Origin of the sequence: Streptococcus hyovaginalis DSM 12219, assembly GCF_000420785.1 — a bacterium.
Lineage (GTDB): Bacteria > Bacillota > Bacilli > Lactobacillales > Streptococcaceae > Streptococcus > Streptococcus hyovaginalis.
The window spans coordinates 1-57,671 of record NZ_ATVP01000013.1 but is presented as its reverse complement, the minus strand read 5'-3'; the positions used below and the strand labels follow the sequence as shown (position 1 = coordinate 57,671).

At 40.3% G+C, this 57,671-nt stretch carries 62 protein-coding genes and 2 pseudogenes (1 of these 64 running past the window's edge); 62 read left to right on the top strand and 2 right to left on the bottom strand.

All coding sequences use genetic code 11. The features are described from left to right. From G574_RS0108960 to purH, 12 genes are all read left to right on the top strand, one after another. A protein-coding gene (locus G574_RS0108960) for a CHAP domain-containing protein (RefSeq protein ID WP_029691904.1) crosses the window boundary here: on the top strand, window positions 1–81 show its 3' portion. 1,353 nt of this gene lie to the left of the window's left edge; 81 of the gene's 1,434 nt are visible here — the last part of the coding sequence; the start codon falls outside the window, past its left edge; its stop codon occupies window positions 79–81. Between the two features lie 125 nt (window positions 82–206). Continuing rightward, the gene (locus tag G574_RS0108955) at window positions 207–1,169 is read left to right on the top strand and encodes a ribose-phosphate diphosphokinase (protein WP_017770453.1); all 963 of its coding nucleotides are present in this window, start codon (window positions 207–209) and stop codon (window positions 1,167–1,169) included. Between the two features lie 123 nt (window positions 1,170–1,292). Then, the gene (locus G574_RS0108950) at window positions 1,293–2,468 is read left to right on the top strand and encodes a pyridoxal phosphate-dependent aminotransferase (RefSeq protein WP_029691903.1); all 1,176 of its coding nucleotides are present in this window, start codon (window positions 1,293–1,295) and stop codon (window positions 2,466–2,468) included. After that, window positions 2,458–3,213 carry a DNA repair protein RecO gene (gene recO / locus G574_RS0108945; protein WP_029691902.1) on the top strand — a complete coding sequence of 252 codons (756 nt, stop codon included), beginning with the start codon at window positions 2,458–2,460 and terminating at the stop codon, window positions 3,211–3,213. The genes G574_RS0108950 and recO overlap by 11 nt, the downstream gene beginning before the upstream one ends. A gap of 112 nt (window positions 3,214–3,325) precedes the next feature. Beyond that, window positions 3,326–4,330: a phosphate acyltransferase PlsX gene (gene plsX / locus G574_RS0108940; protein WP_029691901.1), complete on the top strand. Its 1,005-nt coding sequence runs from the start codon at window positions 3,326–3,328 to the stop codon at window positions 4,328–4,330. Further along, entirely contained in the window at window positions 4,323–4,565 is a 243-nt protein-coding gene (locus G574_RS0108935) for a phosphopantetheine-binding protein (protein ID WP_029691900.1), read from the top strand. Before plsX ends, G574_RS0108935 begins: the two co-directional genes overlap by 8 nt. A 395-nt stretch (window positions 4,566–4,960) precedes the next feature. Then, window positions 4,961–5,668, top strand: a complete 708-nt coding sequence (gene purC / locus G574_RS0108930; RefSeq protein ID WP_029691899.1) for a phosphoribosylaminoimidazolesuccinocarboxamide synthase — start codon at window positions 4,961–4,963, stop codon at window positions 5,666–5,668. Between the two features lie 18 nt (window positions 5,669–5,686). Then, window positions 5,687–9,406, top strand: a complete 3,720-nt coding sequence (locus tag G574_RS0108925) for a phosphoribosylformylglycinamidine synthase (protein ID WP_029691898.1) — start codon at window positions 5,687–5,689, stop codon at window positions 9,404–9,406. Window positions 9,407–9,419: 13 nt separating this feature from the next. Further along, window positions 9,420–10,871 (top strand): amidophosphoribosyltransferase, encoded by a 1,452-nt coding sequence (gene purF / locus G574_RS0108920; protein ID WP_029691897.1) that lies wholly within the window; start codon window positions 9,420–9,422, stop codon window positions 10,869–10,871. A 71-nt stretch (window positions 10,872–10,942) separates the two neighbouring features. Next, window positions 10,943–11,962 (top strand): phosphoribosylformylglycinamidine cyclo-ligase, encoded by a 1,020-nt coding sequence (gene purM / locus G574_RS0108915; RefSeq protein ID WP_029691896.1) that lies wholly within the window; start codon window positions 10,943–10,945, stop codon window positions 11,960–11,962. Window positions 11,963–12,122: 160 nt separating this feature from the next. Then, window positions 12,123–12,698 (top strand): phosphoribosylglycinamide formyltransferase, encoded by a 576-nt coding sequence (gene purN, locus G574_RS0108910; protein WP_029691895.1) that lies wholly within the window; start codon window positions 12,123–12,125, stop codon window positions 12,696–12,698. 207 nt (window positions 12,699–12,905) lie between these two features. Next, on the top strand, window positions 12,906–14,453 hold the full coding sequence (purH, locus tag G574_RS0108905; protein ID WP_029691892.1) for a bifunctional phosphoribosylaminoimidazolecarboxamide formyltransferase/IMP cyclohydrolase: 1,548 nt from the start codon (window positions 12,906–12,908) through the stop codon (window positions 14,451–14,453). 273 nt (window positions 14,454–14,726) lie between these two features. On the opposite strand, the gene G574_RS11665 is transcribed toward purH, so the two are convergent. After that, the gene (locus G574_RS11665; protein ID WP_037590720.1) at window positions 14,727–16,094 is read right to left on the bottom strand and encodes an SH3 domain-containing protein; all 1,368 of its coding nucleotides are present in this window, start codon (window positions 16,092–16,094) and stop codon (window positions 14,727–14,729) included. 218 nt (window positions 16,095–16,312) lie between these two features. Here G574_RS11665 and G574_RS0108895 point away from each other — a divergent pair, with 218 nt between their 5' ends. From G574_RS0108895 to G574_RS0108790, 20 genes are all read left to right on the top strand, one after another. Next, window positions 16,313–17,569 (top strand): LysM peptidoglycan-binding domain-containing protein, encoded by a 1,257-nt coding sequence (locus G574_RS0108895; RefSeq protein ID WP_029691890.1) that lies wholly within the window; start codon window positions 16,313–16,315, stop codon window positions 17,567–17,569. Window positions 17,570–18,008: 439 nt separating this feature from the next. Then, a complete protein-coding gene (purD, locus tag G574_RS0108890; protein WP_029691889.1) occupies window positions 18,009–19,274 on the top strand; it encodes a phosphoribosylamine--glycine ligase in 1,266 nt (421 codons plus the stop codon). 196 nt (window positions 19,275–19,470) lie between these two features. After that, window positions 19,471–19,959: a 5-(carboxyamino)imidazole ribonucleotide mutase gene (purE, locus tag G574_RS0108885; RefSeq protein WP_029691888.1), complete on the top strand. Its 489-nt coding sequence runs from the start codon at window positions 19,471–19,473 to the stop codon at window positions 19,957–19,959. Beyond that, a complete protein-coding gene (gene purK / locus G574_RS0108880) occupies window positions 19,946–21,031 on the top strand; it encodes a 5-(carboxyamino)imidazole ribonucleotide synthase (protein ID WP_029691887.1) in 1,086 nt (361 codons plus the stop codon). Before purE ends, purK begins: the two co-directional genes overlap by 14 nt. Before the next feature lie 680 nt (window positions 21,032–21,711). Continuing rightward, window positions 21,712–22,578, top strand: coding sequence for a hypothetical protein (locus tag G574_RS0108875; RefSeq protein WP_037590718.1), 867 nt, complete (start codon window positions 21,712–21,714; stop codon window positions 22,576–22,578). 9 nt (window positions 22,579–22,587) lie between these two features. Then, entirely contained in the window at window positions 22,588–23,235 is a 648-nt protein-coding gene (locus G574_RS0108870) for a hypothetical protein (protein ID WP_029691885.1), read from the top strand. A gap of 451 nt (window positions 23,236–23,686) precedes the next feature. Further along, window positions 23,687–24,979, top strand: coding sequence for an adenylosuccinate lyase (purB, locus tag G574_RS0108865; protein WP_029691884.1), 1,293 nt, complete (start codon window positions 23,687–23,689; stop codon window positions 24,977–24,979). A gap of 102 nt (window positions 24,980–25,081) precedes the next feature. Next, window positions 25,082–25,990, top strand: coding sequence for a helix-turn-helix domain-containing protein (locus G574_RS0108860; RefSeq protein ID WP_029691883.1), 909 nt, complete (start codon window positions 25,082–25,084; stop codon window positions 25,988–25,990). A 317-nt stretch (window positions 25,991–26,307) separates the two neighbouring features. Continuing rightward, window positions 26,308–26,730: a low molecular weight protein-tyrosine-phosphatase gene (locus G574_RS0108845; protein ID WP_029691882.1), complete on the top strand. Its 423-nt coding sequence runs from the start codon at window positions 26,308–26,310 to the stop codon at window positions 26,728–26,730. A gap of 17 nt (window positions 26,731–26,747) precedes the next feature. Further along, on the top strand, window positions 26,748–27,149 hold the full coding sequence (locus tag G574_RS0108840; RefSeq protein WP_029691881.1) for an MORN repeat-containing protein: 402 nt from the start codon (window positions 26,748–26,750) through the stop codon (window positions 27,147–27,149). Further along, window positions 27,146–28,927 carry an acyltransferase family protein gene (locus G574_RS0108835; RefSeq protein WP_029691880.1) on the top strand — a complete coding sequence of 594 codons (1,782 nt, stop codon included), beginning with the start codon at window positions 27,146–27,148 and terminating at the stop codon, window positions 28,925–28,927. The genes G574_RS0108840 and G574_RS0108835 overlap by 4 nt, the downstream gene beginning before the upstream one ends. A 270-nt stretch (window positions 28,928–29,197) precedes the next feature. Further along, entirely contained in the window at window positions 29,198–29,554 is a 357-nt protein-coding gene (locus tag G574_RS0108830) for a GntR family transcriptional regulator (protein ID WP_029691879.1), read from the top strand. Beyond that, a complete protein-coding gene (locus G574_RS0108825) occupies window positions 29,547–30,374 on the top strand; it encodes an ATP-binding cassette domain-containing protein (protein WP_029691878.1) in 828 nt (275 codons plus the stop codon). The genes G574_RS0108830 and G574_RS0108825 overlap by 8 nt, the downstream gene beginning before the upstream one ends. Window positions 30,375–30,376: 2 nt before the next feature. Next, window positions 30,377–31,042 carry a hypothetical protein gene (locus G574_RS0108820; protein WP_029691877.1) on the top strand — a complete coding sequence of 222 codons (666 nt, stop codon included), beginning with the start codon at window positions 30,377–30,379 and terminating at the stop codon, window positions 31,040–31,042. A 162-nt stretch (window positions 31,043–31,204) separates the two neighbouring features. Then, window positions 31,205–31,456, top strand: a complete 252-nt coding sequence (locus G574_RS0108815) for a hypothetical protein (protein WP_037590716.1) — start codon at window positions 31,205–31,207, stop codon at window positions 31,454–31,456. Window positions 31,457–31,787: 331 nt separating this feature from the next. Beyond that, complete coding sequence (gene adhE / locus G574_RS0108810) at window positions 31,788–34,400, top strand: bifunctional acetaldehyde-CoA/alcohol dehydrogenase (protein ID WP_029691875.1); 2,613 nt, start codon at window positions 31,788–31,790, stop codon at window positions 34,398–34,400. Between the two features lie 590 nt (window positions 34,401–34,990). After that, a complete protein-coding gene (locus tag G574_RS0108805) occupies window positions 34,991–35,923 on the top strand; it encodes a hypothetical protein (protein WP_029691873.1) in 933 nt (310 codons plus the stop codon). A 196-nt stretch (window positions 35,924–36,119) separates the two neighbouring features. Beyond that, window positions 36,120–37,604: a threonine synthase gene (gene thrC, locus G574_RS0108800; RefSeq protein WP_029691872.1), complete on the top strand. Its 1,485-nt coding sequence runs from the start codon at window positions 36,120–36,122 to the stop codon at window positions 37,602–37,604. A 13-nt stretch (window positions 37,605–37,617) separates the two neighbouring features. Continuing rightward, complete coding sequence (locus G574_RS0108795) at window positions 37,618–38,154, top strand: GNAT family N-acetyltransferase (protein ID WP_029691871.1); 537 nt, start codon at window positions 37,618–37,620, stop codon at window positions 38,152–38,154. A 43-nt stretch (window positions 38,155–38,197) separates the two neighbouring features. Continuing rightward, entirely contained in the window at window positions 38,198–39,469 is a 1,272-nt protein-coding gene (locus G574_RS0108790; RefSeq protein WP_029691870.1) for an MATE family efflux transporter, read from the top strand. Between the two features lie 411 nt (window positions 39,470–39,880). On the opposite strand, the pseudogene G574_RS10960 reads toward G574_RS0108790, so the two are convergent. Then, window positions 39,881–40,867 (bottom strand): annotated as a pseudogene (locus G574_RS10960) (IS30 family transposase). A 314-nt stretch (window positions 40,868–41,181) separates the two neighbouring features. On the opposite strand from G574_RS10960, the gene rpsJ reads away from it, so the two are divergent. The 30 genes and pseudogenes from rpsJ to G574_RS0108635 form a co-directional block, all read left to right on the top strand. Continuing rightward, complete coding sequence (gene rpsJ, locus G574_RS0108780) at window positions 41,182–41,490, top strand: 30S ribosomal protein S10 (protein ID WP_003046044.1); 309 nt, start codon at window positions 41,182–41,184, stop codon at window positions 41,488–41,490. A gap of 252 nt (window positions 41,491–41,742) precedes the next feature. Continuing rightward, entirely contained in the window at window positions 41,743–42,369 is a 627-nt protein-coding gene (gene rplC, locus G574_RS0108775) for a 50S ribosomal protein L3 (RefSeq protein ID WP_029691869.1), read from the top strand. 23 nt (window positions 42,370–42,392) lie between these two features. Beyond that, window positions 42,393–43,016, top strand: coding sequence for a 50S ribosomal protein L4 (gene rplD, locus G574_RS0108770; RefSeq protein ID WP_029691868.1), 624 nt, complete (start codon window positions 42,393–42,395; stop codon window positions 43,014–43,016). After that, on the top strand, window positions 43,016–43,312 hold the full coding sequence (locus G574_RS0108765) for a 50S ribosomal protein L23 (RefSeq protein ID WP_017768925.1): 297 nt from the start codon (window positions 43,016–43,018) through the stop codon (window positions 43,310–43,312). The genes rplD and G574_RS0108765 overlap by 1 nt, the downstream gene beginning before the upstream one ends. Before the next feature lie 17 nt (window positions 43,313–43,329). After that, the gene (gene rplB / locus G574_RS0108760; protein WP_029691866.1) at window positions 43,330–44,163 is read left to right on the top strand and encodes a 50S ribosomal protein L2; all 834 of its coding nucleotides are present in this window, start codon (window positions 43,330–43,332) and stop codon (window positions 44,161–44,163) included. A 99-nt stretch (window positions 44,164–44,262) separates the two neighbouring features. Next, window positions 44,263–44,541, top strand: coding sequence for a 30S ribosomal protein S19 (gene rpsS, locus G574_RS0108755; protein WP_000533765.1), 279 nt, complete (start codon window positions 44,263–44,265; stop codon window positions 44,539–44,541). 14 nt (window positions 44,542–44,555) lie between these two features. Then, complete coding sequence (gene rplV, locus G574_RS0108750; RefSeq protein WP_029691865.1) at window positions 44,556–44,900, top strand: 50S ribosomal protein L22; 345 nt, start codon at window positions 44,556–44,558, stop codon at window positions 44,898–44,900. Between the two features lie 12 nt (window positions 44,901–44,912). Then, on the top strand, window positions 44,913–45,566 hold the full coding sequence (gene rpsC / locus G574_RS0108745; protein ID WP_017768922.1) for a 30S ribosomal protein S3: 654 nt from the start codon (window positions 44,913–44,915) through the stop codon (window positions 45,564–45,566). 3 nt (window positions 45,567–45,569) lie between these two features. Continuing rightward, on the top strand, window positions 45,570–45,983 hold the full coding sequence (gene rplP, locus G574_RS0108740; RefSeq protein WP_029691864.1) for a 50S ribosomal protein L16: 414 nt from the start codon (window positions 45,570–45,572) through the stop codon (window positions 45,981–45,983). A gap of 9 nt (window positions 45,984–45,992) precedes the next feature. Continuing rightward, window positions 45,993–46,199, top strand: a complete 207-nt coding sequence (gene rpmC, locus G574_RS0108735) for a 50S ribosomal protein L29 (protein ID WP_029691863.1) — start codon at window positions 45,993–45,995, stop codon at window positions 46,197–46,199. Window positions 46,200–46,225: 26 nt separating this feature from the next. Beyond that, the gene (gene rpsQ / locus G574_RS0108730; protein WP_017768919.1) at window positions 46,226–46,486 is read left to right on the top strand and encodes a 30S ribosomal protein S17; all 261 of its coding nucleotides are present in this window, start codon (window positions 46,226–46,228) and stop codon (window positions 46,484–46,486) included. 24 nt (window positions 46,487–46,510) lie between these two features. Continuing rightward, the gene (rplN, locus tag G574_RS0108725; RefSeq protein ID WP_017768918.1) at window positions 46,511–46,879 is read left to right on the top strand and encodes a 50S ribosomal protein L14; all 369 of its coding nucleotides are present in this window, start codon (window positions 46,511–46,513) and stop codon (window positions 46,877–46,879) included. Window positions 46,880–46,960: 81 nt separating this feature from the next. Next, window positions 46,961–47,266 carry a 50S ribosomal protein L24 gene (gene rplX, locus G574_RS0108720; RefSeq protein WP_018380221.1) on the top strand — a complete coding sequence of 102 codons (306 nt, stop codon included), beginning with the start codon at window positions 46,961–46,963 and terminating at the stop codon, window positions 47,264–47,266. Between the two features lie 24 nt (window positions 47,267–47,290). Continuing rightward, window positions 47,291–47,833, top strand: coding sequence for a 50S ribosomal protein L5 (rplE, locus tag G574_RS0108715; protein ID WP_017768916.1), 543 nt, complete (start codon window positions 47,291–47,293; stop codon window positions 47,831–47,833). Between the two features lie 17 nt (window positions 47,834–47,850). Then, window positions 47,851–48,036, top strand: coding sequence for a type Z 30S ribosomal protein S14 (locus G574_RS0108710; protein ID WP_018380222.1), 186 nt, complete (start codon window positions 47,851–47,853; stop codon window positions 48,034–48,036). A 307-nt stretch (window positions 48,037–48,343) separates the two neighbouring features. Continuing rightward, window positions 48,344–48,742, top strand: coding sequence for a 30S ribosomal protein S8 (gene rpsH / locus G574_RS0108705; protein ID WP_029691862.1), 399 nt, complete (start codon window positions 48,344–48,346; stop codon window positions 48,740–48,742). 274 nt (window positions 48,743–49,016) lie between these two features. Further along, window positions 49,017–49,553 carry a 50S ribosomal protein L6 gene (gene rplF, locus G574_RS0108700; protein WP_017768913.1) on the top strand — a complete coding sequence of 179 codons (537 nt, stop codon included), beginning with the start codon at window positions 49,017–49,019 and terminating at the stop codon, window positions 49,551–49,553. Between the two features lie 103 nt (window positions 49,554–49,656). Beyond that, window positions 49,657–50,013 (top strand): 50S ribosomal protein L18, encoded by a 357-nt coding sequence (rplR, locus tag G574_RS0108695; RefSeq protein ID WP_029691861.1) that lies wholly within the window; start codon window positions 49,657–49,659, stop codon window positions 50,011–50,013. 18 nt (window positions 50,014–50,031) lie between these two features. Beyond that, on the top strand, window positions 50,032–50,526 hold the full coding sequence (gene rpsE, locus G574_RS0108690; protein ID WP_029691860.1) for a 30S ribosomal protein S5: 495 nt from the start codon (window positions 50,032–50,034) through the stop codon (window positions 50,524–50,526). A 13-nt stretch (window positions 50,527–50,539) separates the two neighbouring features. Further along, entirely contained in the window at window positions 50,540–50,722 is a 183-nt protein-coding gene (rpmD, locus tag G574_RS0108685) for a 50S ribosomal protein L30 (RefSeq protein ID WP_029691859.1), read from the top strand. A 112-nt stretch (window positions 50,723–50,834) separates the two neighbouring features. After that, on the top strand, window positions 50,835–51,275 hold the full coding sequence (gene rplO, locus G574_RS0108680; RefSeq protein ID WP_029691858.1) for a 50S ribosomal protein L15: 441 nt from the start codon (window positions 50,835–50,837) through the stop codon (window positions 51,273–51,275). Window positions 51,276–51,322: 47 nt separating this feature from the next. Next, window positions 51,323–52,627, top strand: coding sequence for a preprotein translocase subunit SecY (gene secY, locus G574_RS0108675; RefSeq protein ID WP_029691857.1), 1,305 nt, complete (start codon window positions 51,323–51,325; stop codon window positions 52,625–52,627). A gap of 122 nt (window positions 52,628–52,749) precedes the next feature. Then, the gene (locus G574_RS0108670) at window positions 52,750–53,391 is read left to right on the top strand and encodes an adenylate kinase (protein ID WP_029691856.1); all 642 of its coding nucleotides are present in this window, start codon (window positions 52,750–52,752) and stop codon (window positions 53,389–53,391) included. 117 nt (window positions 53,392–53,508) lie between these two features. Next, the gene (gene infA / locus G574_RS0108665) at window positions 53,509–53,727 is read left to right on the top strand and encodes a translation initiation factor IF-1 (RefSeq protein WP_001040189.1); all 219 of its coding nucleotides are present in this window, start codon (window positions 53,509–53,511) and stop codon (window positions 53,725–53,727) included. Window positions 53,728–53,751: 24 nt separating this feature from the next. Continuing rightward, window positions 53,752–53,868 (top strand): 50S ribosomal protein L36, encoded by a 117-nt coding sequence (gene rpmJ / locus G574_RS11385; protein WP_079268439.1) that lies wholly within the window; start codon window positions 53,752–53,754, stop codon window positions 53,866–53,868. A gap of 17 nt (window positions 53,869–53,885) precedes the next feature. Then, window positions 53,886–54,251 (top strand): 30S ribosomal protein S13, encoded by a 366-nt coding sequence (gene rpsM / locus G574_RS0108660; protein ID WP_017768906.1) that lies wholly within the window; start codon window positions 53,886–53,888, stop codon window positions 54,249–54,251. A gap of 17 nt (window positions 54,252–54,268) precedes the next feature. After that, a complete protein-coding gene (gene rpsK / locus G574_RS0108655; protein WP_004195509.1) occupies window positions 54,269–54,652 on the top strand; it encodes a 30S ribosomal protein S11 in 384 nt (127 codons plus the stop codon). Window positions 54,653–54,695: 43 nt separating this feature from the next. Next, a complete protein-coding gene (locus G574_RS0108650; protein ID WP_017768905.1) occupies window positions 54,696–55,634 on the top strand; it encodes a DNA-directed RNA polymerase subunit alpha in 939 nt (312 codons plus the stop codon). Between the two features lie 14 nt (window positions 55,635–55,648). Beyond that, window positions 55,649–56,035, top strand: coding sequence for a 50S ribosomal protein L17 (rplQ, locus tag G574_RS0108645; protein ID WP_017768904.1), 387 nt, complete (start codon window positions 55,649–55,651; stop codon window positions 56,033–56,035). A gap of 1,300 nt (window positions 56,036–57,335) precedes the next feature. Then, window positions 57,336–57,530, top strand: a pseudogene (locus G574_RS0108635) (4Fe-4S cluster-binding domain-containing protein); the annotation flags it as partial. Window positions 57,531–57,671 lie beyond the last annotated feature (141 nt).

Genomic DNA, 57,671 nt, shown 5'->3' with positions numbered 1-57,671 from the left:
CAGTCAATTGGAAATCACCGTGGTTGGTTTAATCCAACAGCTACTTACCAAGGTGCAGCTGTTTATATCTATCCAAGATAATATGCAAAAAAGGGGATTTGATCCTCTTTTATTTTTCCTTTTTATTAGGACTTATCCGTAATTTTGTTTGAAAAAAAAGTGTAAAAACGGTAGAATAATAGGGGACTAAACAGATGGAGGAAATCATGTCTTATTCTAATTTAAAGTTGTTTGCATTATCATCAAACAAAGAATTAGCAGAGAAAGTTGCTGAAACAATTGGCATAAATCTTGGAAAATCAACTGTGCGTCAATTTTCGGATGGAGAAATTCAAGTAAACATTGAAGAGTCTATTCGAGGGCATCATGTCTTTATTTTACAGTCAACAAGCTCGCCAGTTAATGACAATTTGATGGAAATTTTGATTATGGTTGATGCTTTAAAACGTGCAAGTGCGGAAACTATTAATGTTGTCATGCCTTATTATGGTTATGCACGTCAGGACCGTAAAGCACGCTCTCGCGAGCCTATTACTTCAAAATTAGTAGCAGACATGTTAGAGGTTGCAGGTGTTAATCGCCTATTGACTGTTGATCTTCATGCAGCACAAATTCAAGGTTTCTTTGATATTCCTGTTGACCATCTTATGGGGGCACCATTGATTGCTGATTATTTTGATCGTCATGGTCTTGTTGGTGATGATGTCGTTGTTGTGAGTCCGGATCATGGTGGTGTGACGCGTGCGCGTAAGTTGGCACAATTTCTACACACTCCTATTGCGATTATTGATAAGCGCCGTAGTGTCGATAAGATGAATACTAGTGAAGTCATGAATATCATTGGTAACGTCGAAGGTAAGACATGTATTTTGATTGATGATATGATCGATACAGCGGGTACCATCTGTCATGCGGCAGATGCCCTAGCAGAAGCGGGAGCGACATGCGTCTATGCGTCATGTACTCATCCTGTCTTATCTGGTCCAGCGCTTGAGAATATTCAAAAATCAGCGATTGAAAAATTGGTTGTATTGGATACGATTTACCTTCCTCAAGAACGTTTGATTGACAAAATTGAGCAAATTTCGATTGCTGATTTAATCGGTGATGCGATTATTCGTATTCATGAAAAACGTCCCCTTTCTCCACTGTTTGAATTATCGAAATAATTATATTAATTGTTTTTTGAAGAGTTTCTTAATTGAAGAAGCTCTTTTTCTTTTTATCAGTTGTGCAATCTGTCAGAATTTTTTGTATAATGGGATATTATATCTAATTAAAGGAGAGCTCATATGGATGTCAGCCATCGCTATAATCATAATCTAGATCAATTGGAGGTTTCTTTGATCCGTCAATTTGATCAATCTATTTCTGGAATTCCTGGGATGCTTAGGATGACACTAGGTGAGCCTGATTTTCCAACACCTCAACATATAAAAGATGCAGCTAAGAGGGCTATCGATGAAGATAAGAGCTACTACACCGGTATGGCTGGACTTTTGGAATTGCGCCAAGCAGCTTCTGATTTTGTTAAGGAAAAATATGGATTAACTTATGATCCAGAAACTGAGGTTTTGACGACTATTGGAGCAACAGAGGCCATATCAGCTAGTTTGACAGCTATCTTAGAACCGGGTGATCGTGTGCTGTTTCCTGGCCCTGGTTTTCCTATCTATGAAGCCTTAACGAAAATGCTTGGTGGCGAGTTTATTGAGATTGATACGTCTAAAACGGCATTTGTTTTGACACCAGAGGTTCTCGAGGAAGCTATTCTTGCTCAAGGAGACAAGTTGAAGGCTGTTATTTTAAATACGCCGACAAATCCAACAGGGGTTGTCTATACGCGCCAACAAATTGAAGCTTTAGCTAATGTTATTCGAAAATACCCTATTTTTGTCATTTCAGATGAGGTATACTCAGAAATTACCTATACTGAAGAAGGTCATGTGTCTATTGGAGAATATCTTCCTGAGCAAACGATTGTTATTAATGGTTTGTCAAAATCACATGCGATGACAGGTTGGCGATTAGGTTTTATTTTTGCTAATAAAGCTTTATGCCAGCAGTTGGTTAAAAGTCACCAATATTTGGTTACTTCAGCTACAACGATTACACAGTATGCTGCGATTGAGGCCTTAAGGAATGGTAAAGATGATGCTTTACCGATGCGTGAAGAGTACCGTAAGAGACGAGATGTTATTGTTGAAGCTTTAACAGATCTTGGTTTTGAAGTCATTCGTCCAGATGGCGCTTTCTATATTTGGGCTAAGATCCCAGGTGAAGCAGGCAAAGATTCTTATGCTTTTCTAGAAAAATTGGCTCATGAAAAAGCTGTAGCCTTGATTCCGGGGATTGCTTTTGGTCCATACGGTGAGGGTTACTTGCGTATTTCTTATGCTGCTAGTATGGAAGTTATCCAAGAAGCCATGAAGCGATTGAGAGAGTTTATGTTAGGCAATGATCAATAAAGTATCTCAGGGAATTGTTCTCTATAATAGAGATTATAGAGAGTCTGATAAGTTGGTTAAAATTTTTACAGAAACAGATGGAAAACGGATGTTTTTCGTGAAACATGCTAGAAAATCCAAATTAACGTCTGTTATTCAGCCCCTAACGATGGCTGAGTTTTTGGTGAAAATAAACGATAGTGGGCTTTCTTATATCGATGATTACCGTGAGGTGACTTATCCTAAACACATTACGGATGATTTGTTTAAACTGGCTTATGCGACCTATATCATGGCTCTGGCCGATGCTGCTATTCCAGATAATCAACCTGATTCGGCACTTTTTGCTTTTCTGGAAAAGGTCTTATCTCTGATTGAAGAAGGATTAGATTATGAGGTATTGACCTTGATCTTTGAAGTTCAACTCCTACACCGCTTTGGGGTCTCGCTTAATTTTCATGAATGTGTTTTCTGTCATCGAGTGGGTTTACCGTTTGATTTTTCCTTTCGTTATGCAGGTATTTTATGTCCCGATCATTATCATGAAGATGAGCGGCGTCTTCGCCTAGATCCCAACGTTCTTTATTTAATTGATCGTTTTCACTCTTTGTCGTTTCAGGATTTGAAACATATTTCCATAAAGTCTGAGATGACAAGAAAATTAAGAGATTTTGTCGATATTTTATATGAGGAATATGTGGGTTTACACTTAAAAAGTAAGAAATTTATAGATGATCTTGGTAAATGGGGCGATGTGATGAAGTAATTTCTGATAATAAGGCAAAGGCTGAAAATCAGATAAAAACATGCTATAATAAAAGGCGTTTATATGGCAGCTCTGCTATTTTCCAAAGAAAAAGAAGTAATGAGGTATAATCATGAAACGTATCGCAGTCGATGCTATGGGTGGCGATCATGCCCCACAGGCCATTGTGGCAGGTGTTAATAGAGCTCTTCACGATTTTTCAGATATTGAGGTTCAACTTTATGGTGATGAAGCTAAGATTCGTCCGTATTTGACGGAGAATGAACGGGTTAGCATTGTTCATACGAGCGAAAAGATCGACTCTGATGATGAACCTGCTAAGGCTATTCGTCGTAAAAAAGAAGCATCGATGGTTCTAGCTGCTAAGGCCGTTAAGGAGGGGCAAGCAGATGCTGTTCTGTCTGCGGGAAATACGGGAGCTTTGTTAGCAGCAGGTCTCTTTGTTGTTGGGCGTATTAAGGGCGTGGAACGTCCTGGATTGCTCTCCACTTTACCAACGACGGATGGTAAAGGGTTTGATATGCTAGACTTGGGAGCTAATGCTGAGAATACGCCGGTACATCTACACCAATATGCTATTTTGGGCTCTTTTTACGCACAAAATGTTCGGCATATTCAAAAACCTCGTGTAGGTCTTTTGAATAATGGGACAGAAGCAACTAAAGGTGATCCTCTTCATAAAGAGACGTATGAGTTATTGTCCAAAGATCCATCCATTCATTTTGTAGGGAATGTAGAAGCGCGTGACTTGATGTCTGGGGTGGCAGATGTTGTCGTTAGTGATGGTTTTACAGGAAACGCTGTCTTAAAAGCTATTGAAGGAACAGCATTGACCATTATGGGAGGGTTGAAAACTTCTATTAAATCTGGTGGTCTCAAAGCAAAAATAGGAGCTCTCTTCTTAAAAGATAGTTTATATCAACTTAAATACACCATGGATTATTCTTCAGCTGGAGGTGCAGTTCTTTTTGGTTTAAAAGCGCCAGTGGTGAAATCTCACGGTTCTAGTGATGACGCTTCGATTTATCACACCATTAAGCAAATTAGGACAATGTTAGAATCAGAAGTAGTTGATCAGCTAGTTGCAACTTTTGCTAAGGAGGATGAACGTGTCTAAGGAAGTTATTTATGAAAGAATTACGAAGGTTGTTCGTGAACAGCGACATGATACAGAGCTTTTTATAACATTAGAAACAAGTTTGCGTGATGATTTAGAAGTTGATTCGATTGAGTTGATGGAATTTATCATTGCTCTTGAAGATGAATTTGGGATTGCTATTCCTGATGAAGATGTTGATCAATTAGATAATATCAAAGATTTAATTGATTATCTTGACAGTAGGACACATTAAAAGTTGTTGCTGAGGGCAAGGCTGACTTGTCTCCCTTAAAGGTATTAGAAATTATTTGAATTTAGGGATAGAAAAAGAGTTTGGAGGTCCAAGCTCTTTTTTTTTGATATGGACTAGAATCTGAAGGCTGATGCATATTATTGAAGAGGTTTCCACCATCTCTCAATGTTTTCAAATACTATAGCGATGTGTCAAATTTTCTACTATTTGAGCATGTTTATTTCTATATAGAAAGTTTGAATTTATAAAATACGTTCAAATTTAACATAGTAGAAAACTTTGTTCGCTTTTAAGCGTATCAAAGATGCTATTTTAGTAAATGATACAAAAAATGTTTGGTATTATATTTTAACTGTGTTATACTTTAGTAAAAGTAGTGAAAGGCGAACAATAAAATGAAACGTGAGCTTATTTATTCAGGTAAGGCCAAAGATATTTACAGTACAGATGATGACAATGTGATTATTTCCGTTTATAAAGATCAAGCGACCATGCTAAATGGCGCCCGTAAGGAAGAGGTTAAGGGGAAGGGAATACTAAATAATCGCATTTCGTCTTTTATTTTTAACAAATTGAATGCTGCTGGCGTAGCGACTCACTTCATTGAACAATTGTCTGATACCGAGCAACTCAATAAAAAGGTGGACATTATTCCGCTGGAAGTGGTCTTGCGCAATATCACGGCTGGTTCTTTTTCCAAACGCTTTGGGGTGGAAGAAGGGATAGAACTTGCGACGCCGATTGTGGAATTTTACTATAAAAACGATGACTTAGATGATCCTTTTATCAATGACGAGCACGTTGCTTTTCTGGATTTGGCAAGTACGGAAGACCTTGCCTATATCAAGGCAGAAACGCGGAAAATCAATGATTTATTGAAGGATTTGTTTGCTCAGATTGGTCTGCGCTTAGTCGATTTTAAACTGGAATTTGGCTATGACAAGGATGGTCATATTCTATTGGCGGATGAATTTTCGCCGGACAATTGCCGTCTGTGGGATGCGGAGGGAAATCATCTGGACAAGGATGTTTTCCGGAGAAATCTTGGGTCTCTAACGGATGTCTATGAGTTGGTATTGGCAAAATTGCAGGAAGTGAAATAGGGGATTGGTAGCTTAGATATGGCGAAACGAATTTTTGTTGAGAAGAAAGCAGATTTTCAGATTAAGGCGGAGGTTTTGCTCAAGGAATTAGTCCACAATTTGCAGTTGAACAGTCTGTCTAGTCTGCGTTTGGTGCAGATTTATGATCTCTTTGGCTTGGAAGAAGACTTGTTTGAGCAGGCAGTCAAGCATATTTTTACAGAACAGGTGACGGATAAGGTCTTGACCGAGCAAGATTTGGCGCTGGATCAGGCTGTTTATTTTGCGATTGAGGCCTTGCCGGGACAATTTGACCAGCGTGCAGCTAGTGCACAGGAAGCTCTATTGCTCTTGGGCAGCCGTCAGGATGCTCGTGTCAATACCGGTCAGCTCTATATTTTGAATGCTGATGTGACAGAGGCAGACTTAACTGCGATTAAGAAATATTTGCTCAACCCAGTTGATTCCCGTTTTAAGGATATGGATGCACCTCTCTTAGCTCAGGAATTTTCTGTATCTGATGCAACAATTCCGACCTTGGACTTTTTTGAAACCTATACGGAAGCAGATTTTGCGGCCTACAAGCGAGAAGTTGGTTTAGCCATGGAAGTGGCAGACTTGCTCTTCATTCAGGACTATTTCAAATCCATCGGACGTGTGCCGACCGAGACAGAACTCAAGGTATTGGATACTTACTGGTCTGACCACTGCCGTCATACGACTTTCGAGACTGAATTGCGTACTATTGATTTTTCAGCGTCACAATTCCAAAAGCAATTGCAGGCAAGCTATGACAAATACTTGGCTATGCGAGAGGAATTAGAGCGGTCTGATAAGCCACAAACCCTCATGGACATGGCAACCATTTTCGGTGGCTACGAGCGTGCCAATGGTCGCTTGGATGATATGGAAGTATCGGACGAAATCAATGCCTGCTCGGTTGAGATTGAAGTGGATGTGGACGGTGTCAAAGAGCCTTGGTTGCTCATGTTTAAGAACGAAACTCACAACCATCCGACGGAAATTGAACCCTTCGGTGGTGCTGCGACCTGTATCGGTGGTGCCATCCGTGACCCGCTTTCTGGTCGTTCATACGTCTATCAGGCCATGCGGATTTCAGGCGCGGGCGACATTACACAGCCTCTTTCTGAGACGCGAGAGGGCAAGTTACCACAGCAGATTATTTCGAAAACGGCTGCGCACGGTTATTCTTCTTACGGCAACCAGATTGGTCTGGCAACGACCTATGTCCGTGAGTATTTCCATCCAGGATTTGTAGCCAAACGGATGGAATTGGGAGCAGTTGTCGGTGCGGTTCCTAAGGAAAATGTAGTCCGTGAGAAACCAGTTGCAGGTGATGTAGTTATCTTGCTAGGTGGTAAGACAGGCCGTGACGGCATTGGTGGTGCAACAGGATCATCCAAGGTTCAGACGGTTGAGTCCGTTGAAACAGCTGGTGCAGAAGTTCAAAAAGGAAATGCCATCGAAGAGCGCAAAATCCAGCGCCTCTTCCGCAATGGCGATGTAACGCGTCTAATCAAGAAGTCCAACGACTTCGGTGCAGGCGGTGTCTGTGTTGCTATCGGCGAATTGGCAGATGGTCTGGAAATTGATTTGGACAAGGTACCCCTCAAATATGCCGGTCTCAATGGGACTGAAATTGCGATTTCTGAGTCGCAAGAGCGCATGGCAGTTGTTGTCCGTCCTCAAGATGTGGAAACCTTCATCGCAGCCTGTGCGACAGAGAATATTCATGCGGTGGTTGTGGCAACAGTCACTGAGAAGGCCAACTTGGTGATGACTTGGAATGGTCAGCGGATTGTCGATATTGAACGAGCTTTCCTAGATACTAACGGTGTGCGCGTGGTGGTTGATGCCAAGGTCCTTGACAAGCCTGTCAACCTTCCAGAAAACCGTCAAACCTCTATAGAAACCCTAGCATCAGATGTGAAAGCTGTCCTGTCAGACCTCAATCATACCAGTCAAAAAGGGCTACAGACCATTTTCGACTCTTCTGTTGGTCGGTCAACAGTCAACCATCCACTCGGTGGTCGCTATCAGTTGACGCCTACAGAGGCTTCTGTCCAAAAAATACCGGTACAGAATGGAATCACTAGAACAGCATCTGTCATGGCCCAAGGCTATCATCCTTATCTAGCGGAGTGGTCGCCTTATCATGGGGCTGCCTATGCTGTTATTGAATCGACAGCTCGCTTGGTTGCGGCAGGTGCCAACTGGTCCAAGGCTCGTTTCTCTTATCAGGAGTATTTTGAGCGGATGGATAAGCAGGCGGAGCGCTTTGGTCAGCCAGTAGCAGCTCTTCTGGGCTCCATTGAGGCGCAGATCCAGCTCGGTTTACCATCTATTGGGGGCAAGGACTCCATGTCAGGAACCTTCGAGGAGTTGACGGTTCCGCCAACCTTGGTTGCGTTTGGGGTAACGACTGCGGATAGTCGCAAGGTTCTCTCACCTGAGTTCAAGGCAGCAGGCCAGTACATTTATTATCTGCCTGGTCAAGCCTTATCAGCAGACATTGATTTTGACTTGGTCAAGTCTAATTTTGAGACTTTTGAAAAATGGCAGAGCCAGTATTCAATTACGGCTGCTAGCGCCGTCAAGTACGGTGGTGTCTTAGAAAATCTGGCTCTGATGACCTTTGGAAATCATATAGGTGCAAGAGTCCAATTAGATCAAGTTGACACTAGTTTGACAGGTCAGTTGGGTGGATTTGTCTTTACTTCAGCAGAAGAAATTGACGGAGCCCTGAAAATCGGTCAAACGACAGCCGACTTTACATTGGTTGTCAATGGTGTCAATCTATCAGGTACAGAATTGCAAGCGGCTTTTGAAGGGACATTAGAAGAAGTCTATCCAACAACATTTGATCAAGCAAGTGACTTGCAGGAAGTTCCAGCCATTGCCTCAGAAGCAGTTATCAGGGCTACAGAAAAAGTTGATCAACCATTGGTTTACATTCCAGTATTCCCGGGAACTAACTCGGAATATGACTCGGCCAAGGCTTTTGAACAGGCTGGCGCTAAGGTCAAATTGGTTCCTTTTGTAACGCTGGATGCGGCAAGTATTGAGCAGTCGGTTGACAACATGGTTGACAACATTGACAAGGCAAATATTCTCTTCTTTGCTGGTGGATTTTCTGCAGCAGATGAGCCAGATGGGTCAGCTAAGTTTATTGTGACTATTTTGCGCAATGCCAAGGTTCGCTCAGCTATTGACAGCTTTATCGAAAAAGGCGGTCTGATCATCGGTATTTGTAATGGATTCCAAGCACTTGTCAAATCTGGACTCTTACCATACGGAAACTTTGAAGAGGCGAATGAAACTAGTCCAACTCTCTTTTACAATGATGCCAATCAGCACGTTGCTAAGATGGTGGAGACGCGGATTGCCAATGTCAATTCACCGTGGTTGGCAGGTGTTCAGGTCGGAGATATTCATGCTATCCCCGTATCGCATGGCGAAGGGAAATTTGTCGTGACAGATGAGGAATTTGCAATCTTGCGTGACAATGGACAAATTTTCAGCCAGTATGTGGACTTTGACGGTCAACCTTCCATGGATAGTCGTTACAATCCGAATGGCTCTAGCCATGCTATCGAGGGAATCACAAGCAAGAACGGTCAAATTATCGGAAAAATGGGACACTCTGAACGCTATGAAGATGGACTTTTCCAAAATATTCCTGGTAAGAAAGATCAAGGTCTCTTCGCAGCAGCGATAAGCTATTTTACTGGAAAATAATTAGGGAAATACGATGAACGAAGTAAAATCACTTAATGAAGAATGTGGCGTTTTTGGTATCTGGGGACACCCTCAAGCAGCCCAAGTCACCTATTTTGGTCTCCACAGTTTGCAACACCGTGGGCAGGAAGGCGCAGGGATTGTTTCTAATGATCAAGGTACTCTAAGAGGTTATCGTGACACGGGCCTCTTGTCAGAAGTCTTTAAAAATCAGGCTGATTTGGATCGCTTAAAAGGGAACGCGGCTATTGGTCATGTCCGCTATGCCACAGCTGGATCGGCAGATATTCGCAACATCCAGCCCTTCCTTTATAAATTTCATGATGGGGAATTTGGTCTTTGCCATAATGGCAACCTGACAAACGCTATCTCTCTCAAGAAAAAGCTGGAAGAGCAGGGAGCTATTTTCAATGCCTCATCGGACACTGAAATCCTCATGCACCTGATCCGTCGTAGTCACAATCCTAGCTTTATGGGCAAGGTCAAGGAAGCTTTGAGTACTGTTAAGGGTGGCTTCGCTTATCTGCTATTGACAGAAGATAAGCTGATGGCAGCTCTGGATCCAAATGCTTTTCGTCCTCTGTCTATAGGGCAGATGCAAAATGGTGCCTGGGTCATTTCCTCTGAGACTTGCGCTTTTGAAGTGGTTGGTGCAGAGTGGGTGCGCGATGTTGAACCTGGTGAGGTCATTGTCATCGATGATGAGGGAATTCACTACGATACCTATACAGACGATACTCAGCTGGCTATTTGTTCCATGGAGTATGTCTACTTTGCTCGTCCCGACTCGACCATTCATGGGGTCAATGTCCACACGGCACGCAAAAATATGGGTAAACGCTTGGCGCAGGAATTTCGACATGAGGCCGATATTGTGGTCGGTGTTCCAAACTCTTCTCTCAGCGCTGCCATGGGCTTTGCTGAGGAATCAGGCTTGCCAAACGAGATGGGACTGGTTAAAAATCAGTACACTCAGCGGACCTTTATTCAGCCGACGCAGGAATTGCGTGAGCAGGGCGTGCGCATGAAGTTGTCTGCCGTTTCAGGTGTGGTCAAGGGCAAGCGGGTGGTTATGATTGATGATTCCATCGTGCGGGGGACCACTAGCCGCAGAATTGTTCAATTATTGAGAGATGCTGGTGCGGCTGAGGTACACGTAGCGATCGGTAGTCCTGAACTCAAGTACCCTTGTTTCTATGGTATTGATATTCAGACCCGTCGGGAGCTGATTTCAGCCAATCATAGCGCTGAGGAAGTGTGTGAGATCATCGGAGCTGACAGTCTGACCTACCTTTCCTTAGATGGGATGATTGAGGCTATTGGATTGAACACGGATGCGCCAAATGGTGGTCTGTGTGTCGCCTACTTTGACGGCAAGTATCCGACCCCTCTCTATGATTATGAAGAAGAGTATATGAGAAGCTTGGAGGAAAAAACTAGCTTTTATATCGAGAAGGTTAAGTAGTTGTCAAGGGATTGACAGTGTTGTAAACTTTGTCAATTTACTGTAAAGCATGATAAAAGAAGGGAAATACTATGTCAAAAAATGCTTATGCTCAGTCGGGAGTTGATGTCGAGGCTGGTTATGAGGTTGTTGAGCGGATTAAAAAGCATGTAGCCCGTACTGAACGACTAGGTGTCATGGGGGCCCTCGGTGGTTTTGGGGGTATGTTTGATTTGACGCAATTAGAAGTCAAGGAGCCTGTGCTGGTTTCTGGGACGGATGGTGTCGGCACCAAGCTCATGCTGGCTATCCAGTACGACAAACACGATACCATCGGTCAGGATTGTGTGGCCATGTGTGTCAACGACATCATTGCTGCTGGTGCAGAGCCACTTTATTTCTTGGACTACATTGCCACTGGCAAAAATGTTCCTGAAAAGTTGGAGCAGGTTGTTGCTGGTGTGGCTGAAGGCTGTGTCCAGGCAGGTTGTGGGCTGATTGGTGGCGAGACGGCTGAGATGCCTGGCATGTACGGCGAGGACGACTACGATTTGGCTGGTTTTGCGGTTGGTATTGCAGAAAAATCCCAGCTCATCGACGGCAGCAAGGTCAAAGAAGGCGATATCTTGCTCGGCTTGGCCTCAAGTGGTATCCACTCCAACGGTTACTCGCTGGTGCGCCGGGTCTTTGCGGATTTTGATGGGGACGCTCTGTTACCAGAGCTCAATGGCAGAGCGCTTAAGGACGTCCTTCTTGAACCGACCCGTATCTATGTCCAACAGGTACTGCCACTGGTAAAAGCAGGCCTCGTCAACGGTATTGCCCATATCACTGGTGGTGGCTTTATCGAAAATGTCCCTCGTATGTTTGCCGATGATTTGGCGGCAGAAATCGAAGAAAATAAGATCCCTGTATTGCCAATCTTTACAGCTCTTGAAAAATACGGCGCTATCAAGCATGAAGAAATGTTTGAAATCTTTAACATGGGGATTGGTCTAATCTTGGCTGTCTCTCCGGAAAACGTAGAAGAAGTGCGCGCCTTGATGGACGAAGAAGTTTACGAAATTGGTCGCATCATCAAAAAAGTTGATGCAAGTGTGGTAATTAAGTAAAAATATACTAGAAAGGAATGTTTAGTTAACTTGCTTAACTGAACAGGGGATTAAATTCCTATGAAAAGAGATAAAACTAGCTAGAAGCAAGCGTTGTCGTTAGTTTTCCTATTTTTCTACGGAATTTTTCGGCAAGCCGAATCATCCCTTTGTATCGAATATGAAAATTGCGGTATTTGCTTCTGGTTCGGGTTCCAATTTTCAGGTTATCGCAGAGCAATTTCCAGTAGAGTTTGTCTTTTCAGACCACAGAGATGCCTATGTGCTCGATCGTGCCAAGACACTCGGAGTGAAGGCCTACGCTTTTGAACTCAAGGAATTTGAAAACAAGGTAGCCTACGAACAAGCCTTGATTGACTTGCTAGATAAACATGAAATCGACTTGGTCTGCTTGGCCGGCTATATGAAAATCGTTGGACCGACTTTACTGACAGCCTATGAAGGTAAGATGATCAATATCCACCCGACTTACTTGCCTGAATTTCCTGGTGCTCACGGCATCGAAGATGCTTGGCAGGCTGGTGTTGATCAGTCGGGCGTTACCATTCACTGGGTGGACAGTGGTGTTGACACGGGGAAGATTATCAAGCAGGTGCGCGTGCCGAGATTTGAAAAGGACACCCGTGAGAGTTTCGAAGAGCGCATACATGATGCGGAATACCAGCTCTATACAGAGGTTCTGGAGATCTTGGGAATTAAGAGGAGAACAGCTAGCGACTGTCAGGTTGCCCAATAGATGTTTCTTGCTGTAGTGAAAAGACGATTGATAACAAATCAATCGTCTTGGAAGCTTTTGAGATTTTGGCTCAAAAGTTAGAAATGAAATCCCGAAGGGAGTTACCTCCATCCGCACCACTTAAAAGAAACACAAAAATAAAACGGGGTTTAAATAAGTCGCCTCCAATTAACGCTTTAAAGCGGAAAGAACTGAAAGGAAATCATCATGACAAAACGTGCCCTAATCAGCGTTTCAGATAAGACAGGTATTGTAGAATTTGCTAAAGAATTGACCACTTTGGGTTGGGAAATTATCTCGACTGGTGGTACAAAGACAGCTTTGGATCAGGCGGGGGTGCCGACGATTGCTATTGACGATGTGACAGGTTTTCCAGAGATGATGGACGGTCGTGTCAAGACCCTTCATCCCAAAATCCACGGCGGACTCTTGGCTCGTCGGGACTTGGATAGCCACCTGGATGCGGCAAAAACGCATGACATTGGGCTCATTGATTTGGTGGTTGTCAACCTCTATCCTTTCAAAGAGACCATTTTGCGACCAGACGTGACCTACGATTTGGCAGTAGAAAATATCGACATTGGCGGACCGTCCATGCTTCGTTCGGCAGCTAAAAATCATGCTAGCGTGACCGTTGTCGTGGATCCAGCGGACTATGCAACTATTTTGGAAGAATTCAAAGCAGATGGTGACACCTCATACGAAACGCGTCAAGCTTTGGCAGCTAAAGTCTTCCGTCACACGGCAGCTTATGATGCTTTGATTGCAGACTACTTTACTAAGCAAGTTGGTGAAAGCAATCCAGAAAAATTGACCCTCACCTACGATCTAAACCAGTCCATGCGCTACGGTGAAAATCCGCAACAGAACGCTGATTTCTACCAAAATGCTATTCCGACGGATTATTCGATTGCTTCTGCCAAGCAACTCAATGGTAAGGAATTGTCCTTCAATAACATTCGTGACGCTGACGCTGCTATTCGCATTATCCGTGACTTCAAGGGCCGTCCGACAGTTGTGGCCCTAAAGCATATGAACCCTTGTGGTGTCGGTCAAGCTGATACCATCGAGGCTGCTTGGGACAATGCGTATGAGGCAGATCCAGTATCGATTTTCGGTGGTATCGTCGTACTGAACAGAGAAGTTGACGCTGCGACGGCAGAAAAGATGCATCCAATTTTCTTAGAAATCATCATCGCACCGAGCTACTCGGCTGATGCGCTAGCCATTTTGACCAATAAAAAGAAAAATCTTCGGATTTTGGAACTGGCCTTTGACGCACAGGACGCAAGTGAAGTCGAAAAAGAGTATACAGGCGTTGTCGGTGGTATGCTGGTACAGGACCAAGACGGGGTGGAGGAAAGCCCAGCTGACTGGAAGGTAGTGACCGACCGCCAACCATCTGAGCAGGAAGCGACAGCTCTTGAGTTTGCCTGGAAATCTATTAAATATGTCAAATCAAATGGTATTTTAATTGCCAATGATCACATGACACTTGGCGTAGGACCTGGACAAACCAACCGCGTGGCCTCTGTCCGAATCGCTATCGAGCAAGCCAAGAACCGCTTGGATGGCGCTGTTTTGGCCTCAGATGCCTTCTTCCCATTTGCGGATAATATCGAAGAAATTGCTGCGGCGGGGATTAAGGCCATCATCCAACCCGGTGGTTCGGTCCGCGACCAAGACTCTATTGATGCCGCAAACAAACATGGCATTGCCATGGTCTTTACAGGTGTGAGACATTTTAGACATTAAGATATTATGTTAAGGTTTGTGAAAGAAAAGTTTAAGTTAGGATTAAGCTAGAGGCATTATACTAAAGTCACTCCTAAATAATATGAACACAGTGGTTAGCACAACTGACTAGTGTGAGCATTTCTTTTTCATAATCTCCTAAGAAGCTCGGCATGTCCGGGCTTTTTTTGCAACATAAATGCCCCTCTACCGTAGAATAGAGGGGGTATTGGTACTGTTAGCTGCTATTGATAATGAATAATGCTAGGGTGATGGAAACGGAATAACCATTTATTATTTGACTACTTTGGTTGTAGCTACCCAAGTGTCTCGACTACCGATTTTGACACTGACAGTATTATTTGTAGTATTAACTTTAGTGACCTTATATTTACCAGGAATGGAGAAATATTCTCCTGGATAAAGCACTTGATCTCCGTAAGTTTTTCCGGATTTATCAGTCTCTACAACTGGGGTGGGATCGATATAGTGAAGAGAGGTGGGGGTTTTACCTGCTAAATCACTGCTTGTAATGAACCCTCCACTAACGTTAGACGTGACTTTAAAAGTACCTGGCAGAGTAACGGAATCGCCAACGGCGATATCTGTTGATTTAGACGATGCTGTCGTGGCTGAAGTTGTTGGCGTTGTATTGGTTAATTTTGAAATGGGGATGTAGCGTCTTACGCCACTTCCACTCATGTAACTGATCCATTTGTAGCCATCTGCCTCTAAAACCTTGTCATAAAATACAGATTGTCCTTTATCGTAGTAGGCAACCTCTGTGGCTGATATTTTTGGTTCATTTTTAATAGAAACGCGGCTAGTAAATTGATAGTTCCCGCTTGATGCTAGAGAGCTGTTGTTCGTTTGAGGGGTAGTCACGGGTGTGGCTGTCACTGTGTTGGTTAATTTAGTGATCGGAATATAGCGTCTTAAGCCGCTTGAACTCATGTAACTGATCCATTTGTAGCCATCTGCTTCTAAAATTTTGTCATAAAATACAGATTGTCCCTTATCGTAGTAAGCTAGCTCAGGACTAGAGAATTTTGGCTCTCCTTTAATAGAAGCACGGCTGGTAAATTGATAGGTGCCACTTGAAGATATAGCAACTGGTGAAGCAGTCACGGTTGTTTGTGTAGTGGATTTGGTTGCTGAAGTTGTCAAGTCTTTGAAGTGGATGTAACCAGACACCTTACTTTTATGGAAGGTTCGTTTCCAATATTTTTCTGGTCCTTGACCGGAATCAAAATTATATTCCTCGATAGTGACCATATCTCCATTGACCTCGGCTACCCAGGCGACATGGCCATAACTCCCTGCACCATTGACGCCATTGCCGAACCAGGCCACAGACCCAACAGCAGGATTCATGTCGACACGATAGCCTTGACTGCGTGCGACACTCCCCCATGTAATAGCATTACCGTAGCCCCCGGGAAGTGTGAAGCCATTAGCTGAACTTAATCGAAAAGCAACAAATGATGTGCATTGCCGTTTGTACATGCCCCAGGTATCAGGGCCCCATCCAGACTTCCACTGAAGGGGATAGTTATCTCCTAAAACAGCAGCCTGAGCAGAGGATGCTCCAGCTGATAGAGCTGTTCCCGCCAAGATGAGTGTGAGTGCACTTACAGATGCCAACTTAGATTTAAATGTCATTCAATTTCCTCCTGCTTACCTATTCGAAAGTTCGAAGGAAGAGATTGACTTTTTTTGAAAATCATGACAGAAAATGACAAAATAGCTAATTTGTGTAACAAAAAAGTCTAATATTACAAGCGCACAACAGTTTATTTAAAGTGCCTTCCAAAGGCTTTTGGATTAAGAAAAGTATGTTACTATGGATGAGTTAATAAAAAAGAATAGGCAGTACTAAAATGAAATTTAATCAAAAAGTTCTTTTGGCATCAACCGTAACCCTCTCTCTATTTTCGGGAATAGCTGCGCAAGCTGACGAAGTATCTTGGACACCACGTACAGTGGATGAAATCAAATCAGATATTGTAAACCGTCAAGAATCGTCAACCTATGTTATTCAGTATGGTGACACTCTTAGTACCATTTCAGAAGCGATGGGTATCGACATGAATGTCCTTGCTAATATCAATCAGATTGCAAACTTGGATTTAATTTTTCCAGAAACCATTTTAAAAACAACTGTTGACCAAAATAACCAGGTGACTTCAGTGGAAATTCAAGCGCCATCTGCTAACGAAGAAGCAGTTGTAGCATCAGCTGACTTGACAACGAATGAAGTTACTGTGGCCGATGAAACTATTCAGGTTGATGATTTAACAGCTCCTGTAGAGGCAGTTACAAGTGAATCAAGTCAAGCAGTATTAGAGTCAGCTACATCGAGCTCAGAAGTCTCTATGACAGATGACCAGGTATCATCTGAATCATCAGATCAAATTAGTGAAAATCTTTTAGCTTCGTCTGAAGTAGCCTTAGAAGCAACACCAAGCTCGGAAAATCATTTAGAAGCAAGCTCAGAAGAAGTGACAACGTCTACAGCAAGTTCCGAATCAGCAGCATTACCAGAAATCGCTAATGTCTCTTCACAAGTTTTAGAAGCTACTTCAACAAGTGCTGCAAGTTCCGAATCGATGACGACGGTTAGTCAGGCCATTTCCCAGGTTGTGTCAGCTACAGCTAGCACCTCAACGAGCACTGTTCAAACAGCTTCATCGAGCGTAGCTAGTACTTCAGCAAGTGTAGCAGCCAATCAAAGTCAGGTAGCTGCTACATCTACAGCAACTCAATCAGCAACATCAGCAAGTACAAATGCTGCAAATGCAGGGCTTCAACCACAAGTCGCAGCTTACAAAGAGGAAGTTGCTAGCCGTTTTGGTATCACGTCATTCAGCTTGTATCGCCCAGGCTCTGATGACCATGGTAAAGGTTTGGCAGTAGACTTTATGGTACCAGTTAGCTCATCTTTAGGTGATCAAGTGGCACAAGATGCCATTAATAATATGTCTAGTCGAGGCATTTCTTATGTTATTTGGAAACAACGTTTCTACGCACCATACAATAGTATCTACGGACCAGCTTACACCTGGAATCCAATGCCTGATCGTGGCGGTGTGACGGCTAATCATTATGACCATGTCCATGTCTCATTTAACGGATAGTTATTAGCTGTAAAAAGCTGATGTTTCCCAGACTTATTTTAGGAAATTTTAAGCAAGCATATTTATAATGTACTTATTCCTAAATAACTTTTTCATAATCTCCTAAAAACCACCGGCTTGTACCGGTGGTTTTTTATATTATTTAGACCATGTTGCTCCCACTATAGAAAATTATCCATCTGAAATGGTGGCAATGATGGTATAGTTTATGAGGCTAATCTCTATGAAACGAACTTTTTTACTCAAGGGTCAAATTTTATCAGGTAAACACATTGAATTACGAACAAATATGTTACAATAGTTAATATAAATTCGTTAAACGAAAGGGATTGAACGCGATTAGAAGTTGCTGCTTTTGGTGAAATATGGGATTGTTACATATACAGTACTGTTTTGCTAAAAGTAGATTACTTTCTGGTCGTTCTTGGTATTTTGTGTTATGAAAGTGTTGGTCGTTGGTTCGGGTGGTCGTGAGCACGCTATCGCAAAGAAATTATTAGAATCTGAAAAGGTTTCTCAGGTCTTTGTGGCTCCAGGAAATGACGGGATGACCTTGGACGGTCTGGAAAGGGTTGAAATCGGAATTTCCGAACATTCAGAGCTGATTGCATTCGCTAAAGAAAATGATATTGCTTGGACTTTTGTTGGTCCAGACGATGCTTTAGCAGCAGGCATCGTCGATGATTTTGAAGAGGCGGGACTAAAGGCCTTTGGACCAAGTCGTCTAGCCGCGGAGCTGGAGTGGTCAAAAGATTTTGCTAAGCAAATCATGGTCAAATACGGCATTCCAACAGCAGCTTTTGGCACATTTTCCGATTTTGAAAAAGCAAAAGCCTACATCGTGGAGCAGGGCGCCCCTATCGTGGTCAAGGCGGACGGCTTAGCGCTAGGCAAGGGTGTCGTCGTGGCAGAAACGGTCGAGCAGGCAGTTGAAGCAGCGCGTGAGATGCTCTTGGATAATAAATTTGGCGATTCTGGTGCCCGTGTGGTCATCGAGGAATTCCTTGACGGAGAAGAGTTTTCTCTTTTTGCTTTTGTCAATGGCGAGAACTTCTACATCCTGCCAACAGCCCAAGACCACAAGCGTGCTTTTGATGGAGATGAGGGGCCAAACACTGGTGGTATGGGTGCCTATGCGCCGGTTCCTCATCTATCTCAAAGCGTGCTTGATACTGCGGTGGAGACCATTATCCAGCCCACCCTCCAAGGCATGATTGCCGAAGGACGTCCCTATCTTGGCGTTCTCTATGCTGGTTTGATTTTGACCGACCAAGGTCCTAAAGTCATTGAGTTCAATTCTCGTTTTGGCGACCCTGAGACGCAGATTATCCTGCCTCGTCTGACCTCTGATTTTGCGCAGAACATTATAGACATTTTGGATAAAAAGACTCCTGACATCACTTGGCTTGAAGATGGTGTGACTCTCGGTGTGGTTGTCGCTTCTGAAGGTTATCCTCTCGCTTACGAGAAAGGCATTGAGTTACCAGACAAGACCTCTGGCGATATTGTTACCTATTACGCCGGTGCGCGTTTTGCGGAAAATGGCAAAGCACTGCTCTCAAGCGGTGGACGTGTTTACATGCTAGTCACCACAGCAGACACCGTCCAAGCTGCGCAGGAAAAAATCTACAAAGAACTAGACAATCAAAACACCGATGGACTCTTTTACCGAAACGACATCGGAAGCAAAGCGATTAAGGATTAGAAACACAACTGAATCAGCGAGGCGAAACCTCGCAAAGCCGGTATTTTTCGCTGTGGTAAAAAGACAAACAATCATGGAATGATTGTTTGTCTCGGAAGTTTTGAGACCTTAGGCTGAAAACTTAGTCAAGGAACTCCGAAGGGGGTCTCTGCCGTCCGTACCACTTAAGAAAAATACCAAAAAAGGAATTATAATTATGAAACCTATTATTTCTATCATCATGGGCTCCAGCTCCGACTGGACAACCATGCAAAAAGCAGCAGACATCTTGGATAAATTCCAAGTTTCCTACGAGAAAAAAGTTGTTTCAGCCCACCGCACACCCGACCTCATGTTCAAGCATGCAGAAGAAGCGCGCGACCGTGGTATCAAAATCATCATTGCAGGAGCTGGTGGTGCAGCCCATTTGCCAGGCATGGTAGCTGCAAAAACAACCCTTCCTGTTATCGGTGTACCGGTCAAATCACGTGCTCTTTCAGGACTGGACTCTCTTTATTCCATTGTCCAAATGCCAGGTGGTGTGCCAGTCGCAACCATGGCAATCGGCGAAGCAGGTGCGACCAATGCTGCTTTAACAGCGCTACGGATCTTGTCTATCGAAGACAGCAAAATCGCTGAACAGCTCAGCCATTTCCAAGAGGAGCAAGGAAAAATCGCGGAGGCTATGACAGATGAACTCAACTAAGACAATCGGGATTATTGGTGGCGGTCAGCTAGGTCAAATGATGGCGATTTCAGCCATCTACATGGGGCACAAGATCATCACGCTGGATCCGTCCGCAGATTGCCCAGCCTCACGTGTGTCTGAAGTCATCGTGGCAGCCTATGACGACGTTGAAGCCTTGCGTGAGCTGGCAGAGCGTTGCGACGTCCTCACTTACGAGTTTGAAAACGTGGACGCGGATAGTCTGGATGCCGTCGTGACAGGCAATCAACTCCCTCAAGGAACGGACCTCCTGCGTATTTGTCAGAACCGTATCACCGAGAAGGAATTCCTCTCTCAAAAAGCTGGCGTAGCCGTGGCACCTTACAAGGTTGTGACTTCAAGCGCGGATTTGGACGACATCGGCTTGACCAAAAAGCAGGTCCTCAAGACATCGACAGGTGGTTATGACGGCCATGGGCAAGTGGTTATTTCATCTCCAGAAGATCTAGCCCAAGCCCGTGATTTGGCGGACTCAACGGCTTGTGTTTTGGAGGAATTCGTCACATTCGACTTGGAGATTTCAGTGATTGTGTCGGGCAATGGAGCTGATTTTACCGTCTTTCCAGTTCAAGAAAACATCCACCGCAACAACATCCTATCAAAAACCATTGCACCTGCTCGCATCTCTAATCAACTAGCGGAAAAGGCTAAATCAATGGCTTTACAAATCGCCAAACAGTTGGATTTATCAGGAACCCTCTGTGTGGAAATGTTCGCCACAGCAGATGACATCATCGTCAACGAAATCGCACCACGCCCCCACAACTCAGGGCATTACTCCATCGAGGCTTGTGACTTCTCGCAGTTTGACACCCATATCTTGGGTATTTTGGGACAACCACTCCCTCAAATCCATCAACATGCGCCAGCCGTTATGCTCAACGTCCTCGGCCAACATGTGGAAGCCGCCCAAACCTATGTACAGAACAACCCTAGCGCTCACCTCCACCTTTATGGTAAACTAGAAGCGAAACACAATCGCAAAATGGGACATGTGACGGTGTTGAAGGAAGATGAAGTGGAGTTTGGGGAAGGGACTGTTTTTCAATAAAATTGGATACAGGCTTCATGCTTTTATTGAAAGGCTAAGTATGATAAAACACTGTCTTTGAATTTGTTTGTAGTAAATATCACTTGTGAGGGTGTTGTCGGTTGATAATTGGATACTTTTGTTCTTATTTTAACGTTAATTATTGCCTTTATCAGTAGTATAGTAGGCTTAGAACTTATTTCAAATATATTAATAGACTATGTTCATGAAATTTATGTGTATTAGAGAAAATCAAACAATCGTTAAAATACAGGAATGATTTTAATTCGGACTATTATGATTTATATTGGAGGTTAACTCAGTAGAATTTAAAGTTGCTATTTAATATTATTGTCTTTGTTGTACTTTATAAAGCTTTAGTAAATGGTATCATTAATTCGTTTTTTTGGTCAGGATAGACATTGTCCATTATTACTGGGGATTTAATTTGTATTTTGTAAAGAAATTGACTAAGAATGATGATGTTTATTAGGAATTTATGATAAAAAAATAGAACTGTACCTTTTATACAAGGGATGAAAAGGAAATATTAAAGAAGTTAAAATAAAGTATAAAAAACTTCAGAGAGTGAGCAAAGAGCTACTATGCACTTTGCTTCTAAATATCAACATTTATAGTTGTCGCTTGTATGTAGACTTGCTTTAAATTAAGAGAAAACTGACTATAGTCGTAAAAAGTATGTGATAGTTTTTGAAAGTAAAGTTATGCTAGCATTAATGATTTATAGAAAGGAATATTTTCAGAAGAATATGCTTAATAGAGAGAAGAGAATAGTAGTCAGTTTATTAAAACTTATAATTCCGGGAGTACTTGGAATTATGTTACTGATTTATGTAACTGGAAAAAGTATGAAAGAAATTTTTTCAGATGGTAATGTTATGGCTATTTGGATTGTTGCATTTCCTACGTTATATGTCTGGATGAATGACTTAGAGGGTAAAAGACTTGAGAATGATCAGACCAAAATAGATGTATTTTTAAATTTGCAAGGTAATTTGGAAGAAAAATATATAAAAATTATAGATAAAGAGCAGAAGTCGAATTCTGAAGTTGCTCTTTTAATGGAAATTGATAAATTTCTTAATTATCTTTCGAAATATAGTCAAAGAATAGTAAATTTGGATAATAATTTTTATGGAATTGATTTGTCAAAACTCTACATTATATTATCAAAGATTGACGGCACCCAAGAAAATCAAATGAAAGCAGATCTTTTAAGAGAGAAAATCATATCGTATATTTTTACTACATTTGACAGAGATGATTTAAGAATACAAACAAATTTTTTAAGTGAGTTGCAATCTTTTCAAAATATTGATTTTTCAAAAATGAAAAATCTAAATAGAGGTCGGATGGAGGGAACGCCTGAAATTAGATTTGAGAAATGTACTATTGACTTAGATAATTTTAACTACTTTTTATTAAGTGATGCTGATTTAATATTAAAATCATGTAGATTTGTCCGTTCTTCTATTTTGTTCAGTAATATTAACGTAAATAAAAATGACTTGGAATCAAAATATGGATTTAGAATTGTTGAGGAGTAAGTATAAAGTATGAGTGAAAAATTTTTAGATAGACGCCCAGAAGATACAATTGAATTTTTTGATTCTTTTGACGTAGAGTATTTTGAACTTGAGATTACAGATAAAAATTTTATCAATTCAAAGGCTCAGAAAGATAAAGTTGCAATTGAAATTGTTGATAAAAAGAAAGATTTGGAAATAAAGGACTCTGAAGTATCGGTAAGGTATAGCTCTAATTATGCTGATGAAGAAATGAAAACTAAGAAACCTAGGTCATATGTTTCTGATAGAGGATGGCAAAGTTGGCATTCAATTGATCTACAATTAAAGGATATTGATACAAAATCTAAAAAGATTACTATTGACAACCTAAAATTATCTGAAGCGATATTATATTATGCTTTTATCACACCATATCAAAAAAAATTCCAAGTTTTGCTTTTTTCAAAGGAAAACTTGGAACGCTTAATTCAAAAGAAGATTAAAAAATCTTCATACAGCATTTATAAGAATTCACAAAATAAACAATATGCTAAGTTCAATTTTTACTTTACTACAAGTGTAGAAGGTGGTGAAGATAGTGGGGTTAAAGATAAAAACAATGTGACTATCTTTTTAAATGATAAGATGCCATTTTTGCAAAGAATGATAGTGAAAATAAAAAATATTTTTAACTAATACTTCTTTATATTGGAACTTCAATTTCATAGTTTACTAAATTTAAACAGGCTTATTATATTTGTTTAATTTATCCAATCTAGAAAGTTTAGAAGAAGATAAGTTTAATAAATCAAAAAAACAACAGAAAGGAACGGGTACGAGTTAGTGTAACTGAGCCCGGTCGGAAAGCTCGTAAGAAGCTAAACCGCCTTTCCTAGAAATCTAAGGAACTAAATTTAAAAAATTATAGAAAGGAACAAGGGTACTCGTATTCGTTGAACTGAATACGGGCTACGGACTTCCTTAAATCACAAAATCTTAAGACACAAAAGAAAGGAGTGAGGGTGTTACCGAGTATTTGAACTCGGGCTAAAAGCGTCGGAAAAAAGATAAACTTCCTTGTGTGCAAGCACACAGCGTCAGTTTCCTATTTTTCTCTCGCTTTCTTAACGCCCTCTGTATCATAACTATGATCGAACGTTACTCTCGCCCTGAGATGGCGAACATTTGGAGTGAAGAAAATAAATACCGTGCTTGGCTTGAGGTGGAAATCCTCGCTGATGAGGCATGGGCTGAGTTGGGAGAAATTCCTAAGGAAGATGTGGCGAAAATTCGTGAGAATGCAGATTTTGACATCGACCGTATTTTGGAAATCGAGCAAGAAACACGCCATGACGTGGTGGCTTTCACGCGTGCCGTGTCTGAAACACTTGGCGAAGAGCGCAAGTGGGTTCACTATGGTTTGACCTCAACCGACGTGGTGGACACAGCCTACGGCTACCTTTACAAACAAGCCAACGACATAATCCGTAAAGACCTTGAGAACTTTACAAATATCGTGGCTGACAAGGCGCGTGAGCACAAGATGACCATCATGATGGGTCGTACACACGGGGTTCATGCTGAGCCAACAACTTTTGGTCTTAAGTTGGCTACTTGGTACAGCGAAATGAAGCGTAACCAAGAGCGTTTCGAGCGTGCAGCAGCTGGCGTTGAAGCTGGTAAAATTTCAGGTGCAGTCGGTAACTTTGCCAATATCCCACCATTCGTGGAGGAGTATGTCTGTGGTAAACTCGGCATTCGTCCACAAGAGATTTCAACTCAGGTCTTGCCTCGTGACCTCCATGCGGAGTACTTTGCCGTGCTAGCAAGCATTGCGACATCAATCGAGCGCATGGCAACTGAGATTCGTGGGCTTCAAAAATCTGAGCAGCGTGAGGTGGAGGAATTCTTCGCCAAAGGCCAAAAAGGTAGCTCAGCAATGCCACACAAACGGAATCCAATCGGTTCTGAAAACATGACTGGCTTGGCACGTGTTGTCCGCGGACATATGATCACAGCCTATGAGAACGTTGCTCTCTGGCACGAACGTGATATCTCTCATTCTTCTGCAGAGCGTATTATCACACCAGACACAACTATTCTGATCAACTACATGCTCAATCGTTTTGGGAATATCGTCAAAAACTTGACCGTTTTCCCAGACAATATGCTTCGTAACATGAACTCAACCTTTGGTTTGATTTACAGCCAACGTGTCATGCTCAAGCTGATTGAAAAAGGAATGACGCGTGAAGAAGCTTACGATTTGGTACAACCAAAAACCGCTCATTCATGGGATAACCAAGTCGATTTTAAACCATTGTTAGAATCAGATGAAAAAGTTACATCGCTCCTCACACAAGACGAAATCGACGAACTCTTCAATCCTGTATACTATACAAAACGCGTAGATGACGTTTTCGAACGCCTAGGATTATAAGACAATAAAAAACCTCTATCAACGAGGTTTTTTTGTGGAAAATTTTAAAAAATGAAAATAGACTAAATAATAAATGATATAATGAAAAGGAAAGGGGGTAATATGTTAAAGAATTTTGGAATAAAAGTAAAACAATTACGTATGGATAAAGGAATGACTAGAGAAGAGTTTTGTGAAGATGAATCTGAATTGTCAGTTCGTCAATTGGCTAGAATTGAGCTAGGTGACTCTCTACCAAATTTAAAAAAAGCTATATTTATAGCGAAACGACTGAATATCATGTTGAGTATTTTAACTGATGGTGAAACTTTGGAATTACCTAAAGAGTATTTAAAATTAAAACACTACATCATAAAAATTCCAACTTATTCAGATAGTGAGCGCTTGGCTACAAAAGAAAATTATTTTGATCTGATCTATGAAGAGTATTATGATAATCTTCCAGAAGTTGAAAAACTAGTAATAGATACCTTGCAAGCAACGCATGATTCTCTTGTTACAGAAAATTTCAATTTTGGTGCAGGTATTCTAGGTGACTATTTTGAACAATTAAAGAGAAAAGTACGGTTTGATGAAAATGATCTAGTTTTAATAAATTTATATTTAACATACTTAGATTTAGAAGGATTTAACGGAGAATTTTCAGACGAATATTTTTATGATGGTCTATTTGAGTCTTTTAAAAATCAGTTTCAGGACTTCACTATAGATGAATTAATTATTCTTAATCAAGTACTGATAACAATGTATGCTCTTGTGCTAAAAAATAAAAGTTTAACAAAGATGGAAGAAATCCTTAAGATGATAGATCATATTATGGAAAGAACAAAGGATTTTAGTCGGTTACCAATACAAAAAATCTTAGAGTGGAAATATCAGCTATGTATTGAAGAAAATGAATCTCGTGCAAAAGATAGCTATAATAAAGCATTGCTATTTGCCCAAATGACAGATGATAAGTACTTAGAAGAACAACTTATTGTTGAATGGAACAAGGATACTAAAAAGTGAGTGTATTGAATATATACACTCACTTTTTGGTAAAATTTCCATGACATTTATGACATGTTTATTTCCTGAAATTTTTCTTAAGATAAATTTATTAAAATTTTAGGAGTCTGAAATGAATAAAGTTGTTCGAAAAATATTGTTAGTTGCATTTCTCTTAGTCTTATTAGTTGTACAATTAAAGTTAAATATTAATATAGGAGCTGTTGAATGGTGGAGACTATAGGAGAGGATTATTATGATTATTTTATTGGCATTCCCCCACTATTTGGGTATTTTCCTTGTTACTTTTTTGTTATAATGTTACTAAGGAGTTTCTTATGAAAAAAGTCTGTTTTGTTTGTCTTGGTAATATTTGTCGCAGCCCTATGGCTGAGTTTGTTATGAAGGAACTGGTTGGTGCAGATTGGCAGGTTGAGAGTCGGGCGACATCATCTTGGGAGCATGGCAATCCCATACATACTGGCACACAGTCTATTTTGCAGAGTAAAGGGTATTGGTTTGATCCCAATAAAACTTCACAGCAGGTGACAAGAGAGGATTTGGCCAATTTTGATGTAATTATTGGCATGGACAACCAAAATGTAACAGATTTACGTCGCTTGTCAAATGGTCAATTTGACCAAAAAATTCATCTTTTTTGCGAAGGTGGCGTTCCAGATCCATGGTATACAGGTGATTTTGAAGAAACTTACGCTATTGTTTATCAAGGCTGTCGGGCATGGTTGGCAACATTATCTTAAAACGAAGAGAGAGTCGTATGAAGCAACTGATTGAAGACATCAAAAAGATCAAGCTAACACGAGGTACAGTAGAACTACTGACTGTCGTTATTATCATTATCCTGGGTATGAGTGTTTTTATGATTCCAATAAAGCGCGAAGGTACTTTAACTTACGATAATGGTAGCATCACTTACAGTGGTAAAATTGCCAATAACCGTATGAATGGTCAAGGGAAGTTGACATACAAGAATGGGGATACCTATGAAGGGTCCTTTAAAAATGGTGTTTTCAGTGGTCAAGGAACTTATACCTCTGAAAAAGGATGGACCTATACAGGTGAGTTCAAAAAGGGACAACCAGATGGTCAAGGGACTTTGAAAACAACGAATGGCAAAACTTATAAGGGCAAGTTTAAACAAGGGATTTATCAAAAATGAGAATAAAATGGTTTTCGTTGGTCAGGGTGACAGGGTTATTATTAGTTCTTCTGTATCACTTTTTTAAGGCGCAATTTCCAGGCGGTTTTATTGGAGTTGACATCTTCTTCACCTTTTCTGGTTTCCTGATTACGGCATTGATTATTGATGAGTATGGTCGTACTGAGGCATTTGATCTTTTAGGATTTTTCAAACGGCGTTTTTATCGGATTGTTCCTCCTTTAGTGCTGATGGTTTTGGTCACCATACCATTTACCTTTTTTGTCAAATCAGATTTTGTTGCGGATATTGGTAAACAAGCAGCAGCAACATTAGGATTTACAACAAACTGGTATGAAATTTTCACGGGAAGTAGTTATGAAAGCCAGTTTATCCCTCATCTTTTTGTACATACATGGAGTCTGGCAATTGAGGTTCATTTTTACATTATTTGGGCTGTTGCCATGTGGTTATTGTCCAAACGTCAGCTCGAACCGATAAGATTTAGAGGAACTATTTTTGCTGTTTCAGCCGTCTTGTTCGGTTTAGGCTTTTTGAGTATGTTTATAAGAGCCTTCTTTACAGAAAATCTTTCTCTGATTTATTACTCAACGATCAGTCATAGTTTCGCTTTCTTTCTAGGAGCGATCTTTGCAACGATTTCTGGGGTTTCAGAAGCGACTAACCGTTTCAAGAAAAATAGTCAACTTTGGTCCACAAAACGTGTGATACTGTATTTTGTTGGCAGTTTCTTGATGCTGTTATTGCTGACCTTTGTTTTAGCATTTGACAATCTTCTAACCTTTTTATTTGGTTTTGTATTAGCGACTCTTTTCGCTTCTACAATGATTTATTCAGCACGAGTGCTACATGAAAAAACACCAAATATTAAAGAACCTGCTATGATCAACTTTTTTGCAGATATCAGCTATGGTCTTTACCTTTTCCACTGGCCTTTCTACGTCATTTTTAGTCAGCTCGTGTCGAACTGGTTAGCCGTATTGCTTACGATGTTTTTCTCGATTTTGTTCTCTAGCCTTTCTTTCTATGTTTTGGAACCTTTTATTGCCGGCAAGCAGCCTAAGATTTGGGGACTTGAGTTTGATCTAAGACCTTACTGGAAAATCCTAGTCGGAATTGGTTCTGCTTTAGCGCTTTTGCTAGTCATTGTGAGTGCTATGGCACCCAAAATGGGCAAATTTGAGTCTGATCTCTTAGTCAATTCTCTGAAACAATCGCAAAATAATATCACCAGATCCTATATGGTAACCGCTGGAGATGTTGATGCCCTTAGTGATGTTGCCATTATTGGTGACTCAGTAGCCTTGCGTTCTCAGAATGCCTTTGCTGAAATCATGCCAAAAGCTCAGCTAGATGCGGCAGTCAGTCGTAATTTTGAAGATGCCTATGCTATTTTTCAAAATCAAGCCGATACTGGGAGCTTGGCTCAGACCGTTGTTATCGCTGTAGGAGTCAACTCAACCGCAGGTTATGAAGAGGAAACGCAAAAATATATTGATGGTTTGCCCAAAGGTCATCGCCTGGTCTTTGTGACACCCTATAATGCCAAAGCCATGGGTGATGTTAAGGCTGTCCGCGATTATGAGCTCAAACTAGCCAAGAAATACGATTATGTCGAGGTGGCGGACTGGTACAAGGCTGCTCTCGATCATCCTGAAATTTGGGGTGGCACAGATGGGGTTCACTACTCAGATGCGGATACAGCTGGTGCAGATCTGTACGTCACGACCGTCAATAAAGCAGTCGAAAGAGTGGCTAAGCAACCAGCAAAAAAATAACTAAAATTAACAATACTAATTTTAGGAGCTTCTCCTACTATTGGTATTGTTTTTTATATTATTTAACTGCTCTTACATACGGTTATAAGAAGCCTGTCTCTTAGCGACATTAGCTGTTATTATTAAATCTAGAATTGAGAACACGAAAAAATTTAAAAAAAGTCCTTGTTATTTTAGGAATTATGGGTTATACTTAACCTATGGTTAGTTACTTAAGTAATTAACCGCAAAACCAAGTAGCTATTTAAGATAAAGAAGGTAGGTGTAGATGTGAACGAATCGGTACCCATTTACATGCAAATCTCACAATTTATTGAAGATGAGATTTTAAGTGGCCATTTCAAGGTTGATGACAAAGTGCCATCGACCAATGAATTTGCCAAGATGATGCAAGTCAATCCTGCAACGGCAGGTAAGGGGCTTAACGATCTAGTTGATCAAGATATTCTATATAAAAAAAGAGGAATGGGTATGTATGTAACAGCAGAAGCTAGAGATTTGATTATTGCAAAAAGGCAACAAGCTTTTAGTCAGCAAATGCTTCCCGCCTTTTTACAAGAAGCCAAACGATTAGATATTTCACTGGATCACTTGATTGAGATGATTAAGGAGGAGAAGAATGCTTAAGTTAGAAGAGATTACTAAAAAGTATGGCCGAAAAGTTGTTTTGCAACAGATTAATTTAGAATTTAAAGATCAGGCAGGCGTCTACGGTCTCTTAGGACGCAATGGTGTTGGGAAAACAACCATGATGAAATTGATAAATGACATGATTGCTTCGTATGATGGTCGTGTTAGCACTAGTTTTGATCTAGCCCACATCGTCTTTGTAACAAGTGATGTGTCTGATTATAATAGTGTTTTTCAAGGGAAAATCACAAAACTAATCCGCTATTATGAAAACATGTATCCAAAGTTTGATGCTCATTTTGCCGAAGAACTTCTTGCTCGCTTTAATCTTGATCCAAAGCTCAAAATCAAGAAACTATCAACAGGTAATAAAACATTGGTTTACAATATTTTGGGATTAGCAACTCGAGAAACGGTTACCGTCTTTGACGAACCTACGAATGGTCTTGATTCTGTCAATCGTCAGAAGTTCTTTGACGCTATGTTAGAGGATTATGCGCAACATCCTCGTCTCATTATTTTGTCAACGCACTTGATTCAAGAAGTTGAAAACTACTTGACCCATGTCATTATGCTTAAAGAGACTGCTTTATTGGTTGATGCTAATATTGAGGACGTTCAATCTAGGGCAGTTCGCTTAACGAATGCAGAACTTCCTAACAAATATATCCTTCATCAACGTCAACTGGGAAGCACGACAGAAACTTATCTCTTTGATACGATCACTGAGAAAGATATCCGAGAAGTGACTGGACAAGGTGGACAAGTCGGCTATTACGACCTACAGACACTCTTTAATTATCTAGTGGAGGACTAATCATGAAACGAACGTTAAAACTACGAGGTATGCAACTTTTAGATCATTTAAAAATAGCGGCACTGATTATGCTTGTCTTTGCACTTATTGCAGCTTCATTTATAGTGCTAGCCCTCCTTTTTGGTGATAATAGCACCTTTGATATCCAAAGAGCTTCTTGGATTAATGGTACCTTACAATTTATATCCAGTATCTTCTCTATTTGGACAATCATTGTCTTTTTTACAGATGGGATGTCAGATTTTGACTCAGCTTTGCGATTTGGTAATAAACGCAAGAACTACTTCATTGCTAATTTCTTCATTTACGCTATTATAACCGCAGTGTCGAACTTCTTCTCCTTTTTTGCTGAGAACGAGCACTTACCATCTTGGCAGGATTTCTTGTCAGGATTCGGGACTAGTTTTACTGGTTGTTTTATTATTGCTATCTTTGGATTTGCTATTTACAAATGGGGTTGGAAACTTATCTTCATCCTTCTTGCTATCAATTTCTTGGGTGGAATAGCAGTAGCCATGTTTGGTTTAATATTGCGTGATAGTTTGCCAGTAATCTTTGAAACCCTGTCACAGTTACCAGATTATGCTTACAAGGGTATTGGAGTTTTGATCTTATTAGCGCTTATCTCAGTCTATTATTGGATTATTGCTAAAGTCGAAGTGAAGTAATACCTTAATCTAGGCTTCATGATACCAGCATAGTGTTGGAGTTGTCATAAGGTTTTTAGAGTTTAGAAAATTCTTTTGAAACAGACGAGTCATGTTATTGATGAACAAGGCTCTTAAGCTTAAGTTAGGACAAAGGCATCATTGAAAATAAGGAGCAGTTTAATGACTAACACAGTAGTGATATTAATAATTGCGGGCATCATCGGTTTTCAAACTTTCGCAGGATATCGTGGCAACAAGTACTTGGGACTCATCCTACCTATCCTGTTTATCGGAATTGTCTTCTATATCTTTTTAAAAGGAACTCTAACTTTCTCTCTCAGAGATATCTTAATACCTCTTGTTGGCATACTTTCCTTGGCCATGATTTACGAAAGAGCCAACAAAGCAAGACAGTTGAAGCGTAAAGGATGAGAACATGCCTTTCTATTAGCTGTAAAGTCAGTAGATTTCTAACTTTGGTTAAGCCAAGGAAAAAGCTTTAAATATAACAACTGATATGTTAATGCCAATTCTGATATCAATGACCCCTCCTAATTACTTGGGAGGGGTTTTATTTATAGAAAATTAAAAGTGGATAACCCCTTATTGCTAAAGGATCTTTAGAAAAGAAGAGAAAAATAAAAATATTGAAAAAAAGTTCACAAAACACTTTACATTATTTTTTCTTGTGATATAATTAACATGTAAATTAATTGTGAAACATTTAACAAATAAAAAGTTAATGTCTTAAAAGGAGTCTATTATGGCAACAAAAACAATCGAAGTAACTGAAACAGTACAAGTAAGCGATACACAAGCAATCATTGATCGTTTAGCTGATCAAGCGGTTGTCGCTTTAGATGCGATGGCTGATTTCACCCAAGAACAAGTCGACCACATTGTCCACCAAGCAGCTATTGCAGCTCTTGATAAACACATGCTTTTGGCTAAAATGGCCGTTGATGAAACTGGTCGCGGTGTTTATGAAGATAAGGCCATTAAAAACATGTACGCTTCAGAATATATCTGGAATGCCATCAAAGACAACAAAACAGTAGGTGTCATCGCAGAAGATAAAGAAGCAGGACTTGTTTCTATCGCAGAGCCAGTCGGCGTTATCTGCGGAGTAACACCAACAACTAACCCTACATCAACAACGATTTTCAAAGCGCTTATTGCCTTGAAAACACGTAATCCAATCGTCTTTGCCTTCCATCCATCAGCTCAACAATCTTCAGCTGAAGCAGCCCGTATCGTTCGTGATGCAGCGATTGAAGCGGGTGCACCTGAAAACTGTATCCAATGGGTTGAAGAACCATCAATTGAAGCAACAGGACTTTTGATGAATCACCCTAAAGTAGCGACAGTTCTTGCCACTGGTGGACCTGGCATGGTTAAAGCGGCTTACTCAACTGGTAAACCTGCCCTTGGGGTTGGTGCTGGTAATGTGCCGTCTTACATCGCAGCAGATGCTAAAATCAAACGTGCTGTTAACGATATTATCGTTTCAAAATCATTTGATAATGGAATGATTTGTGCTTCAGAACAAGCAGCGATCGTTGATGAAGAGGTTTACGATGATGTCAAAGCTGAATTTGAAGCACATCAATGTGTCATCATTTCTAAAAAATCAGACCTTGAAAAATTAGAAGCAGCTGTTCTTAACGAAGCTAAAACAGCCGTTAACTCTAAAATTGTTGGTAAATCAGCAGAAGAAATTGCTAAATTAGCAGGCTTAAAAGTTCCTAAAGGAACAAAAATTATCCTTGCCGAAATCAAAGATGCTGGACCAGACTACCCACTTTCACGTGAAAAATTATCACCAGTTCTTGCCCTCATCAAATCAAAGGGTGTTAAAGACGGTTTTGATAAAGCAGCCGCTATGCTTGATCTTGGTGGACTTGGTCACACAGCTGTTATTCATACAGAAGATGAAGACCTTCAAATCCAATATGGTATCCGTATGAAAGCTTGTCGTGTGCTTGTTAACTCACCATCAGCTGAAGGTGGTATCGGTAACATCTACAATGAAATGATTCCATCATTGACACTAGGCTGTGGTTCATATGGTCACAACTCAATTTCACATAACGTGGGGGCATTCGACTTGATTAACGTTAAGACATTGGCAAAGCGTCGCAATAACATGCAATGGTTCAAATTGCCACCAAAAGTTTACTTTGAAAAAAACTCAATCACCTACCTTCGTCAAATCAAAGCTGAAAAAGTGATGTTGGTCTGTGACCCAGGTATGGTTCAATTCGGTTATGCCGATCTTGTTCGTAAACAATTGTCACTTAACCCTAATAATCCAAGAGTAGAAGTCTTCTCAGACGTTGAGCCAAACCCATCAACAAATACTGTTTATAAAGGGCTTGAACTCTTTAATAACTTCCAACCAGATACCATTATTGCCCTCGGTGGTGGATCAGCTATGGACGCTGCTAAGGCTATGTGGATGTTCTTTGAAAATCCAGACGTCAGCTTCTTTGGAGCTAAACAAAAATTCCTTGACATCCGTAAACGGACTTACAAGATTCCTTACGCAGAAAAAACAACCTTTATCTGTATTCCAACAACGTCTGGTACAGGGTCAGAAGTAACGCCATTTGCTGTTATCACTGATAGCGATGACCACACCAAATACCCACTTGCTGACTACGCCTTGACACCTGATATTGCTATCGTTGACCCATCACTTGTTATGAGTGTACCAGCCAGCGTTACAGCTGATACTGGTATGGACGTTTTGACTCACGCTATCGAATCATATGTATCAGTTATGGCTAGCGACTACACTCGTGGGCTCTCACTTCAAGCCATTAAATTAGTCTTTGAAAACCTTGAAACATCTGTTAAAAAAGCAACAGAAGAATCACGTGAGAAAATGCACAATGCCTCAACAATGGCTGGTATGGCCTTCGCTAATGCCTTCTTAGGTATCTGTCATTCTATTGCTCACAAGGTAGGTGGTGAATGGGGCATTCCTCACGGACGTACTAATGCTATCCTCTTGCCACACATTATTCGCTACAATGCCAAAGACCCTCAAAAACATGCTATGTTCCCTAAATATGACTTCTTCCGCGCGGAAAAAGATTATGCAGACATTGCACGCTTCATGGGATTTGAAGGGAAAACTGATGCTGAGTTAGCAGAAGAGCTTGCTCGTAAAGTCTACGAACTTGGTAAAGCCGTTGGTATTGAGATGAACTGGAAATCTCAAGGCGTGACAAAAGACCAATTGAAAGCTGATGCAGACCGTCTTGCTGAAAAAGCTTATGAAGACCAATGTACAACCGCTAATCCTAAAGAACCACTAATTTCAGAACTTAAAGAAATTATCGAAATTGCTTACGATTACAAAGGTAAATAAGGAGTAATTGAACATGTCTGAGAAAGTATACGGGTATTTAGCAGTCGTTTGGATAGTCCTAGCAGGGGAATGGGCTTATTAAAGGAATAGAGAACGTGTGTAAAAACACGTTCTTTATGTTTTAACCCTACAATATAGCTCAACCGATAATTAATCAATATGACTTCAACTCTCTTGAAGTATCGAAAAACAAGGCTCTTTTGAGATCTTCACTTGGCTTTGTTGTCATTAAAAAGCGCAAAGACTAAGAACAAATGTCGTTAAGCTCGCAATCTTTGCAAGGTTCAATACGGTATTGGGGTGGAGAAGGCATTCTTGAGTCGAGTCATGGAAGTTTATTTGACTTACCAGAGCTAATAGGACAGTCAAGGAGAAAAACAGATCACTTATAATAGAGACAAGCATCATGTTGAGGTTTGTCTTGTGTGCTTTTAGGAAGGATTGGTTTGTTTTTGAGGCTCTAGTGGGTCCTTGATGAAAGACAGGGACTCCTTTAGTTACCAAACCTGTTAAATGCTAGCTTTTTTTGCAGATAAGGGTTATCAAATACTTGAGATATTGTTATAATGGATGAAAGAAAAGGAGTTATTATGAATAGAGAAGATTGGATAGAGTATTACGAAACGGTTTACGGTCAACCTCCGACAGATGAGGTTATTGAAGCTGCTCGATTGTCGGGAGAGTTCACGGATGAGGAAGTGGGCCAACCTTCTGCTGAGAACCTTTTTGAGGAGAAAGCTCTACCGCTTGGGGAGGCAGAGGTCACATCTAACCGCCCATCGAGCAGTCCCTCGGTCACTTCCCAAGAAAATCCAGCCCAAACGCCTATTTACAAGCAAAAACAGTTTTGGTTATTAGGTGGTGTCGGTCTACTTGTTTTGAGTTTATTGTTAGGTTTATTCTTTTTGCTTCGTTACCAGACAGGGGATATCCAGGGTTACTGGCGCAGTGCTAACCTAGAAAAGAAGTTAATCAAAGAAATTGAGAAAAATTTGTCTGAGGTTGAAGAAGGGTCTGATATTAAAGTCTCAGACGTTGTTAAGTCTGAAACGGTGGCTCTGGATGTTGCTGACGACAAGGCAGTTATGTCCGTCTCTTATATCTTTGATAAAGAAGCTTTTTATAAAATCTACGAAGAAACGATGGCTTCATCAGATTATTCTTCCTATTTGGATGATACCTACAGTGCACTTATTGAAAGTTTATTGCCGAGCCGTAGTGACATCGAGGACATGATTGACGATGCTCTGGAGGAGTCTGCCAAGGAAGAGGGCTTCAATTATGATAGTGAGACTGGCAAGCTTGAAGCCACTCTGTTTGAAGGAAAAGTGAAGCGTATTTCACGAACAATTGAGATTACACGTATTGAAAATGATGAGTTAGATTTAGATGATATAGACATTGACGAAGGCGATGAGTTGATTTACGACAAAAATAAATCAGATCTTATCTTAAAAGGTAAGAATAAGAAAAATGATGTTATCTTCAAAAAAGGAAAAATCAGTTCTTCTGACACTTATTAATCGTTAAGGTAATTATCGCTACTGGTAAGGGGTATCCATTAGGATGTCCCTTTTGACTTTAATGCCCTATCCAGCAGTTATTTCAGAATATTATGGTAAAATAAGATGACTAGAACCTATAGTGATTAAGAGATGACAGTCCTTATCACGATTTACTTGTAGATTTTTGAAAAAAGTACACTTGAGGAATAGTAAGATGACAATGATTTACCAATCAACACGTGATGACAACAATAAAGTAACAGCTAGCCAAGCAATTTTACAAGGTTTGGCCAATGATGGAGGGCTTTTCACACCACTTGAGATGCCAAATATAGCCTTGGACTTTGAGACCCTGAAAGATGCTTCTTACCAAGATGTCGCCAAGCAAGTCTTATCGGCCTTCTTAGACGATTTTACAGCTGAAGAATTAGATTACTGCATTAATAAGGCTTATGATGACAAATTTGATACAGAAGTCATTGCACCTTTAGTGAAGCTCAAAGACCATTACAATCTTGAGCTTTTTCATGGATCAACCATCGCTTTTAAAGACATGGCTTTATCGATATTGCCTTATCTCTTGACAACATCGGCTAAAAAGCAAGGGGTAGACACTAAAATCGTTATTTTGACAGCCACTTCAGGTGATACTGGAAAAGCTGCCATGGCAGGCTTTGCAGATGTTCCTGGTACAGAGATCATCGTCTTTTATCCCAAGAACGGTGTTAGTAAGATTCAAGAGTTGCAAATGACCACACAAAAAGGGCAGAACACGCATGTTGTTGCCATCGATGGTAATTTTGATGATGCTCAGACAGAGGTTAAGCGCATGTTTAATGATGCTGACTTACGTGCTCGTCTTTTGGCACAAAACATTCAGTTTTCATCAGCTAACTCGATGAACATCGGTCGCTTGGTGCCACAGATTGTTTACTATGTCCATGCCTATGCGCAACTGGTCAAAGCAGGGGAGATTGAGAACGGGCAAGCGATTAATGTCACTGTTCCTACGGGGAATTTCGGCAACATTCTGGCAGCCTATTATGCGCGTGAGATTGGTGTGCCAATTGCAAAGCTGGTTTGTGCCTCTAATGAAAACAAGGTCTTGACAGACTTCTTCCAAACAGGCACTTACGACAAGAAACGTGCCTTTAAAGTAACCACGAGTCCATCAATGGATATCCTTGTTTCATCAAACTTAGAGCGTCTTATTTTCCACCTTCTTGGAAATGATGCTACTAAAACAAAAGCATTGATGGATGCCCTGCATACTCAAGGTCAATACCAACTGGAAGCTATCAATCCGTCTATTCTAGAACGCTTTGAAGCAGGATTTGCCTCAGAAGCGGACACCGAAACAGAGATTAAGCAGGTCTATCAAGAAAGCCATTATATCGAAGATCCCCACACAGCTGTAGCTTCTAGCGTCTATCGTGCTTACCGTGATCGCACAAAGGATGAAACACCGACGGTTATCGCCTCGACAGCTAGTCCTTACAAGTTCCCAAGGGTCGCTGTTAAAGCTATCACAGGAGAGGATGTGGGTGATGACTTTGAGGCAGTTGCGGAACTTCACCGCTTATCGCAAGTGCTTGTTCCAGAAGCTGTTCGTGATTTACAGATGGCACCAGTTCGCCACGAGACGGTAGTAGCGACAGAAGATATGCAAAAGGCTGTGGAGAGTTATCTCGGTTTATAGAATGAGGTGTGACATGTCTGTTCTTTTTGAATTGGCTAGGTATCCTAGACTTGAAACGAATCGACTTTTGTTGAGACCGATGACCAAAGATGACTTGGAAGATTATTTTGCTTTCACCTCTGATGATACACATTTACGCTATGCTTTTTATCCGCATACTTCTATAGAAGAAAGTTGGAAAGGGCTTGTGCTCTACAATCTGAAAGAGCCTATTGGAAAATATGGTATTGTCGAAAAATCTTCTAATCGCCTGATTGGCAATATTAACTTTAAACAAACAGACAGAGATGATACCTTGGAAATAGGTTATACCCTTCATCAAGACTATATCGGACAGGGTTATATGACCGAAGCAGTTAGCGCTCTAGCGAATCTAGCAAGAGACTTACCAGGAATAAATTATCTAACTGCGAGTACCAACCATGATAATTTAGCGAGTAAGGCTGTTTTAGAAAATATTGGGATGACTTTAGTTAGGCAATATCCAGACGTTAGCTTAAGAGGACAAGAGATTCTTACAGATGATTATCAGATGGTTGTAAAAGACTGAGATTCCTCGGTCTTTTTTTGTAAGACGTGGTAAACTATTAGCTATGAAAGAAAGTAAAGAGTTATTAAGAATTGCACTTCCGGCGATGGTAGAGCAATTTTTGCAAATGTTAATGGGATTTGTGGACAATTATTTAGTGGCTCAGTTAGGAATTATAGCCGTATCAGGGGTATCGATTGCCAATAATATGCTTGCTATCTATCAAGCCTTATTTATCGCGATAGGAGGGGCTATTTCTAGTCTCTTATCGCGCCACCTAGCCCAGAAGAAAATAAGTAAACAATTTCAAAGTATTACAGACGCACTTCTTTTAACGACTTTGATTAGTCTGCTCTTAGGTTTTTTATCTATCATAGGAAGTAAAAATTTACTAAGTATGTTAGGAGCATCTGCTCCTGTAGCTAGATCGGGTGGTCTCTATTTGGCTATTGTAGGTGGTGGTATTATCAGTTTAGGTCTCTTAACAAGCCTGGGGGCGATTGTTCGTGTTCAAGGTCATACAAGGTTACCCATGGAAGTTAGTTTATTGACCAATTTGCTTAATGCGCTCTTGTCCGCGTTATCTATCTACATTTTTCAATTTGGCATTGCTGGGGTGGCTTTTTCGACGGTTATTGCGCGGCTCATAGGAGTCACGTTTTTAATCAAGAAGCTGTCACTACAAGAAGTCTTTCACCATTTGAGGTGGTCTCTTGACAAAGAATTGCTAAGCATGGTTCTACCGGCAGCAGGAGAGCGTCTTATGATGCGGGCTGGTGATGTTGTTGTGGTTGCAATAGTGGTTACTTTTGGTTCGGAGGTGGTCGCTGGTAATGCTGTTGGTGAAACCTTGACACAATTTAATTATCTCCCTGCAATGGCCATATCGGTGGCGACAGTCATTGAGGTGGCTTCCAATATCTCGGCTCATCCTCGTAGAGTCAGAGAGATTGTGAAAAGTAGTTTCTGGCTCTCGGTTATCATGATGTACAGCTTGGCAAGTGCTATTTTTATTTTAAAAGCCCCCTTAACCTTTCTCTTTTTAAGTGATCTACAAGCTACTCAGGCAAGCTATCTTGTCATTTTATTTTCTTTAGTAGGTGTCCCCGTCACAGCAGGAACCTTAATCATGACAGCAACATGGCAAGGTCTTGGTAATGCTAAGGTACCATTTTATGCTACGAGTCTAGGAATGTGGTTGGTGAGGATTGGTTTAGGCTATTTATTAGGGGTAGTGGCTCAACTCGGTTTGAGCGGTGTCTGGCTAGCAACAGTTTTAGATAATTTGTTTAGATGGTTTTTTCTGAGTTATTTGTATAAAAGAGGCTGTGCGTAATGTTCAGCTTCTTATTATATGATTAGTAATACCAACTTAAGATACTGACATTTTGCATAGCAAACCACAGTTTCTTGTGTTTCACCTCCCTAGTTAGTTCGATATATTTGATGTGAACTTTGGTTACTCTATTTTAAACACTTAAAAGGTTTCCGTTCTAAGTATGGTAAATGCTGCCGCGTCTTAAAACTGTAAAGGACATCTCTAGAGAGAGTCTAAAAAAAAACTTTTTACTGTAGAAATGTTTTTTCTCCTTCCATGTCTAAAGTAATTTCCAGTTCTTTCGAACCCACAACTTCTTAACAAGGATGGGCATTGGTTATAGCACATCACTTAATTTATAGACAAAAAGCCTTTCGCACGTTGTCAAGTTAATTGCAACAAGTTCATTGATAGCTAGAGTTCCAGAGATTAAGCTGTTTGGGCTAGCCCAAACAGAAATTTTGAGGATTGATACTGAAGAAGCCGTCTTGGGCGCTCATTGATGGCAGTGATATACTTGTCCAGTTCTTCAGAGGTTAGTGAATTAAGTGAGACTCCTTTAGGGATATATTCTCTGAGGAGGCCATTGAAGTTCTGGTTTGTGCCTCTCTCATGTGAAGAATAAGGATGTGCAAAGTAAACATCAACGGCTTCCAAGTCTGAGAGTAAACTAAACTCATAACCATTATCTGCTGTGATGGATGCAATAGGATACAAACTGGTGAGATGCCTTACAGCACTATTAATAGTGTGGGACTGTTTGTCTTCTAGCTTAACGCCCAGTGCATAGCGTGTCTGGCGCTCTACCAAAGTCAAAATAACAGCTTCACCTTTTGTTTTCTTGCCAAGAACCAAATCAATCTCCCAATGCCCAAATTCAGAACGGTCATTGATACACTCTGGACGTTCTTTGATAGACTTACCCAAAGTCTTCCGATTCGTCTTCGTAACTTTCTTAGAACGTTTTCTGATATTAACCATCTTAGGCAGATCGATTGGTTTAATAGCTAACAGCCCCTCTTTTATATAACGATAAATCGTTTTGGTAGAGGCGACGACTTCTTCAGGATGGGTTGCTTTATAAGTCTGAACAAAACTAACTACGCTATGGAGACGGACGTTAGCTTTCAAGGCATCTCATAATTGTTCAATGAACCTATGACGATTGGTTTCATCGACGCGTTGTCCACTATCAGTAAAATAGGCGCTGAAATAGGTTCGTTTCCCATTTTTATCCTGTACCTGATTGACTGAATCACGTTTGATTTCTCGACAGATTGTAGAACGGTGACGACCCAGGAGACGAGCAATCTCAACTGGTTTCTTTCCCATTTTAAGATAAGCAGCTATTTCACCACGTTCTGTGGCTGAGAGATGAGAATAGGATGATTTTTTGGTAGAATGAGTGTTGGACATGTTCATCTGCTTTCTATACTGAGTTGGGGAATTCTAGTATATCAGACGAACATGTCTTTTTTTGTTGCACTTCATTTTACAACGCGGTACAAAAAGCCTTTATTAAACCCTGTTAGAAAAAAATTGTAGAAAAAGTCTCAAATCTCTTGCATACGCTATGTGATTCTGGTATCATATTATGGTGCTGTAAACAAAAACAGCTTTAGCTATGATACAAGAGGTTGCGACACGCTCGGTTGCATTGCCACGCGACAGGTGTTGGTTTTCTTGAGGAGCTAGCCTATTATCTTAAATAGACGAAAAAGGAGAAAAAGATGGCAAACAAAAAAATCCGTATCCGTTTGAAAGCATACGAACATCGTACACTTGATACAGCGGCAGAAAAAATCGTTGAAACTGCAACACGTACAGGTGCTACTGTAGCTGGACCAGTTCCACTTCCAACAGAACGTAGTCTTTACACAATTATTCGTGCGACTCACAAATACAAAGATTCTCGCGAACAATTTGAAATGCGTACTCACAAACGTCTTATCGACATCGTGAATCCAACTCAAAAGACTGTTGACGCTTTGATGAAATTGGATCTTCCAAGTGGTGTTAACGTAGAAATCAAACTTTAATCTGTGAGATTTTGCAAGTACAGTTAGTGTTTGATGGCAATTGAACACGAGCTAAACTCTACATGAAAAAGATAAATCTTCCTTGAAACTGAACTTTCTGTATCAGATTTCCTGTTTTCATTTTGAGTTTGACGCTCTTTGTATCTTGTTTTGAGCACAAAAAACGCTCGTTAAAAACTTTTTTGAGCACGAAAAACGCTCATAAAAAACTTTTTAAAACAACTAAAAAATAAGAAAAGGAAATATTTTCTCATGACAAAAGGAATCTTAGGGAAAAAAGTGGGAATGACTCAAATCTTCACTGAATCAGGTGAATTTATCCCTGTTACTGTCATCGAAGCGACTCCAAACGTTGTGCTTCAAGTGAAAACTGTTGAAACAGACGGTTACGAAGCAGTTCAAGTTGGTTTTGATGACAAACGCGAAGTATTGAGTAACAAACCTGCCAAAGGCCATGTAGCGAAAGCTAACACTGCTCCTAAGCGCTTCATTCGTGAATTCAAAAACATTGAAGGCTTAGAAGTTGGTGCAGAAATTACTGTAGATACATTCGAGGCTGGTGATGTTGTTGACGTCACAGGTACAACTAAAGGTAAAGGTTTCCAAGGTGTTATCAAACGCCATGGTCAATCACGTGGTCCAATGGCTCACGGTTCTCGTTACCACCGTCGTCCAGGTTCAATGGGACCTGTTGCGCCTAACCGTGTTTTCAAAAACAAACACTTGGCAGGACGTATGGGTGGCAACCGTGTAACGATCCAAAACCTTGAAATCGTTCAAGTTGTTCCAGAGAAAAACGTTATCCTTATCAAAGGTAACGTACCAGGTGCTAAGAAATCTCTTATCACTATCAAATCAGCAGTTAAAGCTGCTAAATAATAAGAAAGGAGAACACAGTTAAAATGGCAATCGTTAAATTATTTGACCAAGCTGGTAAAGAAGTGAGTTCAGTAGAACTTAACGACGCAATCTTTGGTATCGAGCCAAACGAATCAGTTGTCTTTGATGTTGTTATCAGCCAACGTGCTAGCCTTCGCCAAGGTACTCATGCGGTTAAAAACCGTTCAGCAGTATCAGGTGGTGGACGTAAACCATGGCGCCAAAAAGGAACTGGACGTGCTCGTCAAGGTTCTATCCGTTCACCGCAATGGCGTGGTGGTGGTGTTGTCTTCGGACCAACTCCTCGTTCATACGGATACAAACTTCCACAAAAAGTTCGTCGCCTTGCCTTGAAATCAGTTCTTTCATCTAAAGTAGCTGACGAAAAATTTGTAGCTGTTGAAGCTCTTTCATTTGCAGCTCCAAAAACTGCTGAATTCGCTAAAGTTCTTTCAGCACTTAGCATCGATTCAAAAGTACTTGTTATCGTTGAAGAAGGAAATAAATTTGCTGAACTTTCAGCTCGTAACCTTAAAAACGTTAAAGTTGCAACTGCAACAACTGCAAGTGTTCTTGATATCGTAAACGCAGATAAACTTCTTGTTACTAAAGAAGCGATCTCTACAATCGAGGAGGTTCTTGCATAATGAATTTGTATGACGTAATCAAAAAACCTGTAATTACTGAAAAATCAATGCTTGATCTTGAAGCAGGTAAATACACTTTTGAAGTTGATACACGTGCACACAAACTTTTGATCAAACAAGCTGTTGAAGCTGCGTTTGAAGGTGTTAAAGTGGCAAGTGTAAACACTGTGACAGTTAAACCAAAAGCAAAACGTGTTGGTCGTTATACAGGTTTCACTTCAAAAACTAAGAAAGCTATCATCACTCTTACAGCTGATTCAAAAGCAATCGAGTTGTTTGCAGCAGAAGCTGAATAATCTAAGGAGGAAATAACGTGGGTATTAAAGTTTATAAACCAACGACAAATGGCCGTCGTAACATGACTTCTTTGGATTTTGCAGAAATCACAACAAGCACTCCTGAGAAATCATTGCTTGTTTCTCTTAAAAACAAAGCTGGTCGTAACAACAATGGTCGTATCACTGTTCGTCACCAAGGTGGTGGGCACAAACGTCATTACCGTGTGATCGACTTCAAACGTAACAAAGATAACGTTGAAGCTGTTGTTAAAACAATCGAATACGATCCAAACCGTACAGCAAACATCGCTCTTGTACATTACACTGACGGTGTTAAAGCTTACATCATCGCTCCTAAAGGACTTCAAGTAGGTCAGCGTATCGTTTCTGGACCAGAAGCTGATATTAAAGTCGGAAATGCACTTCCACTTGCTAATATCCCAGTTGGTACAGTTATCCACAACATTGAGCTTCAACCAGGTAAAGGTGCGGAACTTATCCGTGCAGCTGGTTCATCGGCTCAAGTACTTGGTCAAGAAGGTAAATACGTTCTTGTTCGTCTTCAATCAGGCGAAGTTCGTATGATTCTTGGTACATGTCGTGCGACAATCGGTACTGTAGGTAACGAACAACAATCTCTTGTTAACATTGGTAAAGCAGGACGTAGCCGTTGGAAAGGTATTCGCCCAACAGTTCGTGGTTCTGTAATGAACCCTAACGATCACCCACACGGTGGTGGTGAAGGTAAAGCACCAGTTGGACGTAAAGCGCCATCTACTCCATGGGGTAAACCTGCGCTTGGTCTTAAAACACGTAACAAGAAAGCTAAATCTGACAAACTTATCGTTCGTCGTCGCAACGAAAAATAAACTAAATCAGTATAGTTAATGCAATCATCCGCCAACTCGGTAGCTCGCTTTTAGCGAGCAGGCCGCTGTGGTACTTTATTTAAAGGAGAATACTACAAAATGGGACGTAGTCTTAAAAAAGGACCTTTCGTCGATGAGCATTTGATGAAAAAAGTTGAAGCTCAAGCAAATGACGAAAAGAAAAAAGTAATCAAAACTTGGTCACGTCGTTCAACGATTTTCCCAAGTTTCATCGGTTATACAATTGCAGTTTATGATGGACGTAAACATGTACCTGTTTACATCCAAGAAGACATGGTAGGTCACAAACTTGGTGAATTTGCACCAACTCGTACTTACAAAGGTCACGCTGCAGACGATAAGAAAACACGTAGATAAGGAGAACATTAATTATGGCAGAAATTACTTCAGCTAAAGCAATGGCTCGTACAGTTCGTGTTTCACCTCGTAAAACTCGTCTTGTCTTGGATACTATCCGTGGCAAAAACGTAGCCGATGCTATCGCAATCTTGAAATTCACTCCAAACAAAGCTGCTCGTATTATTGAAAAAACACTTAACTCAGCAATTGCTAACGCAGAAAACAACTTTGGTTTGGAAAAAGCTAACTTGGTAGTGTCTGAAACATTCGCAAACGAAGGACCAACAATGAAACGTTTCCGTCCACGTGCGAAAGGCTCAGCTTCACCAATCAACAAACGCACAACTCACGTCACAGTAGTTGTGTCAGAAAAATAAGGAGGTAAACTCGTGGGTCAAAAAGTACATCCAATTGGTATGCGTGTCGGAATCATCCGTGACTGGGATGCGAAATGGTATGCTGAAAAAGAATACGCGGATTACCTTCATGAAGATCTTAAAATTCGCAAATTCATCAACAAAGAATTGGCAGACGCTTCAGTTTCAACTATTGAAATCGAACGCGCAGTAAACAAAGTTATTGTTTCACTTCACACTGCTAAACCAGGTATGGTTATCGGTAAAGGTGGATCAAACGTTGACGCACTCCGTGCTCAACTTAACAAATTGACTGGAAAACAAGTACACATCAACATCATTGAAATCAAGTCACCAGATTTGGACGCTCATCTTGTTGGTGAAAACATTGCTCGTCAACTTGAGCAACGTGTTGCTTTCCGTCGTGCTCAAAAACAAGCCATCCAACGTACAATGCGTGCAGGTGCTAAAGGGATCAAAACTCAAGTATCTGGTCGTTTGAACGGTGCAGATATCGCTCGTGCTGAAGGTTACTCAGAAGGAACTGTTCCACTTCACACACTTCGTGCAGATATCGACTATGCTTGGGAAGAAGCTGATACAACTTACGGTAAACTAGGTGTTAAAGTTTGGATCTACCGTGGAGAAGTTCTTCCAGCTCGTAAAAACACTAAAGGAGGTAAATAACAAATGTTAGTACCTAAACGTGTAAAACACCGTCGTGAATTCCGTGGTAAAATGCGCGGTGAAGCAAAAGGTGGAAAACAAGTAGACTTTGGTGAATACGGCCTTCAAGCTACTACAAGCTCATGGATCACAAACCGCCAAATCGAAGCTGCCCGTATCGCGATGACGCGTTACATGAAACGTGGTGGTAAAGTTTGGATCAAAATCTTCCCACACAAATCATACACTGCTAAAGCTATCGGTGTACGTATGGGATCTGGTAAAGGTGCTCCTGAAGGTTGGGTTGCTCCAGTTAAACGCGGTAAAGTAATGTTCGAAATTGCTGGTGTTTCTGAAGAAGTAGCACGTGAAGCATTCCGTCTTGCTGGCCACAAATTACCAGTTAAAGTTAAATTCGTAAAACGTGAAGCAGAATAAGGAGAGCACATGAAACTTCAAGAAATTAAAGATTTTGTTAAAGAGCTTCGTGGACTTTCTCAAGAAGAACTTGCTAAGAAAGAAAATGAACTTAAAAAAGAACTTTTTGATCTTCGTTTCCAAGCTGCAGCAGGTCAACTTGATCAAACTGCTCGTTTGAACGAAGTTAAAAAACAAATTGCTCGTGTTAAAACGGTGCAATCTGAAATTAAATAATAGATTGGGAAAGGAGAAATCTTATAATGGAACGTAATCAACGTAAAACACTTGTTGGTCGTGTAGTATCAGACAAGATGGATAAAACAATCACTGTTGTAGTTGAAACTAAACGTAACCACCCAGTCTATGGTAAACGTATCAACTATTCTAAAAAATACAAAGCACATGACGAAAACAACGTTGCTAAAGAAGGCGACAAAGTTCGTATCATGGAAACTCGTCCACTTTCAGCTACAAAACGCTTCCGTCTTGTAGAAGTTGTGGAAGAAGCTGTTATTATCTAATCAAACTAAAAGGAGAAAATTGAAATGATTCAACAAGAAACTCGCTTGAAAGTTGCTGATAATAGCGGTGCTCGTGAGATCTTGACTATCAAAGTACTTGGTGGTTCAGGACGTAAATTTGCTAACATCGGTGACGTTATCGTTGCTTCTGTAAAACAAGCTACACCAGGTGGCGCTGTTAAAAAAGGTGATGTCGTTAAAGCTGTTATCGTTCGTACAAAATCTGGTGCACGCCGTCCAGACGGTTCATACATCAAATTTGACGAAAATGCTGCAGTAATCATCCGTGATGACAAAACACCTCGCGGAACTCGTATCTTCGGCCCTGTTGCACGTGAATTGCGTGAAGGTGGCTACATGAAGATCGTATCACTTGCACCAGAAGTACTTTAATCTTAACTAAAACAAACTAAGTCCCCTAGGGAAACCTAGGGTGCCCATTTGGGCGTAAGAAATTATAGGAGAAAAACTCAAATGTTTGTAAAAAAAGGCGACAAAGTTCGCGTTATTGCTGGTAAGGACAAAGGCGTTGAAGCTGTAGTTCTTAAAGCACTTCCAAAAGTAAACAAAGTTGTTGTTGAAGGTGTTGGGATTGTTAAAAAACACCAACGTCCAAATAACGAAAACCCTCAAGGTGCTATCGTAGAAGTTGAAGCACCAATCCACGCATCAAACGTTCAAGTTCTTGACAAAAACGGTGTTGCTGGACGTGTTGGTTACAAAGTTGTTGACGGCAAAAAAGTTCGTTACAACAAAAAATCAGGCGAAGTTCTTGATTAATCACGAAGGAAAGGAGAAGCATAAATGGCAAATCGTTTAAAAGAAAAATATACTAACGAAGTAATTCCTGCATTGACAGAGAAGTTTAACTATTCATCAGTTATGGCTGTGCCTAAAGTTGAGAAAATCGTTCTTAACATGGGTGTTGGTGATGCTGTAAATAACGCTAAAAACCTTGAAAAAGCTGCTGCTGAATTAGCAACTATCTCAGGTCAAAAACCACTTATTACTAAAGCTAAGAAATCAATCGCTGGCTTCCGTCTTCGTGAAGGTGTAGCTATCGGTGCTAAAGTAACTCTTCGTGGCGAACGCATGTATGAGTTCCTTGACAAATTGGTTTCAGTTTCACTTCCACGTGTTCGTGACTTCCATGGTGTTCCAACAAAATCATTTGATGGACGTGGTAACTACACACTTGGTGTGAAGGAGCAATTGATCTTCCCAGAAATCAACTTTGATGATGTTGATAAAGTTCGTGGTATGGATATCGTTATCGTAACAACTGCAAACTCTGACGAAGAAGGACGCGAATTGCTTAAAGGCCTTGGTATGCCTTTTGCAAAATAATTTAGGAGGTAAATAAATTGGCTAAAAAATCTATGATTGCTAAGAACAAACGCCCTGCGAAGTTCTCTACGCAAGCTTACACTCGTTGTGAAAAATGTGGACGTCCACACTCAGTTTACCGTAAGTTCCAACTTTGCCGTGTTTGCTTCCGTGAATTGGCTTACAAAGGTCAAATCCCTGGCGTAACAAAAGCTTCTTGGTAATTTCAAGATGTGAGAGTGTTAAGCAACCAAGGCAAAGATAGGAGATTTGACGATGAAGTTTACTTCTAGGAAAATCTATCTTCTTTGCCTTGGTTGTAGCTCGAACTCAATTAAAACAACCCCGATACAAAGCTTGCTTGCCGATTTGAACACGGGTGAAAGCCTGTGTGAAAAAGACAAACTTTCCTAGAAACCAAAGTTTCTACGTCAAGTTTTCTATTTTCACTTTGGCTTTTTAGCGCCCTTTGTATCATGAATTAACTAGCAAGTGCTATTGCAAACTACTAGTAAGAGGAGAAATATAAAAATGGTTATGACTGACCCAATTGCAGACTTTTTGACACGTATTCGTAATGCTAACCAAGCAAAACACGAAGTACTTGAAGTGCCTGCATCAAACATTAAAAAAGGAATTGCTGAAATTCTTAAGCGTGAAGGTTTTGTAAAAAACGTTGAAGTTATCGAAGATGATAAACAAGGTATTATCCGTGTCTTCCTTAAATATGGGCAAAACGGTGAACGTGTTATCACAAACTTGAAACGTGTCTCAAAACCAGGTCTTCGTGTTTACTCAAAACGTGAAGATATTCCTAAAGTTCTTAACGGACTTGGAATTGCAATCGTTTCTACATCAGAAGGTCTTTTGACAGATAAAGAAGCTCGTCAAAAGAACGTTGGTGGAGAAGTGCTTGCTTACGTTTGGTAAAATCATGATACAAAGTACGTAGAGAACCAATCAGTTTATCTATTTTGCACAGTTCTCAGTGCATGTTCAAATCAGATAATTCCAAACAAAAACAAGATACACTAATTGAGCATGCCTACAACTCTTCGAAAAAAGATAAACTCTCCTTAGATGCTAGCATCTTCAGCCGAGTTTCATACTTTTCTTTGAGTTGTTTAACGGCCTAATATCTTGTTTGCCCCCGTGAAAACTCGTCGCTTAGCGGCTTGACAATCTAACAGGAGAATATAATACTATGTCACGTATTGGTAATAAAGTAATCACATTACCTGCTGGTGTTGAAATCAGCAACAAAGACAATGTTGTTACTGTAAAAGGACCTAAAGGCGAACTCACTCGTGAGTTTAACAAAAACATTGAAATCAAAGTTGAAGGAACTGAAGTTACACTTCACCGTCCAAACGACTCAAAAGAAATGAAAACAATCCATGGCACAACTCGTGCTAACTTGAACAACATGGTTGTTGGTGTTTCTGAAGGTTTCAAAAAAGAACTTGAAATGCGTGGGGTTGGTTACCGTGCACAACTTCAAGGTTCAAAACTTGTTCTTTCAGTCGGTAAATCTCACCAAGACGAAGTTGAAGCACCAGAAGGAATTACTTTTACTGTTGCTAACCCAACTTCAATCGTCGTTGAAGGGATTAACAAAGAAGTTGTTGGTCAAACAGCTGCTTACATCCGTAGCCTTCGTTCACCTGAACCATATAAAGGTAAAGGTATCCGCTACGTTGGTGAATTTGTTCGCCGTAAAGAAGGTAAAACAGGTAAATAATAAATGTAGAGCTCTCATGAGAGGAATCGTTCTTTTTGTGAGACGACATTTATGTCACTATTTTGTTAAAAGCAAAATAATCATAAATTAAGAGGTGAAAATTGTGATTTCGAAACCAGATAAAAACAAACTCCGCCAAAAACGTCACCGTCGCGTTCGCGGAAAACTCTCTGGAACTGCTGATCGCCCACGTTTGAACATTTTCCGTTCTAATACAGGCATCTACGCTCAAGTGATTGATGACGTAGCGGGTGTAACGCTCGCAAGTGCATCAACTCTTGATAAAGACGTTTCAAAAGGTACTAAAACCGAGCAAGCTGTTGTTGTCGGTAAACTTGTTGCTGAACGCGCAGTAGCTAAAGGTATTTCTGAAGTGGTGTTTGACCGCGGTGGATATCTCTATCACGGACGTGTTAAGGCTTTGGCTGATTCAGCTCGTGAAAACGGATTGAAATTCTAATAGGGAGGACACTTAATAATGGCATTTAAAGATAATGCAGTAGAACTTGAAGAACGCGTTGTTGCTATCAATCGTGTTACTAAAGTTGTTAAAGGTGGACGCAATATGCGTTTTGCTGCACTTGTTGTTGTTGGTGACCGTAACGGTCGCGTAGGATTTGGTACTGGTAAATCTCAAGAGGTTCCAGAAGCAATCCGTAAAGCTGTTGAAGCAGCTAAGAAAAATATGATTGAAGTACCTATGGTTGGTACAACAATTCCTCACGAAGTTTTCTCAAACTTTGGTGGAGCGAAAGTATTGTTGAAACCTGCTGTTGAAGGTGCTGGTGTTGCCGCTGGTGGTGCTGTTCGTGCCGTCATCGAGTTGGCAGGTGTTGCGGATATTACATCTAAATCACTCGGATCAAACACACCAATCAATATCGTTCGTGCTACAGTTGAAGGTTTGAAACAACTTAAACGCGCTGAAGAAGTTGCAGAACTTCGTGGCGTGTCAGTTTCTGATTTAGCATAAGAAAGGAGATACCATGGCTCAAATTAAAATTACTTTGACTAAGTCTCCAATCGGTCGTAAACCAGAACAACGTAAAACAGTTGTTGCCCTTGGACTTGGTAAATTAAACTCTTCAGTAATCAAAGAAGATAACGCAGCCATCCGTGGAATGGTCAATGCTATTTCTCACTTGGTTACTGTTGAAGAAGCAAACTAATTTTGTATTAGATTGGTTTAACTATTCTAATCTAACACTGTATAGGCGAGTCTTAATGGGGAGTCCTTTCCCCTCATTAAGGCGTTAGCATTGTACAAAATAAGGAGAAAAAATGAAACTTCATGAATTGAAACCTGCAGAAGGTTCTCGTAAAGTCCGCAATCGTGTTGGACGCGGTACATCGTCTGGTAATGGTAAAACATCTGGACGTGGTCAAAAAGGTCAAAAAGCTCGTAGCGGTGGCGGTGTACGCCTCGGTTTTGAGGGTGGACAAACACCATTGTTCCGTCGTCTTCCAAAACGCGGCTTCACCAATATCAACGCTAAAGAGTATGCACTTGTAAGTCTTGAAGCCTTGAATATCTTTGAAGATGGGACAGAAGTATCACCGTCAGTACTTAAAAATGCAGGTGTTATCAAGTCTGAAAAATCAGGTGTAAAAATCCTTGCAAATGGTGAGCTTACAAAGAAATTGGATGTTAAGGCATCTAAATTCTCTAAAGCAGCAGAAGCAGCTATCGTTGAAAAAGGTGGTTCTGTAGAAGTTATTTAATGAGTCTTCCCTCATTATGTTCGCATGAATCATAGGAGTAACTCATTATGTTTTTCAAAATTCTAAAAGAAGCTCTCAAGCTTAAAAATGTAAGACGTAAAATTGCTTTTACACTGTTTATCATATTTATCTTTCGCCTAGGAACACATATTACCGTTCCGGGGATTAATGCTCAAAGCTTAGAGCAGTTAGCAGACTTACCGTTCCTCAATTTGTTAAACTTGGTCTCAGGTAATGCGATGAGTTCATTCTCCGTTTTTGCACTAGGAGTGAGTCCTTACATTACCGCCTCCATCATTGTTCAACTCTTGCAAATGGATATTCTCCCACAATTTGTAGAATGGAGTAAACAGGGTGAAGTAGGTCGTCGAAAATTAAACCAAGCAACACGTTACATCTCATTAGTTCTCGCTTTTATTCAATCGATTGGTATTACAGCAGGATTTAATGCCCTTTCAAGTATTCAATTAGTAACGTCCCCCACTTGGCAGACCTATGTGGTTATTGGGGTCATTTTAACAACTGGAAGTATTATTGTGACCTGGTTGGGAGAGCAGATTTCGGATAAAGGGTTTGGAAATGGTATTTCCATGATCATTTTTTCTGGGATTATTGCCTCATTGCCAGGAGCGATTTCTGCTATTTATGAAGATTACTTTGTTAATATCAAAGCAAGCGACCTTACAAATTCTTGGATTTTTGTTGGCGTCTTACTATTAGCTGTTTTGTTAATTGTTTTCTTCACAACATTTGTCCAACAGGCTGAGTATAAAATTCCAATTCAATACACCAAACTAGCTCAAGGAGCGCCAACGAGTTCATACCTTCCATTGAAGGTGAATCCAGCAGGTGTAATTCCCGTTATCTTTGCAAGTTCTATAACTGCAGCACCTAGTTCAATATTGGCCTTCTTTCAAAGTAGTAACCATGACATTCCATGGTTGAACACTCTACAAAATCTCTTTTCTTACCAAACACCAGCAGGAATGGGAATCTATGCTTTATTAATTGTCCTGTTTTCGTTCTTTTACACTTTTGTTCAGGTTAATCCTGAAAAAACAGCAGAAAATTTGCAAAAGAATGGTTCCTATATCCCAAGAGTGAGACCTGGAAGAGAAACAGAGGCTTATATGTCTTCACTATTGAAAAAATTAGCAACAGTTGGTTCCTTATTTTTGGCTGTTATTTCTCTAATTCCCATCGTAGCACAGCAAGTATTTAATTTAACAGCTACGGTAGCATTAGGGGGGACTAGTTTATTGATTTTGATTTCAACAGGTATAGACAGTATGAAACAGTTAGAAGGTTATCTATTGAAGAAGAAATACGTAGGCTTCATGAATACAAAATAGACTTTAGGTTGACGATGTCAACCTTCTATTTTGTTTTTTAATAAGTCTGTCCTTGGTGACAGATTTGTTTAAACACAAAATAATAGGACGATCTTATTCTAACAGGAAAAAAGGAGAATAATATGCATCTTTTAATTATGGGACTACCTGGTGCAGGTAAGGGAACACAAGCAGCGAAAATTGTGGAAACCTATGGAATTTCACATATCTCTACCGGAGATATGTTTCGTGCAGCCATGAAAAACGAAACCGAAATGGGCAAACTTGCTAAATCATATATTGATAAAGGCGAATTGGTACCGGATGAGGTAACAAATGGTATCGTAAAAGAACGATTAGCTGAACCTGATATTAAAGAAAAAGGTTTCTTGTTGGATGGTTACCCACGCACGATTGACCAAGCGTATGCATTGGATCAAACGCTATCCGAATTGGGATTGCAACTTGACGGAGTGATCAATATTGATGTTGATCCTGAAAGTTTGGTTGAACGCCTTAGTGGTCGCATCATCCATAAAGAGACTGGCGAGACATTCCATAAAGTATTTAACCCTCCAGCAGGTGATTACAACGAAGATGATTATTATCAACGTGAAGATGATAAACCTGAGACAGTTAAACGACGTTTGGATGTTAATATTTCACAAGGACAACCAATCTTAGAACATTACCGTGGGCAAGATCTAGTGACAGATATTGAAGGCAACCAAGAAATTGACCAAGTCTTTAAAGATGTTAAGGAAGCGATTGATCGTATTAAATAATTAGCGATCATGCTTGCTATATAAACCCAGATGTGGTAGAATAACTTAGTCTGACTTATAATTGTTACCTCTGTCTTTCAGGGGAAATCAAATCGAAATTTAGAGGGGGACTTTTGCGTGGCAAAAGAAGACGTGATTGAAATTGAAGGTAAGGTAGTTGAAACCATGCCTAACGCTATGTTTACAGTTGAATTAGAAAATGGCCATCAAATTTTAGCGACTGTTTCTGGGAAAATCCGTAAAAATTACATTCGTATTTTAGTTGGTGACCGTGTGACAGTGGAAATGAGCCCATATGATTTGACGCGTGGACGTATCACATACCGCTTTAAATAATCGAAATAATTGGAGGGATAGAACATGAAGGTAAGACCATCGGTTAAACCAATTTGCGAACACTGTAAAGTGATTCGCCGTAATGGCCGTGTTATGGTAATTTGTCCAACAAATCCAAAACACAAACAACGTCAAGGATAATTTAGAAAGGAGAAAAAATGGCTCGTATTGCTGGAGTTGATATTCCAAATGACAAACGTGTAGTAATTTCACTTACTTACGTATACGGTATCGGACTAACAACATCTAAAAAGATCTTGGCTGCTGCAGGTGTCTCAGAAGATATCCGTGTTAAAGATTTAACAACAGATCAAGAAGATGCTATCCGTCGTGAAGTTGATGCGATTAAAGTTGAAGGTGATCTTCGTCGCGAAGTTAACTTGAACATTAAACGTTTGATGGAAATCGGATCATACCGTGGAATCCGTCATCGTCGTGGGCTTCCTGTCCGTGGACAAAACACAAAAAACAATGCTCGTACTCGTAAAGGTAAAGCCGTTGCGATTGCAGGTAAGAAAAAATAAAATAGGAGGTAATAAAATTGGCTAAACCAACACGTAAACGTCGTGTGAAAAAGAATATTGAGTCAGGTATTGCTCACATTCACGCTACATTTAACAACACTATTGTTATGATTACAGATGTGCACGGTAATGCTATTGCTTGGTCATCAGCTGGTGCTCTTGGTTTCAAAGGCTCTCGTAAGTCTACTCCATTTGCGGCACAAATGGCATCAGAAGCTGCTGCAAAATCAGCTCAAGAACATGGTTTGAAAACAGTTGAAGTAACTGTAAAAGGCCCGGGTTCTGGTCGTGAGTCAGCGATTCGTGCTCTTGCTGCTGCAGGTCTCGAAGTAACTGCTATCCGCGATGTTACTCCTGTACCACATAATGGTGCTCGTCCTCCAAAACGTCGTCGTGTGTAATCATAACTATACAGTACACAGATTCGTTTCGAGGGGTAAATAAATGATTGAGTTTGAAAAACCAATAATAACAAAAATTGATGAAAATAAAGATTATGGTAAGTTTGTTATTGAACCACTTGAACGTGGTTATGGAACAACCTTAGGTAACTCTCTTCGTCGTGTACTTCTTTCATCTCTTCCAGGGGCTGCGGTTACCTCGATTAAGATTGATGGAGTACTTCACGAGTTTGATACTGTACCGGGAGTACGTGAAGATGTCATGCAGATTATTCTTAACGTTAAAGGACTTGCTGTAAAATCTTACGTCGAAGACGAAAAAATTATTGAACTTGATGTCCAAGGACCAGCGGAAGTAACTGCTGGAGATATCTTGACTGATAGCGATGTTGAGATTGTTAACTCAGATCATTATCTGTTTACAATCGCTGAAGGTGCTTCTTTTAAAGCCAGCATGACAGTAGCTACCAATCGTGGTTATGTTGCTGCAGAAGGCAATAAGAAAGACGACGCACCAGTAGGCACATTGGCTGTAGACTCTATTTATACGCCAGTGAAAAAAGTTAATTATCAAGTTGAACCTGCTCGTGTAGGTAGTAATGATGGCTTTGATAAATTAACTATTGAAATCATGACTAATGGCACAATCATTCCTGAAGATGCGTTAGGTTTGTCTGCTCGTGTTTTAATTGAACATTTGAATCTCTTTACAGATCTAACAGAAGTAGCTAAAACTACGGATGTTATGAAAGAGGCTGAAGCAGCTAATGACGAGAAGGTTCTAGACCGTACCATTGAAGAATTAGATTTGTCAGTTCGTTCTTACAACTGTTTGAAACGTGCAGGCATTAATACTGTTCACGATTTAACAGAGAAGACTGAACCAGAAATGATGAAAGTCCGTAACCTTGGTCGTAAGAGCCTTGAAGAAGTTAAGGTTAAACTTGCTGATTTAGGTTTAGGACTAAAAAACGATAAATAAAATAGGAGGATAACATGGCTTACCGTAAACTAGGACGCACTAGCTCACAACGTAAAGCAATGTTGCGTGATTTGACTACAGATCTTTTGATCAACGAATCAATTGTAACAACTGAAGCTCGTGCTAAAGAAATCCGTAAAACCGTTGAAAAAATGATTACTCTTGGTAAACGTGGTGATTTGCATGCACGTCGTCAAGCAGCTGCATTTGTACGTAACGAAATTGCATCAGAAAACTATGATGAAGCGAATGATAAATACACATCAACAACTGCTCTTCAAAAATTGTTCTCTGAGTTAGCACCACGTTATGCAGAACGTAACGGTGGATACACTCGTATTCTTAAAACAGAACCACGTCGTGGTGACGCTGCCCCAATGGCAATTATTGAACTTATTTAATTTTTATCAATTTTGTTGAGTGTTATGATGATGGGAAGGTGTGCCTTTCTTAGTCTAGCTCTGGTCTACCACTGGGAAATTTTTCCCAGTGGGAACACTCATCATATTGTGTGATAAACGTAACGCTTGTTTACGAAAGGTTTTTATTTTAAAAAAACCTTTCGTAAGCAGGCGTTTTTGATTGGACTCTTTGTCAACTGTAGTGTATGACTCATAGTTGTTTCTTTACCGTTTTCTAGAGCTAACCTAAAAGGATCACTCTCGGACGCTTTTAGTACTCAAAACGATGAGTATTTTAGTATAAAGTTCTTGAATTCAAATGTTTTGTGTTTGATGCTATTGATGATCTTATTGAATACTTCTATCTTAGCGTTAGAATTGGGAAGCTCTATGGTGTTAATGACATAGTATTGTATCTCAAAAAAGTTTTGAATATGACATGAAACTCCTTTGAGATTTACTTCAATTAAGTCAAAAAAAGCTAGTTTGTTTCTCTTGAAAATGAAAAAGCAAAAGTTGATAAAGATCATAGTAAAAGCGTACTTCCTTAGATAAGGGCAAGGTCTTCTGGAGAATCTCACATGGGATTAAGATTTATCGAAAGCCCTTTGAATAGAAGTTTTTTTGGACCTAGTTTCTGACTATTTTTATGCAAAATCCACCAGTGATTCTTCGTAGTTAGATAAGCTAAAGATTGAGGGAGTAAAAGTCTTCATGGTGGCGATTTTAGAAGGTGTTATGGGTGCTACATGATGTGAAAATATTAAGGACAATGCGAGCATTGGGAAGTGAAAGAATCTAGCGAACTGTTTCAGACTAAGCCTAAAAATAAGGGGGCGAGGCTCTTAATGAAGGGAATGCAACTATCAGACATGTCCACGGCGACTCCTTGAACGGTTTTTACATCTTTCTAATGAGTTATTTAGTCGCAGTTCATTACAAACTATGTGGGATATTTTGTATACCATCTAAAATGCCCTATCATTTTCTATTATGAGTTTACCTACTACAGCCTTATAGCACCATCATAGTAGTTTTAAAAGAATATGAAAATTCTTGTTCTCTTTATTTCTTAGATAATGATTCAATTCGATTAAAATTGCTAACATTTGAAAAATAAAAATTTGCTATTGTATGTAATCTCTTTTTATTTGTTACTGATACTTTAGTCTTAGCAAAAGTTAGTTTGGAGTTGTTCAAGGTATACTTTCTGTAATTAGTTCTTGCACCTAACACGACCTCATAGAATTGTGCTTAAATATTAGAGAATGAAGAAGGAACAAGAAAGAATAAATGTCTGGACGAGCTAGAGTTGGAAACAGAAGATAAAATGGAAATGTTACGATTGGTAGATATCTTGGTAGACGGTCGCTATGATTTTAGGAAACGCGATTTGACGTTACAGTTTAGGGGATCAAGCAATCAAAGAATCATAGATGTCCAGGAGTCGTTAAAGCAAGATGCTATCATAGTTTGGAAAAAACTTCAAAAATAGGTTGACAATTAATATTGTAGTGTAGTATTATAGAAAAGTTCCAAACAGAGCTATAGGTTAACGAAAACAAAAAAAACTAACAAAGTAGTTGACAAGAGAAGCGATGTTTGCTAGAATATAGAAGTTGTCTCGCAAGTGGGG

Excerpts from the sequence above, each read along its gene's own strand:
- rpmC (WP_029691863.1), top strand. The coding sequence starts at position 45,993 with ATGAAACTTCAAGAAATTAAAGATTTTGTTAAAGAGCTTCGTGGACTT.
- G574_RS0108795 (WP_029691871.1), top strand. The coding sequence starts at position 37,618 with ATGTCTGTTCTTTTTGAATTGGCTAGGTATCCTAGACTTGAAACGAAT.
- rplC (WP_029691869.1), top strand. The coding sequence starts at position 41,743 with ATGACAAAAGGAATCTTAGGGAAAAAAGTGGGAATGACTCAAATCTTC.
- secY (WP_029691857.1), top strand. The coding sequence starts at position 51,323 with ATGTTTTTCAAAATTCTAAAAGAAGCTCTCAAGCTTAAAAATGTAAGA.
- G574_RS0108650 (WP_017768905.1), top strand. The coding sequence starts at position 54,696 with ATGATTGAGTTTGAAAAACCAATAATAACAAAAATTGATGAAAATAAA.
- rpsM (WP_017768906.1), top strand. The coding sequence starts at position 53,886 with ATGGCTCGTATTGCTGGAGTTGATATTCCAAATGACAAACGTGTAGTA.
- purH (WP_029691892.1), top strand. The coding sequence starts at position 12,906 with ATGACAAAACGTGCCCTAATCAGCGTTTCAGATAAGACAGGTATTGTA.
- rpsE (WP_029691860.1), top strand. The coding sequence starts at position 50,032 with ATGGCATTTAAAGATAATGCAGTAGAACTTGAAGAACGCGTTGTTGCT.
- G574_RS0108845 (WP_029691882.1), top strand. The coding sequence starts at position 26,308 with ATGAAAAAAGTCTGTTTTGTTTGTCTTGGTAATATTTGTCGCAGCCCT.
- purM (WP_029691896.1), top strand. The coding sequence starts at position 10,943 with ATGTCAAAAAATGCTTATGCTCAGTCGGGAGTTGATGTCGAGGCTGGT.
- G574_RS0108870 (WP_029691885.1), top strand. The coding sequence starts at position 22,588 with ATGAGTGAAAAATTTTTAGATAGACGCCCAGAAGATACAATTGAATTT.
- rpsS (WP_000533765.1), top strand. The coding sequence starts at position 44,263 with ATGGGACGTAGTCTTAAAAAAGGACCTTTCGTCGATGAGCATTTGATG.
- purD (WP_029691889.1), top strand. The coding sequence starts at position 18,009 with ATGAAAGTGTTGGTCGTTGGTTCGGGTGGTCGTGAGCACGCTATCGCA.
- rplN (WP_017768918.1), top strand. The coding sequence starts at position 46,511 with ATGATTCAACAAGAAACTCGCTTGAAAGTTGCTGATAATAGCGGTGCT.
- rpsJ (WP_003046044.1), top strand. The coding sequence starts at position 41,182 with ATGGCAAACAAAAAAATCCGTATCCGTTTGAAAGCATACGAACATCGT.
- G574_RS0108820 (WP_029691877.1), top strand. The coding sequence starts at position 30,377 with ATGAAACGAACGTTAAAACTACGAGGTATGCAACTTTTAGATCATTTA.
- rplD (WP_029691868.1), top strand. The coding sequence starts at position 42,393 with ATGGCAATCGTTAAATTATTTGACCAAGCTGGTAAAGAAGTGAGTTCA.
- rplP (WP_029691864.1), top strand. The coding sequence starts at position 45,570 with ATGTTAGTACCTAAACGTGTAAAACACCGTCGTGAATTCCGTGGTAAA.
- rplQ (WP_017768904.1), top strand. The coding sequence starts at position 55,649 with ATGGCTTACCGTAAACTAGGACGCACTAGCTCACAACGTAAAGCAATG.
- rpsQ (WP_017768919.1), top strand. The coding sequence starts at position 46,226 with ATGGAACGTAATCAACGTAAAACACTTGTTGGTCGTGTAGTATCAGAC.
- rplV (WP_029691865.1), top strand. The coding sequence starts at position 44,556 with ATGGCAGAAATTACTTCAGCTAAAGCAATGGCTCGTACAGTTCGTGTT.
- G574_RS0108790 (WP_029691870.1), top strand. The coding sequence starts at position 38,198 with ATGAAAGAAAGTAAAGAGTTATTAAGAATTGCACTTCCGGCGATGGTA.
- plsX (WP_029691901.1), top strand. The coding sequence starts at position 3,326 with ATGAAACGTATCGCAGTCGATGCTATGGGTGGCGATCATGCCCCACAG.
- G574_RS0108925 (WP_029691898.1), top strand. The coding sequence starts at position 5,687 with ATGGCGAAACGAATTTTTGTTGAGAAGAAAGCAGATTTTCAGATTAAG.
- purE (WP_029691888.1), top strand. The coding sequence starts at position 19,471 with ATGAAACCTATTATTTCTATCATCATGGGCTCCAGCTCCGACTGGACA.
- rplF (WP_017768913.1), top strand. The coding sequence starts at position 49,017 with ATGTCACGTATTGGTAATAAAGTAATCACATTACCTGCTGGTGTTGAA.
- rplO (WP_029691858.1), top strand. The coding sequence starts at position 50,835 with ATGAAACTTCATGAATTGAAACCTGCAGAAGGTTCTCGTAAAGTCCGC.
- G574_RS0108765 (WP_017768925.1), top strand. The coding sequence starts at position 43,016 with ATGAATTTGTATGACGTAATCAAAAAACCTGTAATTACTGAAAAATCA.
- G574_RS11665 (WP_037590720.1), bottom strand. The coding sequence starts at position 16,094 with ATGACATTTAAATCTAAGTTGGCATCTGTAAGTGCACTCACACTCATC.
- G574_RS0108805 (WP_029691873.1), top strand. The coding sequence starts at position 34,991 with ATGAATAGAGAAGATTGGATAGAGTATTACGAAACGGTTTACGGTCAA.
- recO (WP_029691902.1), top strand. The coding sequence starts at position 2,458 with ATGATCAATAAAGTATCTCAGGGAATTGTTCTCTATAATAGAGATTAT.
- G574_RS0108815 (WP_037590716.1), top strand. The coding sequence starts at position 31,205 with ATGACTAACACAGTAGTGATATTAATAATTGCGGGCATCATCGGTTTT.
- G574_RS0108840 (WP_029691881.1), top strand. The coding sequence starts at position 26,748 with ATGAAGCAACTGATTGAAGACATCAAAAAGATCAAGCTAACACGAGGT.
- G574_RS0108860 (WP_029691883.1), top strand. The coding sequence starts at position 25,082 with ATGTTAAAGAATTTTGGAATAAAAGTAAAACAATTACGTATGGATAAA.
- G574_RS0108895 (WP_029691890.1), top strand. The coding sequence starts at position 16,313 with ATGAAATTTAATCAAAAAGTTCTTTTGGCATCAACCGTAACCCTCTCT.
- G574_RS0108955 (WP_017770453.1), top strand. The coding sequence starts at position 207 with ATGTCTTATTCTAATTTAAAGTTGTTTGCATTATCATCAAACAAAGAA.
- rplX (WP_018380221.1), top strand. The coding sequence starts at position 46,961 with ATGTTTGTAAAAAAAGGCGACAAAGTTCGCGTTATTGCTGGTAAGGAC.
- purF (WP_029691897.1), top strand. The coding sequence starts at position 9,420 with ATGAACGAAGTAAAATCACTTAATGAAGAATGTGGCGTTTTTGGTATC.
- adhE (WP_029691875.1), top strand. The coding sequence starts at position 31,788 with ATGGCAACAAAAACAATCGAAGTAACTGAAACAGTACAAGTAAGCGAT.
- G574_RS0108670 (WP_029691856.1), top strand. The coding sequence starts at position 52,750 with ATGCATCTTTTAATTATGGGACTACCTGGTGCAGGTAAGGGAACACAA.
- G574_RS0108950 (WP_029691903.1), top strand. The coding sequence starts at position 1,293 with ATGGATGTCAGCCATCGCTATAATCATAATCTAGATCAATTGGAGGTT.
- G574_RS0108835 (WP_029691880.1), top strand. The coding sequence starts at position 27,146 with ATGAGAATAAAATGGTTTTCGTTGGTCAGGGTGACAGGGTTATTATTA.
- rpmD (WP_029691859.1), top strand. The coding sequence starts at position 50,540 with ATGGCTCAAATTAAAATTACTTTGACTAAGTCTCCAATCGGTCGTAAA.
- rplE (WP_017768916.1), top strand. The coding sequence starts at position 47,291 with ATGGCAAATCGTTTAAAAGAAAAATATACTAACGAAGTAATTCCTGCA.
- rpmJ (WP_079268439.1), top strand. The coding sequence starts at position 53,752 with ATGAAGGTAAGACCATCGGTTAAACCAATTTGCGAACACTGTAAAGTG.
- purC (WP_029691899.1), top strand. The coding sequence starts at position 4,961 with ATGAAACGTGAGCTTATTTATTCAGGTAAGGCCAAAGATATTTACAGT.
- purK (WP_029691887.1), top strand. The coding sequence starts at position 19,946 with ATGAACTCAACTAAGACAATCGGGATTATTGGTGGCGGTCAGCTAGGT.
- rpsH (WP_029691862.1), top strand. The coding sequence starts at position 48,344 with ATGGTTATGACTGACCCAATTGCAGACTTTTTGACACGTATTCGTAAT.
- purN (WP_029691895.1), top strand. The coding sequence starts at position 12,123 with ATGAAAATTGCGGTATTTGCTTCTGGTTCGGGTTCCAATTTTCAGGTT.
- G574_RS0108825 (WP_029691878.1), top strand. The coding sequence starts at position 29,547 with ATGCTTAAGTTAGAAGAGATTACTAAAAAGTATGGCCGAAAAGTTGTT.
- purB (WP_029691884.1), top strand. The coding sequence starts at position 23,687 with ATGATCGAACGTTACTCTCGCCCTGAGATGGCGAACATTTGGAGTGAA.
- thrC (WP_029691872.1), top strand. The coding sequence starts at position 36,120 with ATGACAATGATTTACCAATCAACACGTGATGACAACAATAAAGTAACA.